Raw genomic sequence first — 57,671 nt, 5'->3', positions numbered from 1 at the left:
CATATCGTTCAGGATGTACGTGAATTATGTACACACATGGCTATTATGAATAAAGGGCAAGTACTTTTTAGTGGTTCTACCGATGATGCCTTATTGGAAGTAAAAGATAAAGTATGGGAACAGAAAGTTGAAAAAGCTGTTCTTCAGCAATACCATGATAATTATAAAATATTGTCGAGTAAACTAGTAGGTGGACAACCGCTTATTCATATTTTTTCTGAAACAGACCCTCAAAATGGCTTTAGCCGTGCAGAAGAAAATCTTGAAGATGTATTCTTTGCAAAACTGAACCAATTATATTAATCCATCCAATCTTACAACTATGTGGAAATTTATCATACACGAGCTTAGATATTGGTTAAAACGACCTATGGTCTGGATATTTTTAGCTATTACAACTTTTTTCTCAATATTACTTTTTGGTTCACAAGGTGTTACCATCGGTGGTGCTGTAGGAAGTTTAAACAAAAATGCACCTTACATTGTTGAGGCATTTTATGCTGTTTTCTCTGTTTTCTTTTTGATTATGGTAACGGCATTCATGAATGCAACTGCCATGCGTGACTTTCAGTACAATATGTACCAATTTATCTTTTCATCACCAATTAAAAAGCGTGATTACTTTTTTGGTAAATTCATTGGTGCTTCCATTATCTCTTTAATACCAATGCTTGGAGTATCCATAGGTGCTATATTAGCTCCTGTACTTGCACCGCTGTTTCCGGAAAGTTTTGATATGGCACCTCCAGAACGTTTTGGTCCTATCATCTGGTCCGGGCATTTGGACGGAATACTTGTATTTGCTATCCCAAATATTATTATTGCTGGAGTATTACTTTATTCGCTCGCTTTTATATTCAAAAACAATATTGTCTCTTTCATCAGTGTTACTATTTTGATTGTTGTATCCAGTATTTCTGGTGGTTTTGCCAAAGACATCAAAAAAGAATGGCTCTCTAGCCTTCTGGATCCATTTGGAAGAAAGGCCTTTAGTATCATGACTAAATATACTACTGTCATAGAAAAAAACACCTCTAGTGTTGGACTGGAAGGGGATTTATTAATCAATAGACTTGCTTGGCTTGTCATCAGTATCATTATTCTTGCTGTTGTTTATCGTTACTTTTCTTTCAATCTTAAAAAAGAAAAAGTAAAAAAGAATAAAAAAGAGCAGCTGATATCAACACCTGTAATTTCAGACAAAGTATTTCATCCTACTACAGCCAATGCTTTTTCATTCGGTACTTTCATCAACCTAGTACGTTTTGAAACTAAGGCAATCATTAAAAACCCTGTATTCATAGTCATTACTGCAATAGGAATGATTTTGCTTATCACGGCTTTAAGTAGTTTTACCAGTCGATATGGTACTTCACAATATCCTGTTACGTATTCGGTAATCGATTCTATCGATGGTTCATTCTTCTTATTCCTAATTGGTTTCATCACTTTTTATTCGGGTGTTCTCGTTTGGAAAGAACGCGATGCAAAACTCAACGAGATCGAAGATTCAACTCCTATAAAAACAGGTATTTTATTTTCATCCAAAGCTTTGGCTGTAATTATCGCCATTGCTATTATATATATCATTGCTATAATCGTTGGAATAACAGCACAAGCCCTTCATGGTTATACCCGATTTGAACTTGGATTATATGTTGAATATTTACTCGTTATAAAACTATTGCATTTCTCTTATTTGGTAGTGCTTGCGTTATTGCTTCATTATTTAATAAACAACCGATACTTAGGATATTTTGCCTTCATCGCTTTTATCATTGTAGACAGCTTTGTATGGGGATTATTTAAGATCAGTAGTAATATGGTTTCTTTTGGAACTGTTCCTGGAATAATATATTCCGATATGAATGGATTTGGTCCGTTCATTCCTGGAACTATTTGGTTCAATGTATATTGGTTCCTATTCTCTATTATCTTATGTTTTGTATGCGTTGCATTCTATACAAGAGGTAAAGAAACGAGTTTTAAGAATCGTTTAAAAACAGCTAAAAGAAGACTTCAAAAAAATGGAATTGCTTTAACAGTTGTTATTGTAGCCTTTATAGGTTGTGCTGGATATGTGTATTACAATACAAAAGTCCTGAACACTTATGTATCGAATGATGATGTAGAAAATATGCAGGTGGAATATGAGAAGAAATTCAAAAAGTATGAAACCATAGCGCAACCACGATTCTATAAATTGGATTACAATATTGATTTAATACCTGAAGAACGCAGTCTAAAAGCCAAAGTCGTAACATGGGCAAGAAACATATCGAATGAAACAATAAAAGAAATTCATTTTACCATGCCTCGTTTTAGCGATAGTATACAATTGACTGTACCTGGTGCTAAATTGACTTTTAATGACAAAAAATTACATTATAGAATTTATACTCTTGATCGACCACTTGCTCCAAATGATTCTATTAAAATAGGCGTAGACGTTTCTAGAGTAGCGCATGGATTTGAAAATGATGTAAGCTTCACATCGGTGACGCAAAACGGAAGTTTCTTCAACAATATGGATTTGATGCCAAGCATTGGATACAACAATGGTTATGAAATATCCGATAAGAATACCCGTAAGAAGTATAAATTACCGAAACGTGATCCTATGCCAAAACTGGATGAAAACAACATCCAAGCAAGAATGAATACTTATTTAAGTACCGATTCTGATTGGGTGGAAGTGAATACAACAATTAGTACTTCACCAGACCAGATTGCTATTGCTCCGGGATCATTACTTAAAACGTGGGAAGACAAGGGGCGTAAGTACTTCAATTATAAATTAGACCACAAATCGGTTAACTTCTATTCGTTTATGTCCGCGAAATATGAAGTTGCTCGTAAAAAATGGAATGGTATTGATTTGGAAGTTTATTATGATAAAAACCATGCTTACAATGTTCCAAATATGATGAATAGTATGCAAAAATCATTAGAGTATTACACCACTCATTTTGGTCCTTACATGCACAAACAATGTAGAATCATTGAGTTCCCAAGATACCAGAGTTTTGCACAAGCATTCCCAGGCACCATGCCATATAGTGAAGGTATTGGTTTCATCTTGGATCAACGCGATGCAAAAGAAGATGGTATTGACCAAGTATTTTATGTTGTCGCACACGAAATGGCACATCAATATTGGGCACATCAACTTATTGGCGCTAATATGCAAGGAAGTGAAATGATGAGCGAAGGATTTGCGCAATATTCGGCACTAATGGTTATGGAGAAAGAATATGGTAAGGATAAAATGAAAAAATTCCTTCAATATGAAATGGACGGATATTTAAATGGTAGAAGTAGCGAAACAGAAGAAGAACAGCCGCTTATGAAAACGCAAGGACAACAATACATTCATTACAACAAAGCGAGTGTCGTGATGTATTACCTTAAAGAAATGATAGGCGAGGATAAAGTAAACCAAGCTTTGCAAAGTTTAATTCAGCAATACGGATATAAAAATCCGCCGTACCCAACTTCTATCGCTGCGGTGAATGAGTTTAAAAAAGTTACACCGCCAGATATGCAATATCTGATTACCGATATGTTTGAGACTATAACGGTATTTTCTAACCGTGCATTAAAAACAACTTACAAAAAATCGGGTGATGGATACCAAGTAACACTGACCACTTCTTCTGAAAAATTCAAAGCAGATGGTTTGGGTAGAGAAACATCAATTCCTATTAACGATTACATCGATGTAGCTGTTTTTGGAAAACCAGAAAACAACTATACTGCTGGTAAAGTCTTAGCGTATCAAAGAGTAAAGGTGACTAAAAAAGACAATACCTATACTTTTACAACCAAAGAGATTCCTTACCAAGCTGGAATTGATCCATACAATTATCTGATTGATAGAATACCAGATGATAATATTAAAATAGCCGATTAATTTCATAAAAATAAAAAGCCCAATTCATAAGAATTGGGCTTTTTTTATAATAGAAAAATACTACAAAATTATTTTTACCAATCTGCTTTATATAGCGGGAAATTTGACGGTAATTTCATTTTTACATATTTATTATTTCCTCTACTACTGTTTACAATTAAAGTATCTCCTTTAAAAATAAACGTCTCCTGAACTACTCCTATCCTACCCATACCCGTAACTCGTGTAATTAAATCGGCTTTGATTTCATTTCCTTCTTTATAAAAGACACCTCTACTTCCTGTAAAATTTGGATCTAGCATTTTTTTATCCAATACTTCATCCCGATTTATAGTGAAAACATTAAAATTCCCATTTGCATAGAACTTATAAACGCTATAAAACTTAAAATTATCTTCCGTTGTTTTACGAGCTACATCTTTAATAATTACCTTTTGATCTCCAGAACCCATAAAATAACGATCAAGATATTGTTCGTACACTACAGTAGTATCAATCTCTTTTAGGAGGTTTGTATCAAACTTAGCTTTGCTTGCATATACTTTTTTATTTGCAGCAATTTTAGTGTGTCCATTTGGTAAGGTATTCGTCTTTAATCCACAGGATGCAGCGAATACAAATAACAGGATTAGTGATTTATATGATTTTATATTTTTCTTCATACTAATATTCTTTGCTTCCATTTAGTCTAACGGTATCAAAAATAGAGAAAAGTTTCTGTACTATAGTGTTAAAAAACCTTCACAATAAGGCATAAAAAAAGCCTCAATTTTCATTGAAGCTTTTTTAAAGTGCACCAGATAGTACAAAACTCGAACCATTTGCTCGAAGATTTGAGGCTTATGAGTGAAATATTAATTGAGGTTTAAGGTCTGCTTATCAACTTCGGTAGCTAATTCGATAACTTTATGGATTAAGAAAGCCTCAACCAACGAAAGCGCATAGTCCCGATCGATGGGTAGCATATCTGGTTTTATAACTTCTTCAATATATTGCTCAGGACTCCATAATCTACGTACTATTTCAGGATGTGTATGTTCAATACTTTGCAATGTATCCTCAAATTTTTTATTTGCTACCTCAATGAATTCTTTACGATCTGCTTCAGTTAAAGGCAGAACGGTAATTTTAATTATAGATTTCTTTTCCATAGGTTTACTTTTTTTACTTTCAATTAATGGTTTCTCTCTTTTACCCAGACGGTAGTCGTAACCATCACTTTGGTGGCCATCTACATCAGCAAAAACTGTTTTGAAAATATACAGTTTGTCCTCGTCATCTAATGTTTCATTGTTTTCATTTTCTACATCCAAGATATAATATTCCCACTCTTCATTTCTGATTTTGTGCATATTGTCGAACAGCAGCTTACCTAATTCCAATGCCGGCGGAGAAGCTTTAAGCATTTCTGTCCATTTTTCAAATCCCACCAATTTCGCAATGATATGCTGGGCGTTCATAAGTGTAAAATGGTTTTCATCGATATCGAAGTCATTAAGCAGCGCATCTACATCGAAAAATTTTGGTGCATACTCAAAGAGGTTGTCGCCTAACGAAGAATCGAAATAAGGTTTTTGTGTTTTAAAATCTTTGTGAAGATTTTTTGCCTGGAGTTTGAAGTACTCAATAGTTTTCATAATACATCCTTTTGTACCAACTTAATTATCCTGGATATTTGCGTTCGTAATCTTTATTTGGATAATAAGCAGGTAGGTTAGCATTATTAAACTATTGGCTGATGAAATCTTTGCACGAACGAGCAAGCTTGCCAACAAGCTTAGTGCAATATTAGAAATAAAATTTTAATCCACCAAACTTATTGTACTGGTTTAGAATTACATGAACGGTAGATATGTATTTATATTTCAATATTATGCTTAGTTAAAAATGCACATCAACAACATATCAAAAGGGACCTACAATACCAAAGAGCAACAATTTATATGAAAGTAACGAAAGATTGTTGCAAAATCGAAACTTCTATAATAGCTCCTTCCCAAAATTTTTAAAAGAAAAAAATATAGTGTTTGTATGACTTGATGCCAGTGTCTCATTTTAGGGAATAAATGGCGCAAGTTCAAAAAATAGTCAAAGAAATTCCCTGCCCTAAATTATAATTATAGAATGTTATTAACATTGTTTAGCATAAGTTACTGTTTAAATACTATTAGACATAGTGCAATGATGTTGATAAAGTTTTAAAATCTTCATATATACCACTATTTCATTTAATAAATTTGACACTTAGTGTCAAATGAAAATATGTCAACAGAAACTTTAGGAGGAAAGCTAAGAGAACTGAGAGAATCAAAACATTTTCCCTTACGAAAAATTGCGGCAATGTTAGATATCGATGTGGCCATTTTAAGTAAAATGGAGCGCGGAGAACGTAGATTAACAAAAGAAGCTATTTTAAAGCTAGCAGAAATTTACCAATATAATTCTGATGAGCTTTTAATATTATTTCTATGTGAAAAAATCATGTCTGACATTCAAGGCGAAGACTTAGGTGAACAAGCACTTATAGTTGCAAAAAAGAGATTTAAATATTTGAAAGATAATAAAGCCAATGACAATTAATCAGCTAATAGAAAAATATAAGTCTGATAGAAAATATTATTTGTCAGATAAATATAATGAAACATTACTACGTAGTGATTTCTTAGATCCATTCTTTGAATTACTCAAGTGGGATATAAAGAACCATGCAGGTAAATCGACCAATGAAAGAGAGGTTATTCTTGAAGAAACATTAAAATCGAATGCTTCGGAACATTCTAAAAAGCCGGATTACACTTTCAGGCTTTTTTCAGAAAGAAAGTTTTTTGTGGAAGCAAAAAAACCTCATGTAAGAATTGAATCCAGTGATGAAACAGCTAAACAAATTAGACGTTATGGTTTCACCGCTAAACTTAAAATTTCGGTTTTATCAAATTTCGAGTATTTAATGATATATGATGTGTCGGTGAAGGTTGATCATACAGATAACTTTCAAAAGGCGTTAATTAAAAAATATCATTATACGGAATACGAAGAGAAATTTGAAGAAATAAAAAACTACTTAGGCAAGGACTCTGTATATTCAGGTCAATTTGACTTAGAGTGGAAAGATATCGAAGCTAAAATTCAACTCTATTCAATAGACAATCTATTTCTAAATCAAATTAATGAGTGGAGAACTCTACTCGGCTCTGAAATTTATAGATATGAGCCCACTATTAACGTACAACAGTTAAATGATACTGTACAAAGTTATCTTAATCGGATCTTATTTTTAAGGGTTTGTGAAGATCGAAATTTAGAGGATTATCAAACGCTATTGAAATTTGCAAGCGCTAATGATTTTAATGCTTTAATAAGCAAATTTCAACAAGCGGATATAAAATATAATTCAGGATTGTTTGATCAGCTTTTAGTCGATAAAATCGTTGAAAACATATCTTCCGTTTTTTGGTCGATAATTAAACAATTGTACTATCCAGAAAGCCCCTATTCATTTGCTGTATTTTCATCAGATGTTTTGGGTACTATATATGAAATTTTCTTATCAGAACAACTGATTGTACATGATAATGCTGTCATACTTATTAAAAAACCTGAGAATGCTGATCGAGATATTATCACTACACCAACTTTTATAATTAATGATATTCTTCGTAAAACAGTACAGGTTAAATGCGTTGATTTAGATTATACTGAAATCTGCAAATTAAAATTCGCAGATATATCTTGTGGATCAGGTGCTTTCCTTTTGGAACTTTTTCAATTATTAAATGACAATGTTATTGACTATTTTTTACGTACTGATAAAACCAAACTTATACATACAGCTTTAGAAACTTATAAACTACCTTACGATATAAAACGTAATCTTTTATTAAGTTGTGTATACGGAATTGATAAGGATTACAATGCTGTAGAATCTGCAAAGTTTGGGTTATTATTAAAACTTTTAGAGAATGAGGACGCTGCTTCAATTTCTGGGCGAAATCCAATACTTCCAAATTTAGATCAAAATATATTTTTTGGTAATAGTCTTATAGAGCCTAATCAAGTTTTTTTAGATAATGAGCAAATTATTATCAATCCATTCGATTTTGCAAGTCTTAGATTTGATGTAATTGTAGGTAATCCTCCTTACATGAAGTCCGAGGACATGAAAAACATAACGCCTCTTGAACTTCCTATTTACAAAAAAAACTATATATCAGCTCATAAACAATTTGATAAGTACTTTCTTTTTATTGAACGCGGTTTAAACTTATTAACTTCCAATGGAATATTAGGATACATTGTTCCCAGTAAATTCACAAAAGTTGGTGCTGCGGTAAATCTCAGAAAAGAATTATCTGTAAATGGTTATTTGCACTCCTTGGTATCCTTTGGCGCCAATCAAATATTTGCCGATAAAACTACTTACACAAGTATTTTAATCATCGGCAAGAGTAGTCAGGAAAATTTTACTTACACTGAAATAAAAAATCTTACACAATGGAAGATTCGAGATTTTAAAAATATTAATACAGATGAAATCGAAACAAACACTCTTTCGAGTGAACTTTGGTTTTTAGTGCCTCCATATTTGAAACTAACATATGAAAAAGTTTTAAAACAGAGCGAGAACCTTAAAAAAATCGTCGGGAAGGATAATATAAATAACGGAATACAAACTAGTGCCAATGAGGTGTACATTATTCAAGCTACGAAAGAAGAAAATAATACAGTGGACTTTATCAAAAAAGGCATAACCTACAGTATTGAAAAGGATGCGCTTAGACCGTATTACGTAACTGTTCGTACTAAGGGTGCAGAAAAATTAAATACTTACCGCACAATAGTACCTAATGCTTATGTAATTTTTCCATATATCATCCAAAATGGCAAAACTGAATTTATTTACCCTGACGAATACAAGAAATTATACCCATTAGCATATAAATATCTCGAATTAAATAAACCAAAACTTACTGAAAAACGAGACGTCAAACCAGTACCAAAAACAGATCAGGAATGGTATCGTTTCGGTCGTAGCCAATATTTGGAATTAGGTGAAATAAAAGAAAAAATAATCATAGGTGTTATGTCAACAGGTGAAAAATATCCAATAGATTTTTCACAAACTTTGCACACCGCTGGTGGAACTGCGGGCTATTGTAGTTTATTCTTGTCTCCTGATAGCTTATATTCAATCTATTATATACAAGCTATTCTAAACTCTAAATATGTTGAGTGGATAATTCATCTTAAGGGTGAAGTATTTCGTGGAGGATATATTGCACGCGGGACAAAAGTGTTGAATAATTTACCAATCCGTAAAATTGACTTCAAGAATCCCTTAGATAAAGAATTGCATGATAACATTGTAAAAACGCAGATAAAGCTAATTGAAATTCAACAGAAAGTAGACTCAAATGTTGGAAATAAAAGATTACAAACCCCACTTTTAGGACAATTTGAAAGAACAAAAGCAATAATGGATGATTTGCTTAAGAAATTATATAACCTTGGCGCCGATGACTCGCTAATCCCAACAATAAAAGATTTATATGAAATTAATTGAGAATGCAACTGCAGAAAAACTTAGAGGCGGTTTTTATACACCGGACGCGATAGCTGCATTTATTCTTAAATGGGGAATTAATGGCAGCAGAGATTATGACATCTTAGAACCGAGTTGCGGAGATGGAGTATTTTTGGAGCAACTTAAATATAATAACCATCAATTCAAATCTGTTACAGCAGTAGAGTTTGATCATAAGGAAGCCAAAAAAGCTAATAAAATACAGCTTAATGATAAAACAGTTATAAATACAGATTTTCATTTATACTGCAACGAAACTACTAAAAGATTTGATCTTGTTATAGGAAACCCCCCATATATAAGATTTCAATATTTTGATAGTGAACAACAAAAGGAAGCTGCAAAAATTTTTAGCAAAGCTGGATTAAAATATTCAAAACTTAGTAATGCATGGGTATCATTCGTAGTAGGATCAAGTCTACTTTTAAAAGAAGACGGTAAGATTGGTTTTGTTATTCCGGCAGAGCTTCTTCAGGTTTCCTATGCACAGCAACTTAGGGAGTTCTTGGCTAAATTTTATAACAAAATAAATATTATCTCCTTTGAAAAGTTAGTTTTTCCTGACATTCAACAAGAGGTCGTTTTGCTTCTTTGCGAAAAAAATGGCACGGACACACATTTGATAGAACATTTAGAATTACACGATGCAAGCGATTTGGAAAATTTGAACGTAGAAATTTTAAAAAGCCCATCCAAAAAAATTGATTTTAAGTCGAACAAGTGGACATATTATTTTTTGGAGCAAGAAGAAATTGATTTCCTTGAAAATATTGCTGCCAAAAGAAATATACCTTCAATTGGTACTTTTGCAAAAGTTGAAGTTGGAATAACAACTGGTGCCAACAGTTACTTTACTGTGCCTTTAACAACAGTCCAGCAATATGACCTGGATCAGTTTGCCAAACCTATGGTGGGTAGAAGCATTCAAGTAAACAGCTTAATTTTCACGAAAGAAGACTGGGAATTAAACCGTAAATCTAAAGCAAAAGCTCACTTACTCGTATTTCCAAATCGAAAAGAATTAGGTGAACATTCAGGGGCTCAAAAATATATTAAATTTGGTGAAATTAACGAAGTAAATAAGGGATACAAAACGGGAATAAGGGATGATTGGTTTGTTGTTCCGTCTATAAGGGTTTCAGATGCGTTTTTTATTAGACGTAATAATTTATACCCAAGGCTTATTATTAATGATGCTAAAGCTTATACTACAGATACAATGCATCGAGTTTCGATAAAACCAGAGGTTGAAATAGAAGCATTCACATCTAGTTATTACAACTCTTTATCTTTAGCTTTCTCCGAAGTGACGGGTAGAAGCCATGGTGGAGGTGTTTTAGAACTAATGCCAAGTGAAGCTGAAAGAATTTTATTGCCCTACAAAACAATAAATAAAAAATTATTACCTCGGATTGATGAAATGTTACGTAATAAAAATAACATTGATGAAATTTTAAAAATTACAGATGAATTAATATTAAAAAAAGGTTACGGACTTACCCAAAAAGAAGTTAATTTGGCTAATCAGATATGGAAAAAATTATCTAAAAGACGAATTAACAGGAGTAAATAGTTATAAAATTGAGAATAGTTAATCTTAGCACTATCACACTTACACTTTTAATATAATGTCTATGATCCAGCAATATTTCGCACAATATGAAAATCAAAAAAATCAAGATTGAAAATTTTCGATTACTTAAAGACTTTGAGTTAGATCTTGAAGATGAACTTTCGTTAGTCATTGGAAAAAATAACTGCGGCAAAACATCTTTATTATCAATATTGGATAAGTTTTTAAGCCATGCTGAAAAGACAAAATTCTCTTTTGATGATTTTAATATTGAATTCAAAAATGACGTAAAACTAACTGTCGAAGATCTAGCCCTAAATGAAGAAACATATCAGCCAATTGGAATAAAATTGAAGCTGTTCATTGAATATGGTGAAAAAGACAATCTTTCAAATATTTCTAAGGTTATGATGGACTTAGATCCAGACAATAATTTTATTGTTCTAGGATTTGAATATTTATTAGATTTTGATGGATTGATCCGTCTAAGAAAAGATTTTGCAGAATTTAAAAAGAAGGAAAAAAGGAAGCTTAAGGGTACAAAAGAGACTAGTTTAAAAACAGAAAAAAACCTATTCTATTTTTTAAAACTAGAACAATCAGGATACTTTCACACCAGGCGTAAATCAATTGAATTTGATGTAAAAACAAAAATTGAAAATGACGATAAATACCTTGATTTAGACATAGAAAAAATTAGTTTGAAGGAAATTATTAACTTCAAGTTTATTAGTGCAAAACGTGACGTCTCTAACAAAGAGATTGATAAAACTTTGTCGATTCAAACTTCTTCCATATATAAAAAAACAGAAGCTAGCGACGAACAAAAGGATGCTATTGATGATTTTAAAGATAAGCTTAGCGAGACAGATGTAGTACTTAGTGGAATATATTCAAATCTCTTTAAAAACGTAATTGAAAAAGTTAGAAATTTTGGAGGGATAAAGCAGGATGACTCCTTAATTGACATAATTTCAACTTTACAGCATAGGGAACTACTTGAAGGCAATACTACGGTTATGTATAATCATGGGGGAAGCTCCTTACCTGAGAATTACAATGGTCTTGGGTATATGAATCTTATTAGTATGATTTTTGAAATTGAGATCCTTCTACAAGATTTTAAGAGGAAAAAGGAAGAGAGACCGTCTGATATAAATATCCTTTTTATTGAGGAACCGGAAGCACATACTCACCCCCAGATGCAATATGTTTTTATAAAAAACATCAAATATCTACTGAATCAAGGCATTCAACGTGAGGACGGTCAAATCGCCGAACTGCAATCAATAATAACCACACACTCTTCTCATATTGTTGCAGAGAGTAATTTTGATGATATTAAATATCTAAAAAAAGAGAGTGAAATTTCAGTCATTGCTAAAAATTTAAAAGACTTGCAATATGACTACAAGGCTAATACAAAACAATATCAATTTCTAAAGCAATATTTAACGATAAACAGGGCTGAGATATTTTTTGCAGACAAAGCAATTCTTATTGAAGGAGATACAGAACGAATCTTGTTGCCTACTCTGATGAAAAAATTTGATTTGGATGAGGAAAAAATATTTAAAGCAAGTGGAGGAAAAGATAAGTTTCTTCCTTTGCTTTCTCAAAATATTTCTATTATTGAAGTTGGTGCATACTCCCAAATCTTCGAAAAATTTATAAATTTTATTGGTATAAAAAGTTTGATTATCACTGATCTCGACGCAACTGATGCAGCTGGCGAGAAATGCGAACCATCATTAGGAGTCAATTTTTCTAACTCCGCATTAAGTTTTTTCTTTTCTACAGCTACTCTAGCAAACCTTAAAAGTTATTGTGTTGCAGAAAAAACATTTATTAATGATTCCGGAAAATGGAAAATAAATGCTGATGGTAATCTTCTAATAGTTTATCAGATATTGGAGAATTCTTTTATAGCTAGGAGTTTTGAAGATTCTTTCATCAATTTAAATAGAGCTTTTATTACACCAATAAAAACACAGTTTGAAGGTCTTAAAAACTTTGTGGAATTTGACAATCTTGGCAACAATCCCTACTTTTTAGCTGAAAAATGCATTAAGAAAAAGACCCATTTCGCTTTAGATATTTTGTATCATAGCAATGAAGATTTTAGTAATTGGAATATTCCGGGGTACATTAAAGAAGGTTTGTCATGGCTGAAACAAAATTAGAACAGATTGCAAAGGATGAGTTTCATCAAGTCATGGAGCACATTAATAATGGTGATAATTTTCTTTTGAGTGGTGGTGCTGGAAGTGGAAAAACATACTCTTTAGTCCAGATTATTAGAGAAGTTATTGAAAAAAATCCGACGGCTAAAGTAGCATGTATGACCTATACAAATGCTGCAGTAAAGCAAATTGAAGAACGTGTTGATCACAACAATTTAAATGTTACCACAATTCACGATTTTCTTTGGGATAATATCAAGCATTTTCAAAAAGAACTAAAAACAGCAATTATTAACCTTAATAATGATCCTGACAATACGAAGATTAGCTTTGAGGATCAATTACTCCCTAATACTTTTTTTGATAACCTGGATAAAGGAATACAGTATAAGGAATATTTGAGGCTTCGAGAGGGCATTATTTCTCATGATGAGCTTTTGATAATCGCTAGTTATATGTTTGAAAATCACACTAAACTCTGTGACATTTTAAAAGATAAATATAAATTTATATTCATTGACGAATATCAAGATACAAATACGGAAGTTGTAGAACTGCTACTAACACACCTACAAAAAAGTAAAAAGAAAAATGTTATTGGCTTCTTTGGTGATGCGATGCAGTCCATATATGATGAAGGTGTTGGTAACTTAGATGCCTATAAGGGCGCAGATGCAGGGAAAGTTAAAGAAGTAAAAAAAGAAGTCAATAGAAGAAATCCAAAATTAATTTATGAACTAGCTAATAGGCTGCGTACTGATGGTATAGTTCAAACTCATTCGCTTGAAGACGCACCAAACATTTTTAACGGTAAAGTTAAAGACGGTAGCATAAAATTTATTTATTCATCAACCGCTGATCTTGTTTCAGTAAGAACACACCTGACAGCTTTAGGGTGGAACTTTAATAATCCTAAGCAAACAAAGGAACTTAATTTAACGCATAACCTCATTGCAGATAAAGCAGGCTTCAGAAACCTGATGGATATTTATGATAAAGATCCAGTGATAGGATTAAAATCTGATATTTTAGCTAAAATAAAAGACAATAAAAAGAACAATCGTGCTGAAATCCAGATTGCCGAAACAGATACATTCGACCAGGTCGTTAATAAATTTCAATTAAAGAATAGACAACGAATATTAAAAAAGGATATCATTCTTAAAGAACCTGATCACAAAAAATTGTATAATTTACTTAAAGATCAAAGTTTTGCAGAAGTCAGAAGGATTTATTTAGACAAAGACTCTTTAGTGGATGATAAAAAACAAGACGGAGATGATGATAACAAGAAAGGTTCGAAGAGAGACAATTTAATCAAACATCTTTTTAAGATACAAAACAATATTTTCTATTACGAAAACAAAAATTATAATGAATTTTTGCGCGCTACAGATTATAAAATTCATGTCACAAGCATCAATCAAAAACGAATTTTAAAAGCCAGTATAGAAAGTCTAGTTAAAGTTGGTGACAAAACTATTGAAGAAGTAATTAAAGAAGCAGATGAAAAAAATATATGTTTGATTGACCAGCGACTTGAAAAATTTATTCTCAACAATGAATATATATACAATCGTGTAAAAAAAATTAAATATTCTGAGTTTCAAAAACTGTATGAATATTTAGAAGGATTTACACCCTTTTCAACACAGCACAAAACAAAAGGTGCAGAGTTCAATAATGTTCTTGTAATTCTTGATAATGGGGACTGGAATAAATACAATTTTGAGAACCTTTTTAGTGAGTCTGGGACAGCAAGTGTTTTGGAGAGAACTCAAAAAATATTCTACGTTTGTTGTACGCGATCCAAAGAAAATCTCGCAGTCTTCTACCATAATCCAAATCCTGTTGTCATAGCCAAGGCGAAGGAATGGTTTGGTGAAGAAAATGTACTTTCTTTAAATTCATAATTATATAAATTATTTTCTTGATGCTTTAATATTTATATAATAGGTAACAGGAGTCTTTGTAATAACCTCATTATCCGGCTTAAATGGGTTTCTTATAGGCCAAACTTTTGGCGACTCAGAAGTTACGTCGTAAACCATATAAATAAAGTAATTATCGGACTCTTCTGCTTCCCTCAGTTCATTAGCAGACAGAAAAAAGTTGGCACTCCCCACCTTCGCGGTTGTAGCTTTAACCTCTATATATCTTTTACTTCCGTCAAGCTCAAAGGAGAGAATATCATATCCATACGAATCTGACTTGAGAGATACTCTATCAATATATTTTATTAAATCCTCCCTATTTCCGTCACGTAATCGCTTAGCTTCCAAATCCATTACAACCTTTTCTCCACGGTCGCCTAACTTTTTAAGTTTTCGAGCTTCTTTTTCATAGTTCTTTTTTCCATGTTCTGTCTTACCCGGTACTGGACCTGGTCTTTTAGTTTCCGTTGAAGATATTGTCATTAATTCTATGAACGATGCGATTGGATTTGGGGGAAATTCAGGATCGACATAATCTTCCAAGATTGATGTTTCTTGTTGTGGATTTCCTTTTGTAACAGGCCTTCCCGGATATTCTGTATATAGAAAATCGGAAAATATATCAACAGACCAAGCTCGCATGATAGGGTCCGAATTTTTAAATTCAACTAATGCTTTCCTTTTATAAACTGCATCTGCGCTAATGAGCCACTCTGTATCTAAATCTAATTTAACTAAAAAGTAATTTAGGTGTTCTGGTGAAAATACATTCAAGTAAATATCCGGATAATAAGTAGATAGGATTTTTCCTTTAAACATCGGGGAAATATTGTTAGTCGCTATTGCGGCTAAGTCACCAGCAGCGCCTGCATCGAGAAGTTCAAGGATTTTTGTGCGGACATTCTCAAATGCTATAATGTTATTATTGCCAAATTTTTTAGCAAAGCGATATTCTATATGTGGATCTGATTTAGTCCTTCCATAGTACACACCAAATTTAAACGCGTTAGCACCGATTATTCGGCCTAAGCCATCGAGTTCCCGCTCAAGCGTGTAACAAAAATTGTAACTGTCTTTTGCAACCGTCTTCCCAAGAACATATTCGTCCACATGCATAGTACGAATATTGGTGTATTTAAAGTGTTTAATAAATTCAGCGCGAATTTTATGAAGATTGTCGCGACCTTCTATAATGCGGTCAATTCTTTTTATATATCTAGCCTGAGCTTGTCTTAAGTCGTGTAAATTCATTGATAATACAGTATAGTTTATTACAAACCTACAATTTTAATTTGCTCATTTATATCTGCGCATTTATTTTAAAGGCTCTATAGAGCTTAGAGGAATGACTGTAAGGCTGTAATTGGATATGACAACGCCAACAGATCGTTTTATAATCGAACTGGAATGCTCCATACACTGCCATGACATGCATATTGAATCATATCTGTACTTGCAAGTTCAATCCTTATTGCTTCCCATTCATTTTTAAATTCAATAACCAGTATGCTTTTGTCTCATTTCAGCAGCAAAGGTATTTCCGTGTCCTTAACGCAATAGCAAGGCCAGGCCCTTCAGGTTTGACAAAAAATCTCCACCCATCCGGGTTGTATTTTTTGTCAAAACCTTGCTATTGCTAAACACTAACCTTTTTATGCTCCCGAAACGAAACATAGCATACTCCGGCTCTTTAGACGAATAAAAAAAATGTCAGCAATGAAAAGTAAAATATTAAAAATGGATTTGATGAAACAAAACAGCACCTCCTCTCATTGCCGAATAAAATTTCAAAAAAAATTAATCACTAAAAATCGTAGAAATTATGAACATCACAGGAAGAGTGACAGCGGATGCGCAGGTACGCAACGTGTCAAACAGCAAAACAGTAGTAAACTTTTCGGTAGCCATCAACGACAGCTACAAAAACAAAGCAGGCGAGCACATAGGTCAGACAACGTATTTCGACTGCGCCTATTGGCTTAGTCCAAAAGTAGCGCAGATACTCACAAAAGGTACAGTGGTCGAACTTACAGGAAAAGTGAGCGCAAGAGCGTGGACAGGCAGTGACGGACAACCGCACGCAGGACTGAACTTCAACACCTCGCAAATCAAACTACACGGGGGCGGTAAAAAAGCCGAAGCGTTACAGGCTCCCACAGGAAACAACAATGACGATACAAAGGACGACCTACCATTTTAACAACGAGCACCTAAATAATTCAAACAATTTAAAATTTAAAATCATGGCACATAATATCAATTTTAACAGCGAAACAGGACGTTATTCATTCTTTAGCGTAAAGGAAAAAGCGTGGCACGGACTAGGGCAAATTGTAGAGCAATACCCAACAAGCGAGGAAGCTATAAAATTTGCAGGGTTAGATTATGAAGTCGTTAAAAGTCCGCTATTTACCAAAAGTTCGGGTATTATTCAAACGGCTGACAGTATCGAGATAGGCAGTAACGAATTGGAAGTCCCTAACTATTTTGCCAATATACGCACGGATAACAACGCAGTATTGGGCGTGGTAGGCAAAGACTATCATATCGTGCAAAACCGTGAAGCATTTAATTTCTTTGATGCCATTGTAGGCGGTGGAGAGGGAATACTATATGAAACCGCAGGAGCGCTGGGTAATGGGGAACGCATATTTATCACAGCCAAACTGCCCGACTATATCCGAGTTGGAAATGGCGATGATGTAACCGAAAAATACATTTTCCTGACCACTTCACACGATGGTAGCGGAAGTATCACAGCCGCTTTTACTCCTATTCGTATCGTATGCCAAAACACGCTTAATGCATCCTTGCGCAGTATGACTAATGTAGTGCGTATCAAACACACTTCGGGAGCAAAACAGCGTATTGAGAACGCTCACAAGATTATGGGATTGGCGAACACCTTGAGCATCCAGTTAGAGAATATTTTCAATGAATGGGCAAAAGTAAAGGTAACAGACAAGGAAGTGAGAAAGCTAATCCAATTGGCACTTTGTCCAAATAAAGAAACTTTCGATTTACTAAAAAAAGGAGCGGAAGATGAAATTTCCACCATATTCAAAAATACCGTTGAGGATGCCTTTGCGTATGCTATGACAAGCGACACACAGCAGATGGACACTACCAAAGGCACATTGTTCGGAGCATATAACGCTGTTACAGGCTACTATCAGAATGTACGCAAATACAAAGATGATGAAGCCAAGTTACAGAGCATTGTTTTGGGCGGTACTGCTCAACTCAAATCACAAAACGCATTTGACTTGTGTACAGGCTTTGCCTTGGATGGTGCAGAAGTCCTAAACTTTAATTAGATAACCAAAGGCTACCGCTTTAATCGGTGGTAGCCTGTTATAAATTAACTGATATGAAAGCAAAATCAATAGACGAAGCTAAAAGTATGGCTAAATCACAAAGCCTTGAAACGAAGTACAAAGACGAGGCTGTATATATCATTTATTGCAATAGAACCGAATATTTCTATATAGATACCAATAGCCTTTTAAGGAATTGGGAACAGCTTACAGGCTATTATGAGAACGGAGTTTATAACGCTGAAAACTGAACAGATAAAATGATGAAGATAACAGATTTGAACGGTTGCCCTATTGAGGTGAGCAACCTTAAAAAAGCCATTAAAATGGCAGGACACTATAAGGAATATCGCCACAAGGACAAAAGTTTCTCCGAGTTTGATAAAAGGCAGAAAACCTATTGGGCAGATATGCACGAGAAACTCAGAGCCATTAAAAAACAATTACACGACAATTAAAATTTTAGAACGATGAACGCAAATTTTTTCCATCAGGTAGCACAGTTGCAGATTACAGGTGATTTGCAACTCACCATAGCAAAAGGAGCAGAAAACAACCTAATCGTATCGGTTATGCTCCAAAACGAACAATGCGGAGATAACGCAAAGAACATCATACCGCCCCTTAATCTTCGGGGAACAGCCGAAGAACTTGACAACGGTTTTTTCGAAAAGATAACCACACCCATACAGACCGCTTCGGGCTTAATGGTCGATATGGAAAACTTTATGAAGCAGTTGGAAGAAACCAAAAAACAGTCGGCAATGGAAAAAGATAAAGCCGACAGGCAGAAGAAAGAACAGGAAGCCAAAGACAAAAAGTTCAAAGACGCAATGGCAAAAGCGGATGAACTTGAGAAAGAAGGAAAGCACCGTGAAGCGTGGGTAAAAGTACCCGAAATAACAGAGTTCCCTGAAAAGGCTGACGAGATACGAAAACGCAAAAGAGAACTATCCGACAAGTTTTCTGCGCCAAGTCTTTTTGGAGCTATCGAGGAAGAAAAACCTGAACCCGCAAAATCGGAACAAGTAACTGCCGATTACCCAACAGAAACTGCACAGGAAAACTAAATGTAATAACTTAAAATTCATCATCATGTTATTAGCAACGCAATTGGAAAGGGTGTTTATACTTAAAGATAAAGGACACGATATTATATTGACCGATCCCGAACCACGCTGGAGCGTGGAAGCAGTACTAAATTTTTACGCCAACAGGTATCCCATTCTGACAACCGCCAAAGTATCTGCACCCGTCATCAAGGATGATGCAGTAGAATATCGATTTGAGAGTGTAATGGGCACTAAAGGTTAAATCTAAATTTAAAACAATGGACTATGCACAAACATATCATATCGGGAACAATCAAGCAACCCGAACAAAAAAGACAAAGGCAGTTGTACAAACAGCTCAGCGAGTTCGCCCAATGGATGCAAAAACCCAAAGATGCGAGCGAAGTTCAAAAAGACAAACGCAGGTCAGTACCTGTGGAAATGTTGCCAATGGTTTTCTAAAGACTTCGTTCCTGCCAAGACTGAAAGAAACTGAAACGCTACAGGCTTGTATGGAAACAGCAAAAATGCACAAGGATTTTTACAAGTCGCTGTCATTACTTGCAGAGCATTACAAGATAGAACCAATGCAGACCAACCAATTTGACTATCCTTACAATATGGCGTTGGCTATAAGGGATATTGAAGAAAAGTTAAAGCAAAGTGTTCTGAATTGGCAGGAAATACGTTTGGTGCAGGACAGTAAGCAAACCTATTTCATCAGTGAGGAAAAATACAACACCGGTACAACCCTGTATTATATACCGATTGAACCGCTTTATCAGATGCTCCACGACCCCAAGCGCAAAAGAAACGCCCAACTGCTTATTTCTGTTTGCTCTTACCTATACCACATTGCTGATATTCCTTATTTCAGACAGGAAGACAGCTACCTGTATTGGATGTATGAGATGCACAAAGAATGGGTGGAGCAGGACGATGAAATAGACGAAAATGAAGCGTATAAGCTTGAGTTTGAAAAAGCGGAATTCATTGGAGATTGTATCGAGCAAAAGATTTTTAACCCTATGAGTTTACAGGTATTCGGTCAGCGTTTAAACACTTTTAAAAGTAGTGATGCATTCGACCACGAATGTTGGCAGATTGCGTGCAACGCCTTTGCCTTGTACACAGAATACCCCAACGCAAGCATTTTCCGAAATGCGCCAATGCCTGAACAAGACCCTGATAACGATGAGGACGACAATGAAACCATTGGTATGGAAAAGTATATTTCTTTTATATCGCACACAAAAGGATGGCTATACGAGAACCTTGCCCAGAGCATCAACAACGAGTTTAATGAATACGCAGAAATGCAGGAACCGACCATCTGCAAACGATTTGACACAAAAGCGGTAACGAAAAACACCCTTGATTTTGAGAACAGATTATTTGCCCTTTTGGACGATATATGCGATTTGCTTTATAATTATAAAACCACAAGAAAATGAAAAATACAATAGATATAACAGAAAGCTTTGGTACGTTGTACCATCCTAAATCTGCACTCGTTTTCTATGAAACCAAAGGAGCGGACAGCGATGTATATGTGGAGCATTTTGATATGGACAATAACGGCACTCCTATTAATGCCCACCCACTCACAGAGAGGGAAGCAAAAGTATTGGCAAGGGCATTGGTAACAGAAAAGGACAAGGAACAAGCTTTTTTAAAATCCAATGGGATTTTGGGGTCGAACATACTGCATATCAATCCTAATAAAGAGAAAGGTGCTGTACTATGGCACTCAAAAGCACAAAAGCGACAACTGTATTTTGTGGAGAATTTGGATATACCCAACGGAATTGCGTATGTACCACCAATGATTTGGTATGCCAACAAAAACAGCCTTGCGGTTTATGCACTTGTAAGCGATAGAAGACCAACAGAGAAAACACCTTTGTATTGCGCACCATTTTTTAACATCTACCAAGATGGGAAAGTATGTATGGGTTCGGTCAATATCAATATCAAAAACTCCGCTTCGATAGAAGAATTTACACTTGCTTGGGAAGATTACTTTTTCAACAGTTACTTCAGCCATTTACTGGGAAACAACAGTCCGATACAAGGCAATTGTGTAAACCTTTGGAAAGAGCTTATCCAAACGGGTAAACCTTTTCCTAAAGAAGTATTGAAAAAAAACAACAAAACACTTAAAAATCTATTGCCATGAATACCGAGAAAACAAAAATACATTTTACGGATAACTACCTCATAAATCCGACTAACCCTATCACTGTGAACATAATTGGTGCAGGAGGCACGGGTTCAAAAGTACTGACCGCCTTAATGGAAATGAACCACAGTTTAGTTGAACTTGGACACGCAGGACTATCCGTTCGCCTTTGGGACGACGATGTTATCACGACTGCCAATTTGGGCAGACAGCGTTTTGCCGAGTGCGAGGTTGGCTTATGTAAATCCGGTGCCCTGATAAACCGAGCCAATCGTTTTATGGGAACTTATTGGAAAGCGGAAACGGTGAAATTTGAGAAAGATAGTTTGGCAAGACTGCCCCAAAATGCACAGGCAACAATCTACATTACTTGTGTGGACAATGTACAGGCGAGGTTTGGTGTTGCTGAAATACTTAAAGAATTATGCAACCGCAGAAATCATAGAGATACGCCAAAATATTGGTTAGACTTTGGCAACAGCCAACATACAGGACAGGTCATATTATCCACTATTGGAGAAATTAAGCAACCCAACTCTGAAAAGTATGAAACGGTGGCAAGCCTGCCGTTTGTTACCGAAGAATTTGGCGAATTATTAAGACAATCAGAACAGCAGGACGATACGCCAAGCTGTTCCTTAGCAGAAGCCTTGGAAAAACAGGAATTATTTATCAATTCTGCCTTGGCACAAATGGGATGTTCGCTGTTGTGGAGCTTGTTCCGCTATGGTATGACCGAGTACAGGGGATTTTTCCTTAATCTTGGAAACTTTCAGTCACAACCCCTAAAAGTCGCCTGACCCGAAAATCGGGTGGCAAAAAGACACTCCCTCCCAAAAGATCGGGACAGTCTTTTTGCGTTTAAGCGGTGCAGCCACTTTAATAAAAATGCACAATGCGCCATTTTATCAAACAGGCTGCGAGAATTATTCGAGGGATATCATTATCCCTTTTATTATTTTAGAGGACTTCTTTTCTTTCCGTAAAAGCGACCAAAGAAAAGAAGCAAAAGAACGCCGCAATTTCGGACAGCTTTTTATAATTGTTATCCTATTTAACTGGGACTGTTTTCCAAACAGAAAAACCCTTGAAAAGATGTTCAATGTGTTCAAACTCAATAAAAGCGATCAGTTCATTTTTACACTTCCCTTTAAATCCCCTGAAACACTGAAAATCCTTGAGGGGGATATTTGCAAGTTCTCCTATGGTAGTAATCCCTAAAGCCTCGATTATAGTGAACATTCTCTTGCTGAAAGGAAAATGGGTATCATAAAGCAATTTATTCAGGTCGGTTTCAGCTTTACTTCTTCTTTTTTTAATCCGCCCTGTTTCGTATTCAAAGTCCTCTTTTAACTGCTCTAATTTCTGTTTATAGTGGTCTATATCGTCAAGCATTTCAGTTACACACTTCACTTTTTCAAATGTCCTTTCATATAATCTACGGACACTCTCGCCGGTGACCCCGTAATTGTCACCCAACTCCTTAAGTGTCATTTTATCTATCAAAAGTTTCTGGAGTATATCATATTCCTTTTCAGAAAGTACCTTTCTGGACATTTCGATATAAAATCTATTGGTACGGTCTATCAGTGTATTAGTTAACATCATTCGTAAGATTGTAGTTAAGTGTCGTCACAAAGTATATATAGTGCCTAACATTAAATTTGTAGCGTGCACCTGAATTAAGCCAAATCGCTGTTTCCTGCTAAGTAGGTTAAGGCAGTTTTACTTATTGTCTCGCTGAAATAATACTCTCCCTGATCCAGCTTGATTACAGCTTTTTTTAGTTTTTCAGGAGCAGAACCTTTCAGTACGTAGCCCCGAACGCCAAGCCTAAGCATTTCGATTATACTTTTCTTATTGTCAAGACTGCTGAAAACCAATATCTTGATCTCGGGGTATCTTTCTGCCATCTGCTTGGCTGTCTGGTGACCATCCATAACAGGCATGCTGATATCAAGTATACAAATGTCCGGCAGTACTTCCTGCAACTGCAAACCCTCGATTGCTTCCTGACCGTTAGCAGCCTGAAGCACCACTTTAAAATTACTATATTCCAAAAAATTTTGAGGGGATATTCTAAGCCCTTCATGGTCATCAATTAAGGCAATCGTAATCTGATTCTCTTTTTCCATTATTCCTTATTTAATGTTGAACAAATTATAGAAAATAATGACCCATAATTTGTCGCCATAGGACTTTCGTCCTATATGTAGTGATTAAAGACTTTATTAATACTTCAGAGTAATAATAAAAGGTCTTTATAAATTACTTGTCGATAACTGAAAATATGTTCCTGCTTAGTTAAGTAGCCGTAATCGCCGTTCTATAAAAAATATGGCGCAGACCACTACACTTATCGGAACTGAGGCACTGGTATACCCGACCACGAATAAGCGAGCGCCCACGCCAATGGCATGAGCGTCCTTACTTATTTGTCTCGCGGTCTTTAAAAATTACCAGTTTTCAGTTACCGAGCCCTAAGCAAAAACACTAAATGAGTTTTCTATATTTTGTCCAAAGATAGTAACGTTTGTGAAGTTATCCAATGTTTCTTTAACAGAATCCATTAATAATTGACAATAAAACAACCCGAAGATGATCTCCGGGTTGTGCTTAAAAAAATCTAAATTGTACTGTTTATATTAAACTAATATTGTACTCTTAATCGCTACTGTTAAATTCAAAACTCAATTGTTTTTCATTCCCAAAGTTATCTGAAATCCACACTTCAAAAGATTGGGAAACGGTGGAGTTTGAAGTGTAATACAGTCTGAACTGTTCTGTTGGTATCGAATATAAATCATTTGGCTGGTAAGCCGGTTCATTGTAATAACGTAATGTGCCCTGTCCGTCGAATTGAAAATAGCGAATAAAATAGTGCGTACCTGTGTAATTACCTGTAGGCTCTATTGTTAACCTTATTTCTACGGTATCTCCAATGGCAATTTCCTTGGGTACGGGCATAACATTTACCTCAAATGGGAACTCATGCTGTATTTCCAGTTCTTCCTTATCACAGGATAAGAGTGTAGCAGAACTTAGCAGGACTGCCAGCAATACCGGCAGTAACCCTATTCTCAACTTATTAAAAAATGCTGTCATCGTTTTTCGTTTTAAAAATTAAATCTTAATCCCACACCTGCGGATGGGCGGAGCTGTTTCAGGTCAGTACCCCACAAAACTTTTGTACGCCCTTGCAGGACTAATACAAAATGATCGGACAGGTATGTTTCAAAAGACAGCCGTCCGCCAGCACCGTAAATGAAATTGTCTTCACTTATTATTTTCGCCCCGTCAAATAAAAGCTCTTCGCCTCGATTGATACTTTCATACCCAACTACACCTGTTATGGCTGCATTGAATGTAATGTTCTTACGGGCATCGCCCAGCAGCAAGAAACTGTAGCCGCCTTCTGCGGTATAGGTCTCCTGCGGAATGCGGAGGTCTTTATATTGATAATATTGGTGTGCATATTCTAAAGCCCAAAGCTGGTAATTCCCGTTTTTACCATTTACGATCATAGCCGCATTAATGTAAAAATCATTGCCGATTTTGTCATTGGATAATACACCTGAATTTACTTCCAGTCCTTTTTGTTTAGGCAGCATACGTTGTGCCTGTGCAATTGTGATACTCATCAAAACGAGCATTACTGTATAGATATACTTTTTCATTTTCTATTGCTTAATGGATTACTAAAACTTCAGATGCATGTCGCTAATTAATCGGGCTTTTATCAAATCCGAATTTTCCACCTGAAGCGTCTGATGCCTTCCGCCGTTCTTCTCAAAAATCTCAATCAGCAATACCTTATCATCGGCAATAGTAAACTGGTCCAAAAGGAATACGTTTTGTTCGACTTCGTTACCGCCAATCACACTCAGTGGCTTGTAATTGCGAAGCGGTATCATCGGTCTTTCCTGTATCACGGTGCGTTTGGCTATTTTCTTATCTACCACCTTGAAATTCATAAATTCAATCTGGAAGGGAACATTCGTGCGATTATCCAGTTCGGTATGGAAATAGTATTTACCGTTATGGATGTAAATTCCTTTGAGAATAAACTGAATACCGAAACTTTTTGCCCCAATATGTTTTACAAAACGTTTATCCTTTTTATAGATCGTTTCCAGTATCAAACCTGCCAGGGATGGCGAGTTGTTCCCCAGCTCTTCAAATAGTACATCTTGTCCGGCGGATCTATCCACCGCCTTTTGCATTGCCAGAAGGTTGTAACTCAATGTAGATGGGCAGGCACTATAATAGGCGTTGAAGCTGTAAAAACGGCCGTCGTCGGTAATCACCGAAAAATTAGTTTCAGGCTCAAAGTCCTTTACCGAGGCTTTTACGCGAAGCACATTTTCTGCGTCTTCTGCTTTTCCTGCAATTATGTACTCACTTCCCAGATCCACGTAACGTATTGCGCTTGGGAAAATCAGATGAGAAGTCTTGTCGTAAGTAACCTGCATTTCGTACGATTCTATCCTGCCCAGGGCAAGCGAAGTTTTTGCAGTTTCCTGCGCAAAAGAGGCGGCGGAAAAGCCGATCATAAGGGCAGCTGCCCAAAAGGTTTTTAAATAATTTTTCATTGTTAATTTATTTTAGTTTATTATTATTTTTTAGAGACAAGAAATACCTGATAGCCAGCTTTCAGGGTAACTTTTGGCGTTTTTACTTTTTTGGAGAAATAGCCTGAAATGCCCTGTACAACACCTCTGCTCAAATCTGCCGCAACCTGCTGTCCTGCTGATTGGGTCAGCATCAGGCTCGTTCCTGAAGTCTGGCTCATATTACCGGCCATCTCAGTAAGGGCATTCATTTCAGGAGAATACGGGACGTACAAACCCTGCTGACCGTCAAGGTCATAAATGGTTATGTCTACCGGGATAATATTACCATCGAGTTCTATGGAAGTAATTTTCATCTGTAAACGACCTCCCTGAAATTTAGCGATTGCCGTTAAGAGCGTTCCCTGCGGGATGGTGCGGTTAGGTGTTTGGGCAGGTTCCAATAAACGCAGGCGCACGCCGCTTTCACCAATAATGGTCTGCGTTTCCTGTATGCAGGCTTTCACACTGTTTTTGGGTTGTGCAATCTGCTGTACAGATCCCGGAGTATAAAAATTCCTGTTTTTATTTGCGCTCCAATCCGCTAAAAAAGTACTATCTGAAGGCTCTCTGTACAAAGCCGAAACGGCTTTTTTTCCTGCAGGGGCAAATGCCACAAAATACTCTTTCTGCGTACTGGCAGAAGCTGTACTGCCTTTGTTGGGGGAAGCTTCACCATTATTTGTACCTGTCGGAAGATATTTTGCAGCCATCTGATAGGACTTTTCCATGAGTGCCAGCTGGTCATCTACAGTCACGCTTTTGGGAACGTCTTTATCAGCCAGCTTTTCTTTCAGCTCATCAAGCTGTCTGCGGAGTTCTTGCGTTTCATTATTGTCATCCTTATAAAAGGAGCCAAGCGCACTTTGAGAATTGCGGTAACTGTTTAATGCCGGATTAGATGATCTTCCCGGATTATTACCGTAACCCATGCTTTGATCTTCCTGCTCAGCGAGTGTATCCTGATTGTCTTTAGATGAACTGTCCTCATTCCAGTAATCGGAAAGCGTGGTCAAGGCATTACGTTTTTCCTGATCTTTCTGCTCCAGCATTTCCTGCTCATATGCTTTCTGTTTGTCGGCCTGCATGCCGGCTTCGCTGGCCTGCGGGACGGCATCGTTCAGCCCGATATTCTCGATTTCCTTCTTGTCTGAAGACGGTTTAAATATCAGGTACATACATCCGAGAAAAACGATTCCCATAAGTATGAATATTACCGGTTTTTTAAGCTGTTCTTTGCTGCTCTTTTTATCATCGGGCAGATTGGATGCTCTGGATTGGTCAGCTTCTTCAACCAGAACGCTGACCCTTTTTTCATTTTCTTTCATAAATCTTTTCTTTTAATTTTGTTGATAATGTGTCCAGTTGGGAGGCAGGACTTTCTTTTTTACGGACAGGGTTGTCAATATGCTCGATGACCATCCTGTTATCAGATTTTGCCATGTCGTAGCACACTTTTAAAATAACCACGACGGTAAGCAGCAGGTACACTAAAAAAAGGCATAGCGTATATCTTCGCTGTCTGTCTAACGATAAGGCCCGCCAGATTTTATCCTGCTTGTCAAACCACTTGTCTATATTTATTCTTATTGTTTTCATACTTTAAAGATTATGGGTTATCGCATTCTAAACCCTCTTTTTCGCGGAGCAATCTCTTCATTGGGTTTTTCTGACACTTGGGCAATAGCCTCCTTTATCGTCGGAAGCGAACTTGCTGTAAGGTTTGTCTGTTTAGATTCCTTCATTAATTGCCCGTAGCGGTCTGTTCTTTTTATATACATTTCTGTATCCCCTAAATCGAATTTCCCGTTCTCGTATCTTACCCGCATATTGCACTCAACCTTTGGCCTGTCTTCGCCATTCCATTCGAGGTAGGTGGATAAATGCAAGTAATTTGCTAATCTCGGAGCATCATTACCATTTTCCCAAGTCTGTAAAAACCCGCTAATGCTATCCTTTAGTTTGCCTGGGCAACAGCCCTCAGTGTGGAAAGAACCGTCATATCCCTTATCGGTCAGGGTTTTTACCAATGCGTCTAAATGAAGTAAAAGTTTCATTTTCCTTAATTTTTAACGTTCAATGACTTCTATGTCCTTATTTTCCACCACGGAAAATTTCTCGATATTAAAGCCCTGCGGGTTATTGTCCGAGCGGACGGAGTTAACCAGAAAACAGGAGGTCACAAGGTTACGTTTTGTCACATTGCTCGAACGGATGATAAACTGTTTGGCATAGGTGCGCACGGCATACGGATAATTCTCAAAATTGCAGGCTACGCTGTCAATTTCGATACGCTGCTGTACATTGCCCGATATGATACGGTTGTAATATCCTTTTTCCGAGAGGTCTTTGTAATAATCAAAGGCACTTTTATCGGCAAGATTAAATGCCCTTTTCATGTTGCTCTCAATAGCATTTTTATCCGGAGCTAGCGTAAAGAACAGTTCATGGAAGCGCCTTACGTGTTCCCGTGCTTCCACGGGACGGTTTATAGACGCGTCCTGAGCGAGTGCCAGCATGAGTGATTTGCCATTGTCCAGCACATATATTTTTTGTCTCTGCTGTTCAGCGAAACTGTAAGATCTCCATACGGCATATCCTGCAATGGCTGTGCAGAGCATGGCAAACACAATAGCATACAATCTTATCTGCCTGAAACTATTTTCGATATTTCTTAGCGTTTTAAATTCCATTTTCTTAAATAATTAGTTGTTTTATTTGCTCATCAGCCTGCCGCCAATATTTCCTGCTGCTGAACCGGCTCCCGCTCCGGTAACATTTCCTGCTTTCATCGCTGTCTGGTTGACATTGCGTGTAAAGTTCCCAGCTCCGCCGGCCTGGATAATCCAGCCTGTTACTGTTGGAATAGTGAAGTAACCCACAATTCCTATAATCATAAATATGATATACACGGTATTTGAAGTGTCGGGAATAAATGTCGGATCAGACAGCATTTCAATGTCACGTTCCAGTATCAGGGATTGAATCCTCGCAAGCATCGAGCTAAAGAGGTCCGCTACAGGAAGCCAGAGGTAGACACTTATATATCGTGTGAACCACTGGTTAAGCGTAGACTGAAAACCGTCCCAGACGGAAATAGCGAAGGCAATCGGGCCAAGTATAGACAGGACGATAAGAAAAAATGTCCTGATGGTATCGATCACCAATGCCGCCGCCTGAAACAGTACTTCCAAAAGATTACGGAACCATTCTTTCATGGCTTTCTCAATCTTATACTCCTGACGATCCATGTACATTCCTGCCATTGTCCCAATGTCTGAAGGCGACCAGCCGAGTTCATCCAGCTTCTTGTCGAACTCTTCATCCGAAACCATATAGGCAGTTTCAGGATTTCGTACCATTGCTTCGTATTCCAATTGGTCTTTCTGCTGCTGTAGTTTGTTCAGGTCCAGCACCTGGTCTTCGAGTATAGCATGCGTTCCTGTAACTATAGGACTTAGCACCGCATTAACGGTTCCAAGGACGATCGTGGGAAAAAACATGATACATAATCCCAAGGCAAAAGGCCGCAGGAGCGGGAACATATCGATAGGTTCGGCACGGCTTAACGCCTGCCAGACCTTTAATGCTACATAGAACAGCGCGCCCAGTCCGGCCAGACCTTTAGCTACCGCTGCCATATCACCTGCAAGCGGCATCATGTCATCGTAAAGCGAACGCAGGACTTCGTGAAGATTATTCCATTCCATCCTTTACCAGTATTTTTGGTTGGAAGTCCCATAGAGTTCAAGTACACGCTTAGCGTCATTTTTCTTTTTTGCTCTCAGGTAGCTGACAGAAATATTCTTGCTGGTATAGTAGCGGACAAGACTGTGATACTCTTTGACTTCTTTATAAACGCGGTCGATAACGTCCATGCGCTCTTTGTCATTTAGAGAGAGATTCGATGCGGTAACTATCTGCTTGAGTTCCTTCAGAAGTTCGGTACTCTCATTGAGCAATGCTGAATAACCGTTTCCAATAGCCGCAAGTTCCTGCGGTGTAAAATTGGGATCGTTCATCATTTTACCGAAATTGGTAACATACATCTCTGATACGTCCCCAACCAAAAGCACGGTCTGCTGCACTTTACGGGCATCTTTCACAAGGTTGCTTACGGCTTTGAGTTTGTCGTAATACTCTTTTCCCTGATTGTACACTTTCTCCACCTCCTTGAAATTTTTAACAACATTGGATACCGTAGATGAAGTCTGTACGATTTCATTAGCGCTGTTGAGGATACCCGAAGCCAGGTTCGTAGGATCTGTAACCACCCACTGGGCTTTTACTGAGGGCGCTGCGGCAAGCATAATTGCTGCATACACCATGAACATTTGTTTTTTCATTTTTCTTAAATTTAAATAGTTAATTATTATTACTGATTTGCTTTCTCGCGCCTCTGCATAGCAATATGCTTAATGGCGAGTTCCACATTGCCGTCCAATTCTGATGCGAGCTGCATCACTTCCATTTTTTCTGTTTCTTCAGTGGTATAGGCGAGGTACTCCTCAAGGCTCACTTCTGTAGCATATACTGCTGAATCCGTACCACCGAGGCCTATCCATACTTCCTTGTAAAGGCGCGAAGCATCATTATTCATATTGATAGAAAGTACCTGTGCCTTTTCCTTATCGGTTAGACCGAGCATCGCCTGAATGTCATCGAACTTGTTCATGTACTTGCGCTGGTCCAACAGGATTTTACAGTCGGAGTTATTGATAATACTTTCTTTTACAATAGGAGACTGGATGATATCATCCACTTCCTGCGTTACTACTATTGCCTCTCCAAAGAACTTTCTCACAGTCTTAAACAAATACTTGATGTATTCCGCCATTCCTTCCTTGGCAATGGCTTTCCAGGCCTCTTCAATGAGGATGAGCTTGCGGATACCTTTGAGCCTTCTCATCTTATTTATAAAGACCTCCATAATTATGATGGTCACGATGGGAAAAAGAATTTTGTGGTCTTTAATGGCATCAATCTCAAAAACGATGAATCGCTTGGAAAGCAGGTCTAACTGCTTATCGGAATTGAGCAGGTAATCATACTCTCCGCCTTTGTAATAAGGTTCCAGGACATTGAGGAAATTGGCAATATCAAAATCTTTTTCCCTAACCTGTTTTTCCTGAAGTACCTGGCGGTAATCACCCTGAACATATTCATAAAAACCATTGAAAGACGGATATACATCATCGCACTTGATACGTTCTATGTAACCGCTCACCGCATTGGACAATGCTACTTCTTCAGAACGGGTTGGCGGCTCGTCATCCCGTTTCCAAAGGGTAAGAATGAGCGTTTTGACACTTTCCCTTTTTTCAATGTCAAATACGCCATCATCTGTGTAGAAAGGGTTAAAGGCAATTGGATTGTCCTCTGTATAGGTAAAATACACCCCGTCTTCTCCTTTGGTTTTGCCTTTTATTAGCTCACATAATCCCTGATAGGAATTACCTGTATCGACCAGCAACACGTGTGCGCCCTGCTCGTAATATTGCCTTACCATATGGTTAGTGAAAAAAGATTTACCGCTTCCCGACGGACCCAAAATAAATTTGTTCCGGTTGGTGATAATCCCGCGCTTCATCGGCAAATCAGAAATATCCAGATGGATGGGCTTTCCTGTGAGCCTGTCTGCCATTTTGATACCGAACGGTGAAGGCGAATTGTGGTAATTCGTTTCTTCCGTGAAGAAGCACAAGGCAGGTTCAATGAAGGTATAAAAGCTTTCCTCGCTTGGAAAATCACCTGCATTTCCAGGCATTCCAGCCCAATACAGCGTGGCCACATCGGTGGTATTGTGCCGCGGCTTGCATTCCATTAGCGCCAGTGCACTCCCGCTATCATTTTTTAGCTGTTTGAGTTCCGCCGGATCATCCGACCATGCCATAATGTTGAAGTGTGCCCTGATGGAAGAAAGACCGAATGAATGTGCTTCGTTCAGGTATTTTTCTATCCACTCTTTGTTGATCTGGTTGGCACGGCTGTAACGAGCCAAAGAGTGCATATTTCTCGCTGATTTTTCAAACTTCTGAAGGCTCTCTTCGCTGTTATCCAAAAACAGGTATTGGTTGTAAATATGATTGCAGCTCAGAAGCAGTCCAACGGGTGCAGCAAATGACAGCCTGCAGTCGCTTCGGTCTGTAGAAAGTTTTTCATAACGGGTATCTGCCGAGACGGTTCCGGGCAGGTCATCAGTATCGGACAAAGTATGCAGGCACAGCCTTTTGTTTCCGATACGGACCTCTTCAGCGCCCAGTACGATATCCTGCATCGGTGTCGCGGCTTCCCTCGAAAGCGTCAGGTATTGCTCCAGCAGTCCCTGCTTTTCATCTGTACCCACAATGTCTTCTTCACTCAGGCGGTTCAGCTTGATAAGTCCGCTGTCGTTAATGATACGCTCAAACTGTGCGACGGCTTCCATAAAACGATGAATCGCTTCCTTGTCCCTGATTTCCTTTGGTATAAGCGAACCTTTGCATAGCGAAGAGAAATTGCTCTGCATGCGCATACGCTCCTTGCTCGTCTTGGTCAGGAACAGGTAGCAGTAATGGTTCAGGAATGGACGCTCATTAAAATGACGCTGGTAGGATTTAGCCAGAAAGCTCTGGTCATCCTTTGCCAAATCAGGGGCATAGTTTTCCTTGATATACCAATCTTGTTTGTGGATTACCGTAAAATCAGGCAAAGTCTTGATAGCCTTGTGCCAGGCAGAATGAATAGCTTCATATTCCGCAGATGCAACTGTAAAAAGTTCCGGTAAACGCACTTCAAAGCAGGCGGTAATGTCCGCGTCCTTTGACAGGATGCAGTTATTCTCTACCGCCAGTAATGGAAACCTGCTTTCCAATGTTGTGGTCTTTGCTGAATTTCTCATACGGCATTGGATTTAGGGGTAAACCTCAGATAGCAGTGTACAGGCTTCCGGCAGATGATGTAGCGGGGATGCCTTTTCTTTGCACCCACTTTCATGAGTCCGTGCTCACCGTATTTTTTATTCAGGGAGAAAGTCTGCCATACAATAAGAGAAGCACCGCCGGCTCCAAGAAACAGGCAGATGAAGGAGTTAACTCCCGCCATGTATAGTATCATGACCAGCATAAGAGTTCCGAGCAGTCCGCCGGCAAAAATGAAAAGGTATTGTGCTTTCAGCCCCTTAAACTCTACGGTTCTCCCAATGCCCTTGTTGATGTTATAATTACTCATAAGACTGTGGGATTAAAGGAAGAATGAGCGCAGGATGGTTGCAGCTACTATTAGGAAGATACAGGCACCGAACCAACTTGCTGCGGTTTTGCTTGTATCGGGATCGCCGCTGCTGAATTTGTTATATACCTTAACACCTCCGATAAGGCCTACCACTGCTCCGATGGCATAAATAAGCTGCGTGGCGGGATCGAAATACGAGGTTACCATCTGCGTGGCTTCATTGATACCCGCCGTACCATTTCCCTGTGCCAGCGCACCTAAACCTGTCAGCATTGCCACTGCTGCCAACAGGATTTTTTTTGTTTGTTTTTCCATGATTAAAAACTTTAATTGTTTCTGATTTCCCACACTTTGCGGGCGTTCAGTACAAAGATGTTATGGAAATCAAGGCGTCATAACAATATGGCAGTCAGTGGAATTACTTGGCTAACTTTGGCATTATTGTAGATGTTTAAGCATAAAAAAACGCCAGACTTTTTTACAGTCTGGCGTTCTGTTCTCGGAGTTCCGACTTACATTTTTCGTCCTTTAGGTTTGCTTATATCCGGTTGTGCAAGCAGCTGTTTTTCGTTGGCTTTTTGGTGGTTCTTTTCGGTTTTGAGGTTGCTTTCAATCAAATCAGGAAGAAAGGTTTTTTTCCATGGAATAAGCTTCGCCCTAAACTTTAATTTCAAACCGTGCTTTGCAAGTCCTTGCGTAAGTTCAAATCCGTGTTGCCTGTTCCATCCAATTCTGTCAAGCAATCTTTCAGAGGGAAACTGCACAGCTATTAAATCTTTGGGAAGCTCCTTGATATTCTGATAGTCGGGCTCATGGAATTCGTGGGTGTTAGGATTATAAGGTATGGTATAGGTTCTTTTGTCTTCATCGTAGTAGTTTTCGATATCCGAGAGCACAATACCTTTAGAAAGGAAATCATCTTTTGGTCGGAGCATATCCATTCGGATATCAACGTAGAATGTATGTCCTGCAATATCTACCGTTGGCAATATTCCTTTGTTTACACGCATATCAAAAGTTTTTTGATCTACCATTAGCTCAAAATCAGATTTACCCTTTACCTCTTCTGGTGCATAATTATATCGGGCAGCCATTCCTTGCGGATCAAGTGCCACAAATTCAGAAATCTTAACTGTTATACATTCACGGTCAAACATAGATGGAAGATTTTTATTTTTCAGGCTGTAGTCAAAAGTATAACCATCTCCGACATCACGCATATTTTCAAATGCAATGATATTTGTCGGGTCAGCCTTTTCCCTGAGTTCAAATTTGGATACATCTACAATAAAGTCGGTACCTTCAATATTTATGACTGGCAGCTCTCTTTCCATGATATTCTGTGTTTTTTATTAAACAATAAAGGGGAGTATTGCCCTTTCAAACAAACTCCCCAATATCAAAATCACCCAAATCATTTTTCCGCAAAGTGGAAGAACCGGAATCAGGTTCAGAGAGACTGCTGTCCAACAGCATGGCTATTTTTCTTGAAGCACCCTCTATAGAATTTTCCAGCAGGCTGAATAATTCAGTACCCTGTATTTTTTGAACTATTGCAATTGCCGTTTCTTTTTGGGCCTGCTCCAATTTTTCTTTCTGGAGTAACTCCCCTACGGAGCTTAGTTCATCATAGGTAACCCCCTGGGCAAGACTGTCATCACCTGCGGATATTCCGTACCTGTTCCATTCTTCTTCTTCCTGTTCAAAATCAGGCATATTACTGAAAACTTCGTCCAGCTCTTCCTGCGGAATTTGAATACTTACGTTTTCATTTTTGTCGTATTCAATGTCTAAATTATAGGGATTTATCTCTGTTTCCTCAATTTGGCTCTCAGTGGCATTGTTTGGAATTGAAAGGCTTCTTACAGGCTTGGGCTGACCCATAATATCCGGCAGGTTTGGGTTAACTTTTTCCTGTTTCGGCTGCTGTTGCTCCGACCTTTTCTTAATGACAATCTTGTCCTGCAAAAGCAGGACAATGACTATCAGCAGACATATCACAATTACATTTTCCATAGCTTATAAAATGGGTTTAAAACGTTCGTTGAAATAATCAGTAATATCATCCCCAAACTCCTTAAAGTGATGTTCAAGGATGTTGTCAATATAGGAGTACAGTGTTGTCTTTTCTTCCCTCGTTAATTGCACAATGCGGATTAACCTTTCGTGATATTCGGGACGTATGTAAACAACCTTTCCATTACGACCTGAAGGAAACCTATTGACCATAAATATCTCCTCATAATCCACCTTCTTTGAAGAAGCAGTGCGGACTTTTTCTTTTGGTTTTGGTTCCTTTAGTATTTCTTTTTGCTGATTAGCTTCGGGTACAGTAGAAGACTTATTACCACTCATGATGTTCATGATTAACTCCTCATCAACAGCAGGTTTATCAAAGTCTTTTCTTCTTTTATCTATGGACATCCTTAAGTGTTTTAGAGATTAACAATTTTTAAAAACTCCTCGACAAACAAATCTATTCTAGTTGCTTTCATAAGCTGTGGTTCGGCAGGTAGCAAACTTGACCGAAATACACTGTTGAGTGTATCATCCGTTTCTTTCCTAAAACGTTTACTATCCATTATTTTTGAGGTCATTACAGATAAATCAAGCTCGTTAATAACACTTTGATAAGCCTCGTATATTCCTGTCTTTTCTCGACCATCTACCTGGTTCCAAAACATCCACATTTTTTGATCCTTATTACTCTCATCTGTTTCGGGTAAACCAAGGAATGCTTTAGTAAAGCTCAATGTACTTTCCATAACTAGACGATCAGCACTGATTGGAGAAAAAATAAAATCCATTCTTCTTAAGGTAGTAAGCACACCTTTTGTATTGGCTGTACCAGGAAGGTCAAAAAAAATTATATCAGGCTCTATTGCAGATTCATTTATGTATTCCAAAGCCTTTGATAAGGCATCCTCCGCTTTACAACTGATAATCGGATATGCCTTTTTATTGATACTTTGATACAACTTCATTGCAGCTCTTTTATGGTAGTCATTCTGCATAATCGTTTTCAAATCTCTTTCTCTCATATTGGCTAAACTGTGTTGCGGAAAATCACAATCCATTACAAGTACATTAAATCCTAAACGATAATGCAATACACTTGAAAGTAGTGCAGTCATAGTAGATTTTCCAACACCGCCCTTAGGCGTTGAAAAACTGATTTTTAAGGTTTTCATTTTTGTTTCCATTTTTTAAATATTTATTGTTACACATTTTATTTGGTTGGTAGGTTTAAATATTGGTGTATTTGAATAGTACCTATTTTCCATATGCCTGTATTCCCTTTTTGAAAATTTCCTTGATTGTTGTTTGCTTTCATTACAGCTTGGTGAGTAATAATTTTTAGCAAATGGTAAACGTTGTAATCGGTAAATTGCTTTACCACTTTTATGCTTTTACATTTTTAAAGTTCTACGCTTTTAAAACCTTATGCTTTTATTCCAAAATATCTGTATCCAAATACTCCTTTCTTATTTACCTGTACACATTTTTTATAACCTGCATTAAAACCATAAAGCAAATAAAGCGATTGAATTAGCTCCTTATTGTTGTGTGGTAGTGTTTGGCAATCAAAGGCAGAGTTTGTCTAGTGATTACATTACAATATTCTTACAGACAGATCTTTACTTTGTAAAATGATTTTTATTAACATATTTATGCGAAGCATCTTGACAGAATGGAAACTAAACAGAACGGCATCGAGCCGTATTTCCCTGTTACACTTAATCCGTCCCGAAGGGCGGATTTTTGTGTTCAACGGAACACGGCAAGTTGTGTTTTGAGGCACTCGAAACCGAGTTCGTGCCTCAAAACAACTTGCCCTTCCGGGAGCTGAAAAACACCTTCCGAAGTCAGGGTTTTGTGTAAGGATTAAAATGGACAGGTTATGGACGAAAACAATAACAACAAACGCAATAAGGGTGGGCGTTCGCCAAAAGACGACCCAAGCATCCACCGCCACGTATTTCGACTGACGGATGAAGAAAATGCCAAACTTTTATTGCTTTTTGAAACATCGGGAATGCCCAATAAAGCAAAATTTATCATTTCGCTGCTTTTCAGCAAGGAGATGAAATCGGTTAAAATTGACAAAGGGACAGTTGATTTTTATATGCGATTGACTTCATTTCACAGCCAGTTTCGCTCGGTAGGTGTAAATTATAACCAGATTGTAAAGCTGTTGTACCGTCATTTTTCCGAGAAAAAGGCGGCAGCTTTTCTCTATAAATTGGAAAAACAGACTGCTGAGATGGCGCTATTATGCCAAAAAATCATTCAGATAACCGAAGAATTTGAAACAAAATATGTGAAAAAAAATCCTTAGAAATGATAGCAAAAATCGGAAGAAGCGGAAATTTATACGGGGCATTGGCATACAATCAGCTAAAAGTAGAGAATGAAAGCGGGCAGATTTTGTTTGGCAATAAGATGATTGAAACCGCAAGCGGTCATTATTCCGTTGCGCAATTAGCTCAATCTTTTGCCCCTTATCTAATAGCCAATCGCAATACCGAGAAACATACTTTGCATATTTCGCTCAATCCTGACCCGAAAGATAAAGTAAGTGATGACAGGTACAGGGAAATGGCGGAAGAATATATGAGGGAAATGGGTTATGGCCAGCAGCCTTTTGTGGTGTTCAAGCATACCGATATTGACCGTAGCCATATTCACATTGTATCGGTTTGCGTGGACGAGCAGGGCAAAAAGATTCCAGACAGTTTTGAGAAAATGCGCTCTATGAATGTGTGTCGTGAACTGGAAAAAAAACATGGATTGATACCCGCAACGGATAAAGAGTATAGACAGAACGACAAGGTTTTCCGTCCGGTAGATTATCGCTCAGGTGATGTCAAAAGTCAGATAGCCTCAGTAGTGCGTCACCTGCCGAATTATTATAAGTACCAAACTTTGGGAGAATATAATGCTTTGCTTTCTCTTTTTAATGTTACCACCGAAAAAGTGCAGGGCGAGTTGAAGGGAAAAATGCAGCAGGGTTTATTATATATCCCTTTAAATGCAAAAGGCGAAAGAGCCGGACATCCGTTCAAGGCTTCTTTATTCGGAAAGAATGCTGGACTACCGACTTTGGAATTAAACTACGCGAAATGCAAAGAGACTTTAAAAGACCATCCGGCAAAGCCAACCATTAAAGCTGCAGTTACCATTGCTTTACAATCAACAAGTGATGAGCTGGCTTTTAAAAAACAGTTAGGCGAACAGGGAATTAACGTAGTAGTACGCAGAAATGACACAGGACGTATTTACGGAATCACCTTTATAGACCATAATTCTAAAACAGTATGGAACGGTTCACGATTGGGAAAAGAGCTTTCTGCCAATACCTTTAATGATTACTGGAATAATAATATCAAACCGGAAATTATAGAGCCTGTGGAAGTGCAGTCAAAAATGACAAAATCAAAAGATGCAGATCTTCCTAAAGAGGAACCTCATTATTTATTCGACTTCCTGAATACCGCTGAAAAACACGAAGACGGTTTGATTGAAGCACTAGGCGGTTTGCTCCCTGAAGCACAGGGCGAAGATTCCCAGGAACAGGATTTTGCCAACAGAATGAAGAAGAAAAGAAATCGCCAAAGAGGTCAGAAATAGAAATCAGCCAAACACTGCCCCGCAACGCCATTGACTTCCACATTCTTATAGTCAACCTGTACAGCTTTTAAATTCACGCCCGAACATTAAAAATTAAAATAATGCAGGGAGAAGATGATTTAAGAGGATTAGCCAAAATTATGGCTTTTATGCGGGCAGTAAGTATCCTATTGGTATTGATGCACCTTTATTGGTTTTGCTACGGTTACTTTATAGATCGCGGATGGACTTTAGAGCTAATCAACAAAATATTAGGCAATTTTCAGCGTACCGCGGGATTGTTTTCGCATACTTTATATACCAAAGTGTTTGCTCTGGTATTATTGGCACTAAGCTGTTTGGGTACAAAGGGGGTTAAAGACGAGAAGATAACCTGGACTAAAATTTATATTGCTTTGGCGATTGGCTTTGTTCTGTTTTTTCTGAACACACCTTTATTAAAGCTATCAATAATTACGGCCACAATCCTTTATATCCTTACCACAAGTTTAGGTTATATCGCTTTAATGGTAGCCGGAGTTTGGATGAGCCGATTGCTCCGTACTAATCTGATGGACGATGTTTTCAATAATGAAAACGAGAGTTTCCAACAGGAAACCAAACTGATGGAAAACGAATATTCTGTCAATCTTCCCACAAAATTTTATTACAAAGGCAAATGGAACAACGGCTGGATTAATATAGTCAATCCTTTTCGGGCAACGATAGTTTTGGGAACTCCAGGTTCAGGAAAATCGTATGCGATTATCAATAATTACATCAAACAACAAATTGAGAAAGGTTTCAGTATGTACATCTACGATTTCAAGTTTGACGATCTTTCTACCATTGCTTATAACCATTTATTAAAGCATCGGGATAAGTATAAAGTACAACCCAAATTCTATGTCATCAACTTTGACGATCCACGTAAGAGTCATCGTTGCAATCCACTCAATCCCGACTTTATGACGGACATTTCCGACGCTTACGAAGCAGCTTATACCATAATGCTGAACCTCAACCGTAGCTGGATACAGAAGCAGGGCGATTTTTTCGTGGAAAGCCCAATTATCCTGTTTGCTGCCATTATTTGGTATCTGAAAATCTACGAGGATGGTAAGTACTGTACTTTCCCACACGCCATTGAATTACTGAACAAAAAGTATTCGGACGTATTTACTATCCTTACTTCATATCCTGATTTGGAAAATTATCTTTCACCCTTTATGGATGCGTGGCAAGGCGGAGCCCAAGACCAGTTACAAGGACAGATTGCATCGGCTAAAATTCCTTTATCAAGAATGATTAGTCCACAATTGTATTGGGTAATGACAGGCGACGATTTTTCATTAGACATCAACAACCCTAAAGAACCCAAAATACTTTGTGTAGGTAACAATCCCGACCGCCAAAACATTTACTCTGCAGCATTAGGTTTGTACAATTCAAGAATTGTAAAGCTCATTAACAAAAAAGGACAATTAAAAAGTTCTGTTATTATAGACGAATTGCCAACAATATATTTTCGAGGATTGGATAATCTTATCGCAACTGCCCGTAGTAATAAAGTAGCGGTTTGTTTGGGCTTTCAGGATTTCTCGCAATTAACAAGGGATTATGGCGACAAGGAAAGCAAGGTTATTCAAAATACAGTAGGTAATATTTTTAGTGGCCAGGTTGTTGGCGAAACGGCAAAAAGCCTTTCGGAGCGATTCGGGAAAGTATTACAGAAAAGGCAGAGTATGAGCATCAACCGCAACGACACATCGACTTCGATATCTACCCAATTAGACAGTCTCATACCGGCTTCCAAAATATCCACCTTGACACAAGGTTTTTTTGTTGGTGCTGTATCGGACAATTTTGATGAAAGGATCGAGCAGAAAATCTTCCATGCTGAAATTGTCGTGGACAATGAAAAGGTTGCTTCCGAAACTAAAGTATATCAAAAAATACCGGAAATCTTATCTTTTATTGACAAAAACGGGAAAGACAATATGAAGCAGGCAATCGAAGGCAATTACAGGCAGATAAAAACGGATATTGTACTGGTTATCGAAGCCGAACTGGAGCGCATAAAGAATAACCCCGACTTACAGCATTTGGTGCAAAAGGATAAGCCCAAAAGCAATGTATAAATACGAATATATATCAGTTTGCAATTTGGAGCGACCATCTTTCCCCCACGCAAAACTCTTTTTGATAATTTATAAAACATTATATTATATTTACAACTAAAATAAGCCCCCCTTGTAAATTTGGTGGAAAGCCACACTGCTTTAGTTGTATCAATGACATTTTGTGAGCAGTGTAAACAAGTTGGCAAAAACCCTAAAAGAACCGTAGCGAAAGAAAATAAGAATAATGGAAGAAAACAGAAAAAATCATTGGGAAACAGTTTACGAAACAAAAAATTCAAACGAAGTAAGTTGGACTCAAGAAGTTCCGAAAACTTCATTAGATTTTATAAAATCGTTTGATTTAACAAAAAAATCAAAAATTATTGATATTGGTGGCGGAGATAGTAAACTCGTAGATTTTCTAATCGAAGAAGGTTTTGAGAATATAACTGTTTTAGATATTTCCGCAAAAGCAATTGAGAAAGCGAAAGTAAGATTAGGAGTAAATGCAGAAAAAGTAAATTGGGTTGTAAGCGATATAACAGAATTTGAACCAAATGAAACTTTTGAAGTTTGGCACGACAGAGCAACTTTTCATTTCTTGACGAGTGAAGAGCAAATTCAAAAATATATGGAAACTGCAAGAAAATCAGTTTCAGGATATTTAACTGTTGGAACATTTTCTGAAAACGGACCGAAAAAATGTAGCGGTTTAGACATAAAACAATATAGTGAAGAAACATTAACCGCCGAAATGGAGAATGGATTTGAAAAAATAAAATGTGTAACCGAAGACCATATAACTCCTTTTGAAACAAAACAGAATTTTATTTTTTGTAGTTTTAGACGACAATTAAGCTAACCAAAAGGGTTATATGCCAACACACGCTACAAGCAATTTGTGTATTCAGCTTTTTTAAATGATCTTGTATCAGATAAATTTGTGATTATCCAAAAAATTAGGATTCCTTAATCCCAAACTGCTTGTAGTGCGAGAACGTAAGGCTGTGAAAAAACTACTTCAAATTTAGAAACTATTCGGAGGGTTACCAAAGAAAAAACTCAAATATGAGATTCTCAAGAGGCTGATTTTAGTTTTTTCACAGACTGACGTTGTGCGACAGCTTGAGAATCGGGAGAATTCAATAACCTAACGCAACAAATGATAAATTTTATCTTAAAATGAAAAAACATATTCCATTAATCCTTTTACTTTTTATTCTAGTTTCTTGTAGTCAACGACCAGACAAAACTAAAATTTTACAAATTAGAATTGGTCGTTTAGAAATCAATTTTTCCGAAGCATACGTATCCTAAATTTGGAGAATTTATGATTAACACACGAATTTATTACGCAAAAATTTAGTTTGTAGGAGAAAATAAAAATTGGAAATCAAACGGTTTTGGAATTAAATGAAATGAAATACGATGAACGAAATAAATAAAATTGACACAGAATTATTCCTCTATTTAAACGGAATACACAACTCCTTTTTTGACACAATTATGTACTGGGCAAGCGATAAATTGTTTTGGATACCTTTTTATATCTTAATATCATTTCTTATCATTAGAGAATATAGAAAACAGAGTGTTTATGTTTTTATAACTATTACTTTTTTAATTGCTTTGTGTGACCAAACTGCATCACATCTTATAAAAAACGCAGTCAAAAGGTTAAGACCTTCCCACGAACCAGCACTGCAAAACCTAATTCATTTAAGTGAAGCTGGACCTGGTGGACAATTTGGTTTCATATCATCACATTCAGCCAATGCTTTTGGATTAGCTACTTTTTTAATTTTACTTTTACCAAAGAAATACAACTGGCTAAAAATTATATTAATATTTTGGGCTATTTTAGTGGTATACAGCCGAATTTATAATGGAGTTCATTATCCAAGTGATGTAATTGTTGCAATGTTTTTAGGAGTTATTTATGGCTATTTGACAAAAATGCTTTTAGTAAAATTTAAACCCTTTTACTCCAATTAAAATGTAACTACACTACACTTATCCAACGATAGCAATGTTTTTTTTATAATTTACTTCTGTAATTGCAAAAGCAAAACTAAAAAATAAACTGAATTTTACCATCACTCTAATTAACCATGTACTAAAGAAAAATGAATTCTGAACTAAAAATAAAAGATAAAACCAAAGCGGTTGATAATATTAAAGTTTCTCCGTTCAGAAAATACACCCGCAAAACGTCACCTCACAAACACAATAGCTATTTTGAAATTGTGTATCTCTCAAAAGGAAAAGGAGTGCACGTTATTGATACACAGGAATTTCCCATAATACCTCCTGTCGTTTTCATTGTACGTAAAGAACAGATTCATTTTTGGGATATTGAAACAGAACCATCTGGTTTTGTAATCATCATTAAAAAATCGTTTATTGATGAGAGTTTAGACAAAGAAATAAAGCAATTACTTTCCAAAATAAGTTCCTATCCTTGCTTGTTTCCAAATGATAAAAGTACAGTTGAACAATTATTCCAACTTTTAAACAAAGAATATCAAGAAAGTAAAGGTGAGAGCAACGCAATTATAGAAGGTTTATTAAAAGCTTTATTGGCTAAATTGCTTCAATCCGAAAAACCTAAAAATTCAATAAGTAGCCACAAAGAGAATCTTTTTCGAAAATTTAAAGATCTTCTTGTTCAAGAGAAAAAATTGACAAATGAAGTTGCGCATTACGCCAAACTGTTGAATACTACTCCTCAAAATCTCAATGCTATTTGTAGAAAGGAAAATAACCAGTCAGCAACTGAAGTGCTTTCGGAATCTATAATTGGTGAAGCTAAACGATTATTACTTTACACCGATGTAACGATTACTGAAATTTCTTATTCACTAGACTTCAAGGACAATTCCCACTTTACTAAATATTTTAAAAGATATACAGGTATTACTCCAAATACTTTTCGTTCAACAACGAATTAGATACCATTCGTTTTTCAAATAGACCATAAAATTATTTGTTTGTTGTTTATTTTTACTAAAAAATAAAGATGAAAAAAACAGTAATTATAATGCTTACGATTACGATGTTAAGTAGTTGTCAAAAGTCTGGCAATTCAAAAGATTTACAAACTCGAATTGATAGTTTAGAAAACAAACTTTCCCAGACATACAAACCCGGATTTGGAGAATTTATGGGTAACATTCAAATTCATCACGCAAAACTTTGGTTTGCAGGAGAAAATCAAAATTGGAAATTAGCTGATTTTGAAATGAATGAAATCAAAGAAAATTTAGAAGGAATTCAAAAATACTGTTCAGACAGACCAGAAACTAAATCTATTGGAATGATAAATCTCGCGATGGATAGTTTAAGTAATTCTATTTTGAAAAAAAATCAAGAAATGTTTCAGAAAAATTACACCAATCTCACAAACTCTTGCAATTCTTGTCATCAAGCTACAAATCACGAATATAATGTAATCGTAGTTCCTAAAAACTCACCATTTTCTAATCAGGATTTTCAAATAAAAAAATAATTATGTATAAGAAACTAATAAATACAGATAATTCAACAACAACTATTTTAGTACGTTTAATGATTGGAGCAGTATTTTTTTCCGAAGGAATACAAAAATTTTTATTTCCTGATACTTTAGGTGCAGGAAGATTTGCTAAAATTGGTTTACCATCACCAGAATTTTTAGGCAGTTTTGTTGGCTTTTTTGAAATACTTTGTGGTGCATTAATCCTAATTGGACTTTTTACACGTTTAGCAAGTATTCCAATTATTATAATTATGCTTGTTGCAATTGCAACAACAAAAGCAGAAGTTCTTAAAAACGATGGGTTTTGGGAAATGCTTCACGGCAGTAGAACTGATTGGGCAATGTTACTCGGTGGTATTTTCCTTTTGATTGAAGGTGCAGGAAAATGGTCGCTAGACAAGAAATTAAATAAAAATGGAGGAGAAAAATAATTTAAAAGAAATAGCAAAATTATTTTTGAAACTTGGCATTATTGGTTTTGGTGGTCCAGCAGTACATATTGCTATGATGCAAGATGAAGTAGTCGTCAAAAAAAAGTGGCTAACCGAACAACATTTTCTTGACTTAATTGGTGCAACTAATTTAATTCCCGGTCCAAATAGTACCGAAATGGCTATTCATATTGGACACGAAAAAGCAGGTTGGAAAGGACTAATTGTAGCAGGAATTTGTTTTATTTTTCCAGCAGTAATCATAACAGGATTTTTTGCTTGGTTGTATAAAGAATACGGGCAAATTCCAGAAATAAAACCTTTTTTATATGGAATAAAACCTGCAATTATTGCCATAATTCTTTCGGCAATATTTCCGTTAGCGAAAAAATCCTTAAAAACAATTCAATTAGGAATTATTGGAGGCATAATTTTGCTACTTTCACTTCTAAATTATAATGAAATAATTTTAATGTTTGGTGCAGGAATAATTGCATTATTAATTTATTATTTAAAACAAAACACGAATAAAAGCATAAACACTTTTCTTCCGTTAACACTTTTACAAGTTTCAAACACCAATATAATTTCAGCAACAAACTTAAATTTATTTTTAATTTTTTTAAAAATTGGAGCAATTTTATACGGAAGTGGCTATGTTCTTTTTGCTTTTCTTGATGCAGAATTAGTTGAAACAGGACTTTTATCAAGAACACAATTAATAGATGCAATTGCAGTCGGACAATTTACGCCTGGTCCAGTTTTTTCATCAGTAACTTTTATTGGTTATCAAATTAATGGTCTTCCAGGAGCAATAATTTCGACAATTGCCATTTTTTTGCCATCCTTTATTTTTGTTGCGTTATTAAATCCATTGGTAAAAAAAATGCGAAATTCTAAAATGTTTTCAACATTTTTAGACGCTGTCAATGTTGCGTCAATAGCAATTATAATTTCTATTTGTTTAGAAATGGGAAAAGAAACTATAATTGATTGGCGAACAATTTTAATTGCTTTTTTAAGTATTATCATAACATTTAATTATAGAAAAATAAATAGTGCTTTTGTAGTTTTAGGTGGTTCAATAATTGGATATATTTTAAACTTTATATGAAAATATATAAAACAAAAGCCGATCGCACAATAGCAGTTAAAAAGCAATTCAACTGGGGCGAATTGATCGTTCTCAAGTCGTCTTTAAGCGTATAGAAAGTCTTTCTTGAACCTGAATACTATCAATTTTAACCCTTTCTTCTTGCTCTTCAACAATCAACTCTTTATTGTCGGGAGTTATTGATAAATGTATTTTTCTATCAATGGCAGCCAATTCGTTTTTCAATTCACCCAGCCTGCTTTCCTTAGACCACGTACCATTTACCAATTCATGAAGAACAGGTAAATCTTTTTGTATTTCCGCAATTTTCTTTTGCTCTTGCTCGATATAGCCCGGTAATTTTTCCAGTGCATTAAGAAAGTTCATAGCAGCCAGCTTTTCATCTTTAGCGATTAAGCCATTGTTGTAGGTATATTTGATATTGCCCTCGCCCTGTACCAAAAAGCGGTTTACCCTAATATCCGCACCCTCTTTTTCGGAGATTTCAGTTTTGACCAACAGCGTAAATCCGTACAACGTACCGATTTCTTCATACTGACCTGCAGTGCGGGCTTTGTCTGCAAGCTGGCTGAGCTTTGCACCGATTTGTTTTATATCCGCATTAGCCGATAAGCCGTCCAGAAAAACAGGGTTTGCAATAGTACCGTCCGAACGCTTTTGCATACGTCCTTGCAAGTTTGTCCAATCAAGGCTGATTCTGTTAAAACGTGATTGGGAACTTTCCAGCAATTCCGTAAAGTCTTGCAACTTGTATTTGGCACTGAGCTTAGAACGATTGAACGCCTGTTTCTCGCTTTCCAATCCTGCAATCTGCTTTTCCAATTTGGCTTTATCAAGAAGGTCGGTATTTCCCGAAAGGATGGCCACATATTCCGAGAAGTTCATTCCCGATTTTTCGTCCATACTGCCTTCGTCAATTGTTCGCTTGCCCAGATTGTTGTTTTTTAACTGGTCAATAAAAAGCTGTTTATTGTACAGCAGGTTAAACTTATAGCTGTCCAATGATTTTTCTACGGCATAGATAATTACATCTACTTTGTTGCTGGCAAAGAACTTGGCAATCTCATTACCTTTTCGGACTGCACGACCGTCCCTTTGGGCAAGGTCACTTGGTCGCCACGGCGTATCTAGATGATGAACAGTAACAGCTCTTTTCTGTGCATTTACACCGGTGCCTAACATACTTGTTGAACCAAAAAGTACACGGATTTTTCCCTCGTTCATTCCCTTGATAAGTTCTTTGCGCTGCTTATCAGTCTTGGCTTCCTGTATAAACCGGACTTCGTGTCCAGGTATGCCGTGGTCTTCCACTAGCTTGCGTTTGATTTCGGAGTACACATTCCATTCGCCCGGATTGTAGGTCCCCAAATCCGAGAAAACGAACTGTGTTCCTTTCTGTGCGTTGTATTGGTTGTAATATTTGGCAATGTTTGCCGCACAATGCGAAGCCTTGTTATCGGAGTGGTCATCATAGCGACCACTTACCATACGCATATCCAGCGACATCTTACGGGCATAGTCCGTAGCGATGAGCATCTTTGCTTTTTCTTCGCTTTGTGATAAAGGTGCTCTTCCTAATAAGGTAGCATTGCCCGATTTGGCAAACTCCATTAGCTTTTTGATAAAATCTTCCTGGTCTGGAGTAGGCGGTATATTATACAATACCTCGTTCTTATCTGGGCGGTCAATTCCTATATCTTTTGCCGTGCGGTAATCCGTTATTTCCGAGTAAAACTGAGCCAGCTCCGGCACTTTAATAAAGTATCGGAAACGTTCTTTTGCCACGATATTGTTAGCCACCGAAAATTCATAATCGGTCGTTTTCCTTGCATAAATAGCTGCCCACGCATCAAAAGAGTGAATGCCTTGTTTTTCCATTGCCCGTGGCCGCAGGTATTTGAATAGCAGGTACAGCTCAGTTAATGAATTGCTGATAGTTGTACCCGAAAGAAAGGTTGCACCCATATCGGCATTTATGCGTTCCTGAATAGTACGGATAGCAAACAAAAGGTTCATTGCCTTTTGGCTTCCGTCTACATTACCCAATCCGGCAACCCTTGTATGTCTTGTGTTGAACATTAGGTTTTTGAATTGGTGACTTTCATCCACGAACAAATGGTCAATGCCCATCATCTTAAAGTCCACCACATCATCCTTTCGGTTTTCAATATCGTGCTGCAAGGTTTTAAGCTTGACTTCAAGGTTTTCCTTCCGCTTGATTACTCCGGCAAGCATCCCTCTGGTAACTTCCTTGCCTTGTGATTGCAGTGCATCGAGGTTACGCTCTACGCTGTCCAATTCTATTTCGAGTATTTCCTTTTGAATTTCAGGAGATTGGGGTATCATTCCGAATTGGTCGTGCGTGAGGATAACGCAATCCCAATCATTGTTTTTAATATCCCCGAAAATTCGCAAGCGTTTTTGAGGCGTAAAATCCTCTTTGCCTGGAAATAGGATTTTAGCATGTGGATAGGCAGTGCGGTAAGCTTCTGCTATCTCGTGAACATTGCTTTTTAGCCCGATAATCATTGGCTTATTGGCTAACCCCAAACGCTTCATTTCCTGCGCAGCCGTACACATTACCAGCGTTTTTCCTGCGCCTACTTCGTGGTCGCAGATCGCGCCGTTGTTAAGCTTTATCATCCACACGGTATCCTTTTGGCTCGAATACAAATCTTCGATACCCAATGCTTTGCGGTCCAGTCCTGGAAAATCCTGATGGCTTCCGTCATAGTTTGGTCGGACGAAACAGTTAAAAGTGTCGTTGTATTGACCCGTCAGCCTGTTTTTTAACTCATCATTCTGGGCGTGCAGCCAGTCGGTAAAAGCGGTACGGATTTCATCTATCTTGGTGTTAGCCATTTGTATGGCTTCCATATCCCGAACCTTGAGCTCCTGGTCGCCAACCATTATTTTTTTGGTAATATCAGGTGTGGTATTGACAAGGGCGTGTTTGAGAAGGGCAATCCCGTCAAAGGTCCGGCTTTCGGCTTTGACGGCATATTTTTCCCATATATGCAAATTTCCCTGATGGCACTTTACCGAAAAGTCATCGGAGCTTTCCGAGTAATTTATATGCACATCTGTATCGAAAAGATGTGAAGCAAAACGGGCATAAAGGCCTGTGGGTATCCAGCGTTCCCCCAAATTAAAATCGAGTTCCTCAAATTCGATACGTCTTGGTCGGGCTTCTTCCAGGACGGTAAGGCTTGTTTGGGCTTGGCTGTCTTCTGGATTGTTTTCGAGGTAGGCTTTGACCTCTTGCGCTTTTTCAACTACGTTGCCTGCAATCCATCGTTCGGATATTTCATATTCCTTTTGCAGGGGATTGTAGTAAATTCGACCGTGTAATGCTTCTTTCAAAGTATCGCCCGTCATGCCACTGATTTCCGACATATAGTCCAAATCCACCCTTCCATATTTGTTCAGCGATGCCGCCAGCGCCTCGTCAGGATTGTCCGTTGCTATTGTTGAGGTGGAGAAACTTACAGGACGACTGAATATATCGGCTTTGTGTACAACGCCTCCAATGACACGCTCCAAATAAGGGATTTCCTTGCCGGAGCTATCTGTTTTGATGAGCTTGATATTATCGGCATTATTAAGGCTACCGTACCTTTTGACAAAGGAATCGTAAAGGCGGTTAAGGTTTTCCCTTTCTTCTTTTTGTTCAGTCTGAAACGTTGCCTCCTTATTGTAAAGCTGTTGGTAAACATCACGTACAGCTATGTACGCTTCGGCTCTTGCTTTCTGTAAAGGTGGCAGATGCAAAGGGTGGAAAACCGCCACGCCCTCTGATGTATCTACATCTTGCAGATGACCGACCCAGCCATTATTTGCAACAAGGCAGTCGTTACGATGGAACGATTGCACCTCGCCACTGTACGGAGCAGGTTTGGGAATAACTGACGTATCAGTTGGATTATTACCGCTTGTACTCGAAAACAGGTCGCCGATAGCTTCCTGTTTTTTATCTTCGGCTGAGGTATTTCCATTGGTAAGAGTTGGCGTGTACGGTTGCTGCATCGCACTGAAAAGGTCAGTTTGACGACCTATCGCACGGCTGTTTTTTTTAGTACTTTGCTTTTTGACTTTGGGAGTTCCTTTGGTTGGAACAGCTAACATTACAGGTTCGTCCACATTTTCAAACAGGTCAAAAATGCTTAACTGCTTTAATTCCTGCAGGCTTTCCCTATTGGTTACAGAAGTTGGGAGAGATAGCGACTTTTGTATAATGCTCACGGGTTCGACAACTGCTGGTGTAGCCGTTGTTTGAGTAGGGGTCTTTGTTGTAGGTCCTGCGTTACTTTCTCCTTTATACAAACCAAAATTCAAATGCATTCCAAAATCGTCGGAAAGCATTTGCTTCAAGTCTTTGGCAATTCCCTCAAGGCCGTCTTTATGCGTATAGATTAATGCAGGTTGCCCATAAGCGTCGGTATCTAATTTACGTTCGGTATGCACAATTCTTGTACTGTCCTGAAAGAGTGCATTGCCTGGTGTGTTGTATTCTGTCTGCATGCTTTGGCAAAACAGATCTTCCCTTTGGGTCAGACCTTGCTTTACCCTATTCTTTTGCAGGATAATCAAATCACTTCCAACTGCTGTTCCGGCGTAATCTGTAAACAGGTTGTTGGGCAAGCGAACAACCGAAATCAGATTATTATCCTGCATGAGCGCCCTGCGTATAGGCTCATTGTTAGGGCTGTTGAGAATGCCCTGCGAGGTAATGTAAGCCAGCAGACCACCCTCACGGAGCATATCAGTACCTTTGAGAAAAAAGTAATTGTGAACGCTTCGGGCTGCCTGTACTTTTGCACTGTCCTTGCTTCGGGAATAGGAAAGGTCGAAAACGGAAGTGTCTCCAAAAGGGATGTTACTGGCTATTACATCATAGCTGTTTTGTTCCTTTTCGGGGATTTCTTCAAAACCGGAAATACGGATATTGCTTTCGGGATAAAGCTGTTTTAAGATCTTGCCTGTGAGCAGATCTTTTTCGTAAGCAGTAACATTGGCTTTTTGATTTTCTGAAAAGGATTGTATGAATGAGCCGACACCGGCAGAGGGTTCGAGGAATTTATCAATGTTCAGACCGCTTTCACGCAAGGTTACGGAAATCGCATTAATGACCTGTGACGGAGTATAAAAAGCCGTCAGAACGGAGCTTTTCATACTATCAACATATCTGCGGTATTGCTTTTCGTCTTCTGAATTTTCTTTGAGTAGGTGGTGGAGTTCGCGGGTGATCGCGAAAAGGTCGTGTTCGGTTTTTCTCCAATTATTGATGTCAATTTCATTCGCTATAGGGTTCAACACGAATTTAAGACCGCCAAATCCGCTGTATTGCATCATTAGAAGTCTTTCGCCTACGGTGGCTTGTCGTTTCTCCTTTTCCAGTTTAAAAGCAATTCGCAGGGCATCAATGTTCTGTTGGAGATGATGCTTTTTACTGAAGCCCATGTTTCTGTATCCATATTGAGATGGTTCCCGTTATTTCGGTATAGAGCAGGTCAAACTCATAACTGTACGCGAAGTCATCACTTAGCTCGTAGTTAGAGAAAGCAGCCGCGCAGACACGTAACATTTTCAAAGCAAATGGTCGCAGTTCCTCGTCTGCCATAATGGTATCAAACTCATTGCAGACCACCTGAAAAACAGCGTCAAACCTGGAGAAATACAGGTTTTTAAACAGGATATAATTTGCTATTTCGCTGCATTGCTCAATAGTGTTTCCCGAATTAAATGCACCGTGGTAGGCATTGGCCGCCCATGAGGAGCGCTGTTCAATAAACTTTTGGTCATCTGCTTTTTCGGGGAAACTGGTATTTAATAATTCTTGCAGTCGCAATCTGAAATACGATAGGTCTTTTTGCTGTGTATTCATACTATAATTTTGTTTAGAATTGGCATGAAGCCTAAAATTATAGTAGTAAATAAGAGCCTTTACTGAAGTTGAATACTTTGGCTTTGTGTGGCAGGATATGACGTGATGGACAATAAAAAAACCTCTGGATATTTAGAGGTTTTTAAGCATTGTTTAGAATTATGGCTTGCTTTCACGAATGGTATAAATCTGGTCCATGATTACCAATTTGCTAGAGCTAGTCTTAATTTTCATTCTTTTTGAAGCTTTTATTTTTTTTGTCAAACTCAAAGGAAGTTTCGGCACAATCGTTCAGTACTATGTAAGCATCAAACATCTTTCCTGCCTTGCTTTTCATTCCTTTGATGAGTGAAGTCTTACCCTTGCTGAGAAGGCTTTCAATATCATCTATGCCGATTTGTACGCCGCAGACATTGCGGAACTGTACCCAGCTGCAAGTTTCATCAGGACACTTCACAATTTTGTCACGTATAATGAGCTGTTGGCTTTTACATTTCGGGCAAATGAGTTTTGGCAGGTTATTTTGGGCAATGGAAGTCTGCAACAATTCACTGGTAATAGATGCAGCGTAATTTTCCATTTCCTTTTGAAATGTTCCGGCATCTGATTCGTTGTTTTCGATTTTCTGCAATGCAAGTTCCCACTGGGCGGTCATTGCCACATCTGCTATTTTTTGGTCTTTAACCAATTCATATACCTGCAGTCCTTTTTCTGTTGGTATCAAGGATTTCTTATCCCTTTGGATATATTTACGGGTAAACAACGTTTCAATTATCGCAGCTCTTGTCGCCGGGGTGCCTATACCAATATTTTGCAAGACTTTGCGTTGGTCTGCATTTTCAATTTCTTTTCCGGCAGTTTCCATAGCCGACAAAAGGCCTGCTTCGGTATAAAGCACAGGCGGTTTGGTTTTCTTTTCCAAAACGGAAGCTTCTTTTATTTTGAGTTCATCGCCATTTTTGAGCAGGGGTAAATCCTGTACCGGTTCTGTATCATCATCTGAGAAACTGCCTTTAATGGAACGCCAGCCCGCTTCTATAATCTTGAAGCCTTTTGAGGTAAAATCATAATGCAATACCTGTAAACCGACATCCGTTAACTCTTTGATGCAGGCTCCGGAAATGGCTTCGAGTAATCGAAAGGCAATCATATCATAAACCGCATTTTCCTTTGCATTCAACGCTGAAGGGATTTTATCAGTAATCAATAATCCATGATGGTCAGTAACACGCAAATCGTTCACGATACGTTTATTAAAACGACCCCATTTCACTTGAGATAAGGTTTGTTTAATGTTTTCCCTGTTTTGTAAAGCTCTTACCAGGCTGGGAATTTCTGCCCACATATCTTCAGGAATGTATTTACTTCCCGTTCGTGGGTATGTGATAAACTTCTTTTCGTAAAGGCTTTGGGAAATGCTGAGGGTTTCTTCGGCAGAAAGGCTCAATTTTTTGTTAGCTTCTTTCTGCAAGCCAGTAAGGTCGAACAATAAAGGCGGCTGCTCTGTAACGCTTCTGGTTTCTACCAATGTAACTACTGCCGTTTCGCTTCGCTGAATGGCTTTAAGAGTATCACCGGCAGGTTTTTTGTCTTCCCATTTGATTTTTGAGAGGCTTTTAAAATCTATCAGCTCTTTATTATGTGACAACTGTACCTGCCAATAATTTTGTACCGCGAAACTCTTGTTTTCCAAATAGCGTTTGCATATTAAAGCCAGTGTAGGTGTTTGCACTCTTCCGAGCGAATGGATGCCATTGCCTGCGGCAATGCTTAGTGCCTGCGTAGCATTGATGCCCACAAGCCAATCGGCACGGCTTCTGCCTAGTGCCGCCTGATACAATCCGTCAAACTCTTTTCCGTCTTTAAGATTATGAAAACCCTGTTTGATAGCTTTTTCGGTAAGCGAGCTTATCCAAAGCCGTTCAAAGGATTTGTTGCATTTCAGGTATTCGTAAATGTACCTGAAAATGAGTTCGCCTTCACGTCCTGCATCGGTGGCAACGATGATGCTATTGCTGTTATTAAAGAGCTGTTCAATGATTTTCAGTTGCTTTAATGCGCCTGTATCGGCAGAGTAGCCTTTATCTTTTTTGACCTTTCGCACAGTGAGTAAAAAAGGGTTTGGGAGTATAGGCAGTGATGCTTTGTCAAATCCCGTAATCCCGTAATCTTCGGGCATTCCCAATCCTATAAGATGGCCTAGTGCCCAGGTAACAAAATAGCCGTTACCGGTCAGGTAGCCGTCCTTTTTCTCGGATGCGCCTAACAAGCCAGCTATTTCCCTTGCTACGCTTGGTTTTTCTGCAATTATAGTTTTCATACATCTTACATTTTACGCCCTTTCGATTTGGCAGGTGCTTCCTGCTCTTCCTGTTGCTTTCTGCTGGTGGGATTTGTTTGACCGGATTCCAAGGGCTCTTTGATATTCTTGGTTGCCTCATTGGTTTTACCTTCTGAATTGACAGCAGTCTGCGTTTTATGTGCTTCAGTAGGTTTTGCCTGTTCCTTAATCTTGTCCGGATTTTGGAAAGAGAAATCCGTTTTATTGGTTTGCTTATTGAAAGTGATATAACCATTATATTCCTTTCCTTTCTTATCCACGAGTCCACTTACATATACCGTCAGCCCATCTTTGAACTTTTGGTATTGCTCTTTATCTAGCTCTTTGCCCCTGAAAGTTTTCGGAACTTCTTGCGATTGGTTTTGCTGATTGTCCTGCGTTTGTTTGTTGGTGTTGCTCCTGTCGAACTGGAACTCTACAAAACGCTTGTCGGCATTGAATTGTACAGTTGCATCGAACTGAGTTCCTTTTTTGGAAGTCATTCCTTCTAAATAAAGTGGCTTGCCCTCCATTAAGGTTTGCTTCTGCTCATCATTAAGTTTTACTCCTTTGAGCTCGTCAGGGATTTTGATAAACTCAGTACGTAATGCCACCAGTTCATTGGTAAGCCTGTCCACACTGATAATGGAAGGAATGGTCTCGTTGGGATTTTTTATATTTACTAGATTAACAACACGCCCCATATTTCCTGTTTCTAGCAGATTGTTCTTGTCTGCCTGACTGAAGCTATGCCCAAAAAACTCAAAGTTCAGGTTGGGCTCTTTTCGAATTCCGTGAATGGCAACTACTACCTGTCCGTCGTCATTCGATTGCAGCGATAATCGGGCGTCCATTCTCGTAACGGCGGTTCCCAGGTTTAGGCTTACAGGTACAAGCTCATTTGTCTTATAACCTTTAAGCAGCGGATCGAGCAGGTTCATTTTTTCAAGTTTCTCTTTACTTAATCCCAAGTTGTTCATGGTTTCCCAATCAATCTGTTCCGGTTTGTATTTATACTCAATTGTATCCGGTGTGTTCTGCGTTGTTTCCATATTATTTTTATTTTCTTGTTTATGATTCTCTTCTGGTGTCTTCACTTCGTTTTGCTTCATCAACTTATCACCTTCAGGAGTTGGTTGATCTACCTGTTTTTGCATTTCTTTTGCCAACTTAATAGTAAGTGGTGCAGGAATTTTAAAGAAGGAAAAATTGGTAGGGTTCTTAAGCTGGCTGAAAAAATTGGAAAAGAAGTTGGAAAATAAATCCCCTTGCTTATCCACGCGCATGAATTGGTTCTGGTTTTTCTTTGAAGGTTCAACGGTTTCCAGTTTTCCATTTTCATCAATACCCTTTACAGCCATAATTTTCATTTTCTCTTTATCCAGCACCAATAATATCTCCGATAGTTGTTCGGGAGACTCTTTTTTTTCTGAAATTTGTTCACTCATAGTTTAAATTTTTAAATTCAATCCCGAAAGTAAAAGAGGTCTTTGCTATCTGGTGTTAACTGGCATCCGATGGCCTTATTTGTCACTTGTTGGCTTTCTTTTAGGCACCGGGGCGGTAAAGCTTTCCCTGACCAACTGATGTATATCTGATAGCTTATAATAAATTTTTCCGCTAATTGTATAATATGGGAGCTTGCCTGACGAGCGGTACCTTTGCAATGATCGTGCACTTATCTTGAGCATCTGGAGGACATCCTGACTGTCCAGCAACTCTTCTCCATCAACGGCAGTACGCTGATTCTTACTTGTGTTTACCACCTCCATAATGATGTCGAATCTCTCCATGATTCGGTCCATCCACGCCGTGAATTCCATTCTATCGATATTCATAACCAGTATTTTAGGTTTAACACCACAAAATTGACACATGAAAAAAATATTTTCTGCCAAGTCTTGCCCATTGGCAATGAAGATTTTTTCTGTAATCGTTTTGTTTAATAGCAGAATATCGGGGGTTGAGATAGAGCATTCACTTTGATAAATAAGGGTTTCGTCTTTTGCCAATGGGCAGACATGGGCAATAAAAAAGCAGTGCTGGCGGCACTGCTTTATGTAAAACATTCTGTATAAACCTATAGCTCCTTATCCATATATTGCTCAAGGGAAGATTTGAGCTGGTCTAGGAATAAGGTACGATTGATGGCCCTGTCTTTCATGCGATGAAATGAATGATGAATATCACCAAGCGGAATATGGAAAAGTATTTGAAAGACCAGCGTAATTTTGCGGATACCAATTTTTCCATGGGATATCACACCCGAAGCGTAGAGCGCATAAATGAGTTCGATAAGTGCATTTTTAGAGTCTGTCCAAAAAATATCTTTGGTTGATTCATGATTATTCAGCAAAGAACTTGAATGCTCCTCTGGATTTATCTTCGTTATCAGATAGGTATAAATTAATTCGTTGGCCATAATCCTGGCCACTTTAGAATCGTAGTAAGTAGAAAACTGGTGATCTATTTCAAAAACGTAACTGTTGAGTCCGTCCCTGTAATTAATTTTTCCTCTCAAAAAATATTCCTCATCTCGGTCTATTCTCCCTGATCTGTAATAGCGATAAAAGTGACAGCCGCAGACATCTTCTTTAAATTCCTGTTTAAGTGCCTGAAGCTGATTCATGAAAAATTTCTGGTACATCTTGCCGTTCTTTACCGGACAGATGGTTTCAATTCTGAATACTTTATTATAATACATCAGTTGTCCTAAAATATAGGGCTTAATGTCACGGAAAAATTGTATCTCGTCGGCTTCATTTGCAAAGCCCTCTTTTAAGATTTGTTCTCTGGTTGTATGCAGCAGCTCATTCAAATACAGAGTCATTTGATAAGCCTCATCAATCAGATGGGAGGTTTCCCGCGAAATTTGATCTTCCTTATTGTGGATTTCGGAAATAATTGTACTCAGTGATTTCATAGCGCATATGGTTTTAATGTAATACCTTTCAAAAAAACTTATGGACTATATAAACATTACTGTGCTTACTGTACAAATACATGCTATACGATTAAGATGGGGCTATTCACAAGCAAAACCAATTATGAAAAGATATTACGGTTCAGTAGATTTACAGTTGGATAATAAGAACGGTTTAAAATTTTAGGTTTA

The 57,671-nt window shown here is 37.7% G+C and carries 53 protein-coding genes (2 of these 53 running past the window's edge); 25 read left to right on the top strand and 28 right to left on the bottom strand.

The annotated features are described in order from the left end of the window. Both P6733_RS02175 and P6733_RS02170 read left to right on the top strand, forming a co-directional pair. A protein-coding gene (locus tag P6733_RS02175; RefSeq protein ID WP_306349949.1) for an ABC transporter ATP-binding protein crosses the window boundary here: on the top strand, window positions 1-303 show its final stretch. The gene continues 570 nt to the left of window position 1, outside the view; 303 of the gene's 873 nt are visible here — the last part of the coding sequence; its start codon lies off the left edge, out of view; the stop codon is at window positions 301-303. Window positions 304-370: 67 nt separating this feature from the next. Beyond that, window positions 371-3,913: a M1 family aminopeptidase gene (locus tag P6733_RS02170; protein ID WP_306349948.1), complete on the top strand. Its 3,543-nt coding sequence runs from the start codon at window positions 371-373 to the stop codon at window positions 3,911-3,913. 74 nt (window positions 3,914-3,987) lie between these two features. Here P6733_RS02170 and P6733_RS02165 read toward each other — a convergent pair whose 3' ends face one another. Continuing rightward, on the bottom strand, window positions 3,988-4,575 hold the full coding sequence (locus tag P6733_RS02165) for a hypothetical protein (RefSeq protein WP_306349947.1): 588 nt from the start codon (window positions 4,573-4,575) through the stop codon (window positions 3,988-3,990). A gap of 192 nt (window positions 4,576-4,767) precedes the next feature. Next, entirely contained in the window at window positions 4,768-5,373 is a 606-nt protein-coding gene (locus P6733_RS02160) for a hypothetical protein (protein WP_306349946.1), read from the bottom strand. An 802-nt stretch (window positions 5,374-6,175) separates the two neighbouring features. Here P6733_RS02160 and P6733_RS02155 point away from each other — a divergent pair. From P6733_RS02155 to P6733_RS02135, 5 genes are all read left to right on the top strand, one after another. Then, window positions 6,176-6,493: a helix-turn-helix domain-containing protein gene (locus tag P6733_RS02155; protein ID WP_306349945.1), complete on the top strand. Its 318-nt coding sequence runs from the start codon at window positions 6,176-6,178 to the stop codon at window positions 6,491-6,493. Beyond that, window positions 6,483-9,473, top strand: a complete 2,991-nt coding sequence (locus P6733_RS02150) for an Eco57I restriction-modification methylase domain-containing protein (protein WP_306349944.1) — start codon at window positions 6,483-6,485, stop codon at window positions 9,471-9,473. Before P6733_RS02155 ends, P6733_RS02150 begins: the two co-directional genes overlap by 11 nt. Further along, window positions 9,460-11,067 carry an Eco57I restriction-modification methylase domain-containing protein gene (locus P6733_RS02145; RefSeq protein WP_133505791.1) on the top strand — a complete coding sequence of 536 codons (1,608 nt, stop codon included), beginning with the start codon at window positions 9,460-9,462 and terminating at the stop codon, window positions 11,065-11,067. The genes P6733_RS02150 and P6733_RS02145 overlap by 14 nt, the downstream gene beginning before the upstream one ends. An 86-nt stretch (window positions 11,068-11,153) precedes the next feature. Beyond that, on the top strand, window positions 11,154-13,250 hold the full coding sequence (locus tag P6733_RS02140; protein WP_306349943.1) for an ATP-dependent nuclease: 2,097 nt from the start codon (window positions 11,154-11,156) through the stop codon (window positions 13,248-13,250). Beyond that, entirely contained in the window at window positions 13,232-15,163 is a 1,932-nt protein-coding gene (locus tag P6733_RS02135) for a UvrD-helicase domain-containing protein (RefSeq protein WP_306349942.1), read from the top strand. The genes P6733_RS02140 and P6733_RS02135 overlap by 19 nt, the downstream gene beginning before the upstream one ends. 9 nt (window positions 15,164-15,172) lie before the next feature. On the opposite strand, the gene P6733_RS02130 is transcribed toward P6733_RS02135, so the two are convergent. Beyond that, window positions 15,173-16,435, bottom strand: coding sequence for a protein NO VEIN domain-containing protein (locus P6733_RS02130; RefSeq protein ID WP_306349941.1), 1,263 nt, complete (start codon window positions 16,433-16,435; stop codon window positions 15,173-15,175). Window positions 16,436-17,006: 571 nt separating this feature from the next. Between P6733_RS02130 and P6733_RS02125 the strand changes: the two genes are divergently transcribed. The 9 genes from P6733_RS02125 to P6733_RS02085 are packed head-to-tail and all read left to right on the top strand — an operon-like array spanning window position 17,007 to window position 22,535. Further along, window positions 17,007-17,384 (top strand): single-stranded DNA-binding protein, encoded by a 378-nt coding sequence (locus P6733_RS02125; RefSeq protein WP_306349940.1) that lies wholly within the window; start codon window positions 17,007-17,009, stop codon window positions 17,382-17,384. A gap of 43 nt (window positions 17,385-17,427) precedes the next feature. Further along, window positions 17,428-18,501, top strand: a complete 1,074-nt coding sequence (locus P6733_RS02120; protein ID WP_306349939.1) for a DUF932 domain-containing protein — start codon at window positions 17,428-17,430, stop codon at window positions 18,499-18,501. A gap of 53 nt (window positions 18,502-18,554) precedes the next feature. After that, window positions 18,555-18,752: a DNA-binding protein gene (locus tag P6733_RS02115; RefSeq protein WP_306349938.1), complete on the top strand. Its 198-nt coding sequence runs from the start codon at window positions 18,555-18,557 to the stop codon at window positions 18,750-18,752. A 9-nt stretch (window positions 18,753-18,761) separates the two neighbouring features. After that, entirely contained in the window at window positions 18,762-18,959 is a 198-nt protein-coding gene (locus P6733_RS02110; RefSeq protein WP_306349937.1) for a hypothetical protein, read from the top strand. Window positions 18,960-18,971: 12 nt separating this feature from the next. After that, window positions 18,972-19,571, top strand: a complete 600-nt coding sequence (locus P6733_RS02105; RefSeq protein ID WP_306349936.1) for a PRTRC system protein E — start codon at window positions 18,972-18,974, stop codon at window positions 19,569-19,571. 25 nt (window positions 19,572-19,596) lie between these two features. Beyond that, window positions 19,597-19,815, top strand: coding sequence for a PRTRC system protein C (locus tag P6733_RS02100; RefSeq protein WP_026726976.1), 219 nt, complete (start codon window positions 19,597-19,599; stop codon window positions 19,813-19,815). A 16-nt stretch (window positions 19,816-19,831) separates the two neighbouring features. Further along, window positions 19,832-21,007 (top strand): hypothetical protein, encoded by a 1,176-nt coding sequence (locus P6733_RS02095; RefSeq protein ID WP_306349935.1) that lies wholly within the window; start codon window positions 19,832-19,834, stop codon window positions 21,005-21,007. Next, entirely contained in the window at window positions 21,004-21,732 is a 729-nt protein-coding gene (locus P6733_RS02090; RefSeq protein WP_306349934.1) for a PRTRC system protein B, read from the top strand. Before P6733_RS02095 ends, P6733_RS02090 begins: the two co-directional genes overlap by 4 nt. Then, entirely contained in the window at window positions 21,729-22,535 is an 807-nt protein-coding gene (locus tag P6733_RS02085; protein ID WP_306349933.1) for a PRTRC system ThiF family protein, read from the top strand. Before P6733_RS02090 ends, P6733_RS02085 begins: the two co-directional genes overlap by 4 nt. Window positions 22,536-22,785: 250 nt before the next feature. Here the strand turns inward: P6733_RS02085 and P6733_RS02080 are convergent, their stop codons facing one another. The 18 genes from P6733_RS02080 to P6733_RS01995 all read right to left on the bottom strand — a co-directional run bounded on the left by P6733_RS02080 (window position 22,786) and on the right by P6733_RS01995 (window position 36,760). Further along, window positions 22,786-23,343, bottom strand: coding sequence for a sigma factor-like helix-turn-helix DNA-binding protein (locus P6733_RS02080; RefSeq protein ID WP_084157329.1), 558 nt, complete (start codon window positions 23,341-23,343; stop codon window positions 22,786-22,788). A gap of 74 nt (window positions 23,344-23,417) precedes the next feature. Further along, a complete protein-coding gene (locus P6733_RS02075) occupies window positions 23,418-23,870 on the bottom strand; it encodes a response regulator (RefSeq protein WP_306349932.1) in 453 nt (150 codons plus the stop codon). 529 nt (window positions 23,871-24,399) lie between these two features. Then, window positions 24,400-24,840: a DUF3872 domain-containing protein gene (locus P6733_RS02070; protein WP_272092502.1), complete on the bottom strand. Its 441-nt coding sequence runs from the start codon at window positions 24,838-24,840 to the stop codon at window positions 24,400-24,402. A gap of 11 nt (window positions 24,841-24,851) precedes the next feature. Then, window positions 24,852-25,412, bottom strand: a complete 561-nt coding sequence (locus P6733_RS02065) for a conjugal transfer protein TraO (protein WP_306349930.1) — start codon at window positions 25,410-25,412, stop codon at window positions 24,852-24,854. 21 nt (window positions 25,413-25,433) lie between these two features. Continuing rightward, complete coding sequence (gene traN, locus P6733_RS02060) at window positions 25,434-26,327, bottom strand: conjugative transposon protein TraN (protein WP_306349928.1); 894 nt, start codon at window positions 26,325-26,327, stop codon at window positions 25,434-25,436. A 23-nt stretch (window positions 26,328-26,350) separates the two neighbouring features. Continuing rightward, window positions 26,351-27,673, bottom strand: coding sequence for a conjugative transposon protein TraM (gene traM, locus P6733_RS02055; RefSeq protein WP_306349927.1), 1,323 nt, complete (start codon window positions 27,671-27,673; stop codon window positions 26,351-26,353). Then, entirely contained in the window at window positions 27,660-27,944 is a 285-nt protein-coding gene (locus P6733_RS02050; protein WP_306349925.1) for a nitrogen regulatory IIA protein, read from the bottom strand. The genes traM and P6733_RS02050 overlap by 14 nt, the downstream gene beginning before the upstream one ends. 17 nt (window positions 27,945-27,961) lie before the next feature. After that, a complete protein-coding gene (locus tag P6733_RS02045) occupies window positions 27,962-28,402 on the bottom strand; it encodes a hypothetical protein (RefSeq protein ID WP_306349923.1) in 441 nt (146 codons plus the stop codon). Between the two features lie 12 nt (window positions 28,403-28,414). Beyond that, window positions 28,415-29,038 carry a conjugative transposon protein TraK gene (gene traK / locus P6733_RS02040; RefSeq protein WP_306349921.1) on the bottom strand — a complete coding sequence of 208 codons (624 nt, stop codon included), beginning with the start codon at window positions 29,036-29,038 and terminating at the stop codon, window positions 28,415-28,417. Window positions 29,039-29,059: 21 nt separating this feature from the next. Next, on the bottom strand, window positions 29,060-30,055 hold the full coding sequence (traJ, locus tag P6733_RS02035) for a conjugative transposon protein TraJ (protein WP_109746246.1): 996 nt from the start codon (window positions 30,053-30,055) through the stop codon (window positions 29,060-29,062). Between the two features lie 3 nt (window positions 30,056-30,058). Further along, entirely contained in the window at window positions 30,059-30,691 is a 633-nt protein-coding gene (locus tag P6733_RS02030; RefSeq protein WP_306349918.1) for a DUF4141 domain-containing protein, read from the bottom strand. A 29-nt stretch (window positions 30,692-30,720) separates the two neighbouring features. Next, window positions 30,721-33,225 carry a TraG family conjugative transposon ATPase gene (locus P6733_RS02025; RefSeq protein ID WP_306349916.1) on the bottom strand — a complete coding sequence of 835 codons (2,505 nt, stop codon included), beginning with the start codon at window positions 33,223-33,225 and terminating at the stop codon, window positions 30,721-30,723. Then, window positions 33,222-33,554 (bottom strand): DUF4133 domain-containing protein, encoded by a 333-nt coding sequence (locus P6733_RS02020; RefSeq protein WP_306349914.1) that lies wholly within the window; start codon window positions 33,552-33,554, stop codon window positions 33,222-33,224. Before P6733_RS02020 ends, P6733_RS02025 begins: the two co-directional genes overlap by 4 nt. A gap of 12 nt (window positions 33,555-33,566) precedes the next feature. Further along, window positions 33,567-33,872, bottom strand: a complete 306-nt coding sequence (locus P6733_RS02015) for a DUF4134 domain-containing protein (RefSeq protein ID WP_035620828.1) — start codon at window positions 33,870-33,872, stop codon at window positions 33,567-33,569. 197 nt (window positions 33,873-34,069) lie between these two features. Then, a complete protein-coding gene (locus P6733_RS02010; protein ID WP_306349910.1) occupies window positions 34,070-34,891 on the bottom strand; it encodes a hypothetical protein in 822 nt (273 codons plus the stop codon). Between the two features lie 46 nt (window positions 34,892-34,937). Next, window positions 34,938-35,573, bottom strand: a complete 636-nt coding sequence (locus P6733_RS02005; protein ID WP_306349909.1) for a conjugal transfer protein TraD — start codon at window positions 35,571-35,573, stop codon at window positions 34,938-34,940. A 3-nt stretch (window positions 35,574-35,576) separates the two neighbouring features. Beyond that, window positions 35,577-35,981 carry a DUF3408 domain-containing protein gene (locus P6733_RS02000; protein WP_026726958.1) on the bottom strand — a complete coding sequence of 135 codons (405 nt, stop codon included), beginning with the start codon at window positions 35,979-35,981 and terminating at the stop codon, window positions 35,577-35,579. Between the two features lie 11 nt (window positions 35,982-35,992). Then, the gene (locus tag P6733_RS01995) at window positions 35,993-36,760 is read right to left on the bottom strand and encodes a ParA family protein (RefSeq protein ID WP_306349907.1); all 768 of its coding nucleotides are present in this window, start codon (window positions 36,758-36,760) and stop codon (window positions 35,993-35,995) included. A gap of 698 nt (window positions 36,761-37,458) precedes the next feature. Between P6733_RS01995 and mobA the strand changes: the two genes are divergently transcribed. The 9 genes from mobA to chrA all read left to right on the top strand — a co-directional run bounded on the left by mobA (window position 37,459) and on the right by chrA (window position 46,352). Continuing rightward, on the top strand, window positions 37,459-37,896 hold the full coding sequence (mobA, locus tag P6733_RS01990) for a conjugal transfer protein MobA (RefSeq protein WP_306349906.1): 438 nt from the start codon (window positions 37,459-37,461) through the stop codon (window positions 37,894-37,896). A gap of 2 nt (window positions 37,897-37,898) precedes the next feature. Next, the gene (gene mobB / locus P6733_RS01985) at window positions 37,899-39,188 is read left to right on the top strand and encodes a conjugal transfer protein MobB (protein ID WP_306349905.1); all 1,290 of its coding nucleotides are present in this window, start codon (window positions 37,899-37,901) and stop codon (window positions 39,186-39,188) included. A gap of 101 nt (window positions 39,189-39,289) precedes the next feature. Continuing rightward, complete coding sequence (gene mobC, locus P6733_RS01980; RefSeq protein ID WP_306349904.1) at window positions 39,290-41,308, top strand: conjugal transfer protein MobC; 2,019 nt, start codon at window positions 39,290-39,292, stop codon at window positions 41,306-41,308. 226 nt (window positions 41,309-41,534) lie between these two features. Further along, window positions 41,535-42,152 carry a class I SAM-dependent methyltransferase gene (locus P6733_RS01975; protein ID WP_306349903.1) on the top strand — a complete coding sequence of 206 codons (618 nt, stop codon included), beginning with the start codon at window positions 41,535-41,537 and terminating at the stop codon, window positions 42,150-42,152. Window positions 42,153-42,718: 566 nt separating this feature from the next. Continuing rightward, a complete protein-coding gene (locus tag P6733_RS01970) occupies window positions 42,719-43,285 on the top strand; it encodes a phosphatase PAP2 family protein (protein WP_306349902.1) in 567 nt (188 codons plus the stop codon). Window positions 43,286-43,416: 131 nt separating this feature from the next. Further along, the gene (locus tag P6733_RS01965) at window positions 43,417-44,241 is read left to right on the top strand and encodes an AraC family transcriptional regulator (RefSeq protein WP_306349901.1); all 825 of its coding nucleotides are present in this window, start codon (window positions 43,417-43,419) and stop codon (window positions 44,239-44,241) included. Window positions 44,242-44,309: 68 nt separating this feature from the next. Beyond that, entirely contained in the window at window positions 44,310-44,798 is a 489-nt protein-coding gene (locus P6733_RS01960; RefSeq protein ID WP_306349900.1) for a hypothetical protein, read from the top strand. Window positions 44,799-44,800: 2 nt separating this feature from the next. Continuing rightward, on the top strand, window positions 44,801-45,238 hold the full coding sequence (locus tag P6733_RS01955; protein WP_306349899.1) for a DoxX family protein: 438 nt from the start codon (window positions 44,801-44,803) through the stop codon (window positions 45,236-45,238). After that, the gene (gene chrA / locus P6733_RS01950; protein WP_306349898.1) at window positions 45,222-46,352 is read left to right on the top strand and encodes a chromate efflux transporter; all 1,131 of its coding nucleotides are present in this window, start codon (window positions 45,222-45,224) and stop codon (window positions 46,350-46,352) included. The genes P6733_RS01955 and chrA overlap by 17 nt, the downstream gene beginning before the upstream one ends. Window positions 46,353-46,424: 72 nt before the next feature. Here the strand turns inward: chrA and P6733_RS01945 are convergent, their stop codons facing one another. From P6733_RS01945 to P6733_RS01915, 7 genes are all read right to left on the bottom strand, one after another. After that, a complete protein-coding gene (locus P6733_RS01945; RefSeq protein WP_306349897.1) occupies window positions 46,425-51,812 on the bottom strand; it encodes an N-6 DNA methylase in 5,388 nt (1,795 codons plus the stop codon). Further along, window positions 51,799-52,236: a DUF1896 domain-containing protein gene (locus tag P6733_RS01940; RefSeq protein ID WP_306349896.1), complete on the bottom strand. Its 438-nt coding sequence runs from the start codon at window positions 52,234-52,236 to the stop codon at window positions 51,799-51,801. The genes P6733_RS01945 and P6733_RS01940 overlap by 14 nt, the downstream gene beginning before the upstream one ends. 223 nt (window positions 52,237-52,459) lie before the next feature. Continuing rightward, window positions 52,460-54,556, bottom strand: a complete 2,097-nt coding sequence (locus tag P6733_RS01935; RefSeq protein WP_306349895.1) for a type IA DNA topoisomerase — start codon at window positions 54,554-54,556, stop codon at window positions 52,460-52,462. Window positions 54,557-54,561: 5 nt separating this feature from the next. Continuing rightward, window positions 54,562-56,004 (bottom strand): DUF3945 domain-containing protein, encoded by a 1,443-nt coding sequence (locus P6733_RS01930; protein ID WP_306349894.1) that lies wholly within the window; start codon window positions 56,002-56,004, stop codon window positions 54,562-54,564. Window positions 56,005-56,079: 75 nt separating this feature from the next. Continuing rightward, a complete protein-coding gene (locus tag P6733_RS01925; protein WP_306350033.1) occupies window positions 56,080-56,394 on the bottom strand; it encodes a helix-turn-helix domain-containing protein in 315 nt (104 codons plus the stop codon). A 242-nt stretch (window positions 56,395-56,636) separates the two neighbouring features. Then, window positions 56,637-57,479, bottom strand: a complete 843-nt coding sequence (locus P6733_RS01920) for an RteC domain-containing protein (protein WP_306349893.1) — start codon at window positions 57,477-57,479, stop codon at window positions 56,637-56,639. A 175-nt stretch (window positions 57,480-57,654) separates the two neighbouring features. Further along, window positions 57,655-57,671 carry the 3' end of a helix-turn-helix domain-containing protein gene (locus tag P6733_RS01915; protein WP_306349892.1) on the bottom strand. It continues 781 nt past the right edge of the window, so the window shows 17 of its 798 coding nt (coding positions 782-798); its start codon lies off the right edge, out of view — the gene reads right to left on this strand; it ends in the stop codon at window positions 57,655-57,657.

Origin of the sequence: Flavobacterium aerium (assembly GCF_030766725.1) — a bacterium.
Classification (GTDB): domain Bacteria; phylum Bacteroidota; class Bacteroidia; order Flavobacteriales; family Flavobacteriaceae; genus Flavobacterium; species Flavobacterium aerium.
This window is presented reverse-complemented; position numbering and strand designations above follow the sequence as displayed.

Bases quoted from the DNA above. Each gene is read 5' to 3' on its own strand.
- P6733_RS02170 (WP_306349948.1), top strand. From the start codon at position 371: ATGGTCTGGATATTTTTAGCTATTACAACTTTTTTCTCAATATTACTT.
- P6733_RS02165 (WP_306349947.1), bottom strand. From the start codon at position 4,575: ATGAAGAAAAATATAAAATCATATAAATCACTAATCCTGTTATTTGTA.
- P6733_RS02160 (WP_306349946.1), bottom strand. From the start codon at position 5,373: ATGAACGCCCAGCATATCATTGCGAAATTGGTGGGATTTGAAAAATGG.
- P6733_RS02155 (WP_306349945.1), top strand. From the start codon at position 6,176: ATGTCAACAGAAACTTTAGGAGGAAAGCTAAGAGAACTGAGAGAATCA.
- P6733_RS02150 (WP_306349944.1), top strand. From the start codon at position 6,483: ATGACAATTAATCAGCTAATAGAAAAATATAAGTCTGATAGAAAATAT.
- P6733_RS02145 (WP_133505791.1), top strand. From the start codon at position 9,460: ATGAAATTAATTGAGAATGCAACTGCAGAAAAACTTAGAGGCGGTTTT.
- P6733_RS02140 (WP_306349943.1), top strand. From the start codon at position 11,154: ATGAAAATCAAAAAAATCAAGATTGAAAATTTTCGATTACTTAAAGAC.
- P6733_RS02135 (WP_306349942.1), top strand. From the start codon at position 13,232: ATGGCTGAAACAAAATTAGAACAGATTGCAAAGGATGAGTTTCATCAA.
- P6733_RS02130 (WP_306349941.1), bottom strand. From the start codon at position 16,435: ATGAATTTACACGACTTAAGACAAGCTCAGGCTAGATATATAAAAAGA.
- P6733_RS02125 (WP_306349940.1), top strand. From the start codon at position 17,007: ATGAACATCACAGGAAGAGTGACAGCGGATGCGCAGGTACGCAACGTG.
- P6733_RS02120 (WP_306349939.1), top strand. From the start codon at position 17,428: ATGGCACATAATATCAATTTTAACAGCGAAACAGGACGTTATTCATTC.
- P6733_RS02115 (WP_306349938.1), top strand. From the start codon at position 18,555: ATGAAAGCAAAATCAATAGACGAAGCTAAAAGTATGGCTAAATCACAA.
- P6733_RS02110 (WP_306349937.1), top strand. From the start codon at position 18,762: ATGATGAAGATAACAGATTTGAACGGTTGCCCTATTGAGGTGAGCAAC.
- P6733_RS02105 (WP_306349936.1), top strand. From the start codon at position 18,972: ATGAACGCAAATTTTTTCCATCAGGTAGCACAGTTGCAGATTACAGGT.
- P6733_RS02100 (WP_026726976.1), top strand. From the start codon at position 19,597: ATGTTATTAGCAACGCAATTGGAAAGGGTGTTTATACTTAAAGATAAA.
- P6733_RS02095 (WP_306349935.1), top strand. From the start codon at position 19,832: ATGGACTATGCACAAACATATCATATCGGGAACAATCAAGCAACCCGA.
- P6733_RS02090 (WP_306349934.1), top strand. From the start codon at position 21,004: ATGAAAAATACAATAGATATAACAGAAAGCTTTGGTACGTTGTACCAT.
- P6733_RS02085 (WP_306349933.1), top strand. From the start codon at position 21,729: ATGAATACCGAGAAAACAAAAATACATTTTACGGATAACTACCTCATA.
- P6733_RS02080 (WP_084157329.1), bottom strand. From the start codon at position 23,343: ATGATGTTAACTAATACACTGATAGACCGTACCAATAGATTTTATATC.
- P6733_RS02075 (WP_306349932.1), bottom strand. From the start codon at position 23,870: ATGGAAAAAGAGAATCAGATTACGATTGCCTTAATTGATGACCATGAA.
- P6733_RS02070 (WP_272092502.1), bottom strand. From the start codon at position 24,840: ATGACAGCATTTTTTAATAAGTTGAGAATAGGGTTACTGCCGGTATTG.
- P6733_RS02065 (WP_306349930.1), bottom strand. From the start codon at position 25,412: ATGAAAAAGTATATCTATACAGTAATGCTCGTTTTGATGAGTATCACA.
- traN (WP_306349928.1), bottom strand. From the start codon at position 26,327: ATGAAAAATTATTTAAAAACCTTTTGGGCAGCTGCCCTTATGATCGGC.
- traM (WP_306349927.1), bottom strand. From the start codon at position 27,673: ATGAAAGAAAATGAAAAAAGGGTCAGCGTTCTGGTTGAAGAAGCTGAC.
- P6733_RS02050 (WP_306349925.1), bottom strand. From the start codon at position 27,944: ATGAAAACAATAAGAATAAATATAGACAAGTGGTTTGACAAGCAGGAT.
- P6733_RS02045 (WP_306349923.1), bottom strand. From the start codon at position 28,402: ATGAAACTTTTACTTCATTTAGACGCATTGGTAAAAACCCTGACCGAT.
- traK (WP_306349921.1), bottom strand. From the start codon at position 29,038: ATGGAATTTAAAACGCTAAGAAATATCGAAAATAGTTTCAGGCAGATA.
- traJ (WP_109746246.1), bottom strand. From the start codon at position 30,055: ATGGAATGGAATAATCTTCACGAAGTCCTGCGTTCGCTTTACGATGAC.
- P6733_RS02030 (WP_306349918.1), bottom strand. From the start codon at position 30,691: ATGAAAAAACAAATGTTCATGGTGTATGCAGCAATTATGCTTGCCGCA.
- P6733_RS02025 (WP_306349916.1), bottom strand. From the start codon at position 33,225: ATGAGAAATTCAGCAAAGACCACAACATTGGAAAGCAGGTTTCCATTA.
- P6733_RS02020 (WP_306349914.1), bottom strand. From the start codon at position 33,554: ATGAGTAATTATAACATCAACAAGGGCATTGGGAGAACCGTAGAGTTT.
- P6733_RS02015 (WP_035620828.1), bottom strand. From the start codon at position 33,872: ATGGAAAAACAAACAAAAAAAATCCTGTTGGCAGCAGTGGCAATGCTG.
- P6733_RS02010 (WP_306349910.1), bottom strand. From the start codon at position 34,891: ATGGAAAGAGAGCTGCCAGTCATAAATATTGAAGGTACCGACTTTATT.
- P6733_RS02005 (WP_306349909.1), bottom strand. From the start codon at position 35,573: ATGGAAAATGTAATTGTGATATGTCTGCTGATAGTCATTGTCCTGCTT.
- P6733_RS02000 (WP_026726958.1), bottom strand. From the start codon at position 35,981: ATGTCCATAGATAAAAGAAGAAAAGACTTTGATAAACCTGCTGTTGAT.
- P6733_RS01995 (WP_306349907.1), bottom strand. From the start codon at position 36,760: ATGGAAACAAAAATGAAAACCTTAAAAATCAGTTTTTCAACGCCTAAG.
- mobA (WP_306349906.1), top strand. From the start codon at position 37,459: ATGGACGAAAACAATAACAACAAACGCAATAAGGGTGGGCGTTCGCCA.
- mobB (WP_306349905.1), top strand. From the start codon at position 37,899: ATGATAGCAAAAATCGGAAGAAGCGGAAATTTATACGGGGCATTGGCA.
- mobC (WP_306349904.1), top strand. From the start codon at position 39,290: ATGCAGGGAGAAGATGATTTAAGAGGATTAGCCAAAATTATGGCTTTT.
- P6733_RS01975 (WP_306349903.1), top strand. From the start codon at position 41,535: ATGGAAGAAAACAGAAAAAATCATTGGGAAACAGTTTACGAAACAAAA.
- P6733_RS01970 (WP_306349902.1), top strand. From the start codon at position 42,719: ATGAACGAAATAAATAAAATTGACACAGAATTATTCCTCTATTTAAAC.
- P6733_RS01965 (WP_306349901.1), top strand. From the start codon at position 43,417: ATGAATTCTGAACTAAAAATAAAAGATAAAACCAAAGCGGTTGATAAT.
- P6733_RS01960 (WP_306349900.1), top strand. From the start codon at position 44,310: ATGAAAAAAACAGTAATTATAATGCTTACGATTACGATGTTAAGTAGT.
- P6733_RS01955 (WP_306349899.1), top strand. From the start codon at position 44,801: ATGTATAAGAAACTAATAAATACAGATAATTCAACAACAACTATTTTA.
- chrA (WP_306349898.1), top strand. From the start codon at position 45,222: ATGGAGGAGAAAAATAATTTAAAAGAAATAGCAAAATTATTTTTGAAA.
- P6733_RS01945 (WP_306349897.1), bottom strand. From the start codon at position 51,812: ATGGGCTTCAGTAAAAAGCATCATCTCCAACAGAACATTGATGCCCTG.
- P6733_RS01940 (WP_306349896.1), bottom strand. From the start codon at position 52,236: ATGAATACACAGCAAAAAGACCTATCGTATTTCAGATTGCGACTGCAA.
- P6733_RS01935 (WP_306349895.1), bottom strand. From the start codon at position 54,556: ATGAAAACTATAATTGCAGAAAAACCAAGCGTAGCAAGGGAAATAGCT.
- P6733_RS01930 (WP_306349894.1), bottom strand. From the start codon at position 56,004: ATGAGTGAACAAATTTCAGAAAAAAAAGAGTCTCCCGAACAACTATCG.
- P6733_RS01925 (WP_306350033.1), bottom strand. From the start codon at position 56,394: ATGAATATCGATAGAATGGAATTCACGGCGTGGATGGACCGAATCATG.
- P6733_RS01920 (WP_306349893.1), bottom strand. From the start codon at position 57,479: ATGAAATCACTGAGTACAATTATTTCCGAAATCCACAATAAGGAAGAT.